General features: G+C 73.1%; 51 protein-coding genes and 1 riboswitch (2 of these 52 running past the window's edge). Of the genes, 35 read left to right on the top strand and 16 right to left on the bottom strand.

The window, feature by feature from the left end; genetic code table 11:
• From ACLQ27_RS26930 to ACLQ27_RS26915, 4 genes are all read left to right on the top strand, one after another.
• A protein-coding gene (locus ACLQ27_RS26930; RefSeq protein ID WP_425869272.1) for a DUF2752 domain-containing protein crosses the window boundary here: on the top strand, positions 1-452 show its 3' portion. The gene continues 109 nt to the left of window position 1, outside the view; the window shows 452 of its 561 coding nt (coding positions 110-561); its start codon lies beyond the left edge, outside the window; the stop codon is at positions 450-452.
• 570 nt (positions 453-1,022) lie between these two features.
• A complete protein-coding gene (thyX, locus tag ACLQ27_RS26925; protein WP_234588306.1) occupies positions 1,023-1,763 on the top strand; it encodes an FAD-dependent thymidylate synthase in 741 nt (246 codons plus the stop codon).
• Positions 1,764-1,810: 47 nt separating this feature from the next.
• Entirely contained in the window at positions 1,811-2,737 is a 927-nt protein-coding gene (dapA, locus tag ACLQ27_RS26920) for a 4-hydroxy-tetrahydrodipicolinate synthase (protein ID WP_357497912.1), read from the top strand.
• Between the two features lie 52 nt (positions 2,738-2,789).
• Positions 2,790-4,478: a ribonuclease J gene (locus ACLQ27_RS26915; protein ID WP_124854118.1), complete on the top strand. Its 1,689-nt coding sequence runs from the start codon at positions 2,790-2,792 to the stop codon at positions 4,476-4,478.
• Between the two features lie 80 nt (positions 4,479-4,558).
• On the opposite strand, the gene ACLQ27_RS26910 is transcribed toward ACLQ27_RS26915, so the two are convergent.
• The 3 genes from ACLQ27_RS26910 to ACLQ27_RS26900 form a co-directional block, all read right to left on the bottom strand.
• The gene (locus ACLQ27_RS26910) at positions 4,559-4,747 is read right to left on the bottom strand and encodes an LPXTG cell wall anchor domain-containing protein (RefSeq protein ID WP_425869271.1); all 189 of its coding nucleotides are present in this window, start codon (positions 4,745-4,747) and stop codon (positions 4,559-4,561) included.
• A gap of 81 nt (positions 4,748-4,828) precedes the next feature.
• On the bottom strand, positions 4,829-6,406 hold the full coding sequence (locus ACLQ27_RS26905; protein ID WP_357497907.1) for a YbjN domain-containing protein: 1,578 nt from the start codon (positions 6,404-6,406) through the stop codon (positions 4,829-4,831).
• A complete protein-coding gene (locus ACLQ27_RS26900) occupies positions 6,403-6,873 on the bottom strand; it encodes a YbjN domain-containing protein (RefSeq protein ID WP_357497905.1) in 471 nt (156 codons plus the stop codon). The genes ACLQ27_RS26905 and ACLQ27_RS26900 overlap by 4 nt, the downstream gene beginning before the upstream one ends.
• A gap of 113 nt (positions 6,874-6,986) precedes the next feature.
• Here ACLQ27_RS26900 and ACLQ27_RS26895 point away from each other — a divergent pair, with 113 nt between their 5' ends.
• On the top strand, positions 6,987-9,446 hold the full coding sequence (locus ACLQ27_RS26895) for a DNA translocase FtsK (protein ID WP_234588293.1): 2,460 nt from the start codon (positions 6,987-6,989) through the stop codon (positions 9,444-9,446).
• Positions 9,447-9,511: 65 nt separating this feature from the next.
• On the opposite strand, the gene ACLQ27_RS26890 is transcribed toward ACLQ27_RS26895, so the two are convergent.
• Entirely contained in the window at positions 9,512-9,757 is a 246-nt protein-coding gene (locus ACLQ27_RS26890; RefSeq protein WP_234588295.1) for a hypothetical protein, read from the bottom strand.
• A 76-nt stretch (positions 9,758-9,833) separates the two neighbouring features.
• Positions 9,834-10,148: a DMT family transporter gene (locus ACLQ27_RS26885; protein WP_425869268.1), complete on the bottom strand. Its 315-nt coding sequence runs from the start codon at positions 10,146-10,148 to the stop codon at positions 9,834-9,836.
• A 55-nt stretch (positions 10,149-10,203) separates the two neighbouring features.
• Positions 10,204-10,263: riboswitch (guanidine-III (ykkC-III) riboswitch) on the bottom strand.
• A 103-nt stretch (positions 10,264-10,366) separates the two neighbouring features.
• On the opposite strand from ACLQ27_RS26885, the gene ACLQ27_RS26880 reads away from it, so the two are divergent.
• From ACLQ27_RS26880 to pspM, 7 genes are all read left to right on the top strand, one after another.
• Positions 10,367-11,290: an ornithine cyclodeaminase family protein gene (locus tag ACLQ27_RS26880; RefSeq protein WP_425869266.1), complete on the top strand. Its 924-nt coding sequence runs from the start codon at positions 10,367-10,369 to the stop codon at positions 11,288-11,290.
• Between the two features lie 94 nt (positions 11,291-11,384).
• Complete coding sequence (gene rimO, locus ACLQ27_RS26875; protein WP_234588298.1) at positions 11,385-12,893, top strand: 30S ribosomal protein S12 methylthiotransferase RimO; 1,509 nt, start codon at positions 11,385-11,387, stop codon at positions 12,891-12,893.
• 77 nt (positions 12,894-12,970) lie between these two features.
• Complete coding sequence (gene pgsA / locus ACLQ27_RS26870) at positions 12,971-13,567, top strand: CDP-diacylglycerol--glycerol-3-phosphate 3-phosphatidyltransferase (RefSeq protein WP_234588299.1); 597 nt, start codon at positions 12,971-12,973, stop codon at positions 13,565-13,567.
• 127 nt (positions 13,568-13,694) lie between these two features.
• Positions 13,695-14,279 (top strand): CinA family protein, encoded by a 585-nt coding sequence (locus ACLQ27_RS26865; RefSeq protein ID WP_357497897.1) that lies wholly within the window; start codon positions 13,695-13,697, stop codon positions 14,277-14,279.
• A gap of 152 nt (positions 14,280-14,431) precedes the next feature.
• On the top strand, positions 14,432-14,893 hold the full coding sequence (locus ACLQ27_RS26860) for a helix-turn-helix domain-containing protein (RefSeq protein WP_234588300.1): 462 nt from the start codon (positions 14,432-14,434) through the stop codon (positions 14,891-14,893).
• A gap of 201 nt (positions 14,894-15,094) precedes the next feature.
• Positions 15,095-15,967, top strand: coding sequence for a PspA/IM30 family protein (locus ACLQ27_RS26855; protein WP_357497894.1), 873 nt, complete (start codon positions 15,095-15,097; stop codon positions 15,965-15,967).
• A 19-nt stretch (positions 15,968-15,986) separates the two neighbouring features.
• Positions 15,987-16,772 carry a phage shock envelope stress response protein PspM gene (pspM, locus tag ACLQ27_RS26850; protein WP_425869263.1) on the top strand — a complete coding sequence of 262 codons (786 nt, stop codon included), beginning with the start codon at positions 15,987-15,989 and terminating at the stop codon, positions 16,770-16,772.
• A 17-nt stretch (positions 16,773-16,789) separates the two neighbouring features.
• Here pspM and ACLQ27_RS26845 read toward each other — a convergent pair whose 3' ends face one another.
• Positions 16,790-20,557 (bottom strand): hypothetical protein, encoded by a 3,768-nt coding sequence (locus tag ACLQ27_RS26845; protein ID WP_425869261.1) that lies wholly within the window; start codon positions 20,555-20,557, stop codon positions 16,790-16,792.
• 72 nt (positions 20,558-20,629) lie between these two features.
• Positions 20,630-21,427 carry a DNA-formamidopyrimidine glycosylase family protein gene (locus ACLQ27_RS26840; protein WP_357576095.1) on the bottom strand — a complete coding sequence of 266 codons (798 nt, stop codon included), beginning with the start codon at positions 21,425-21,427 and terminating at the stop codon, positions 20,630-20,632.
• Positions 21,428-21,536: 109 nt separating this feature from the next.
• On the opposite strand from ACLQ27_RS26840, the gene ACLQ27_RS26835 reads away from it, so the two are divergent.
• Positions 21,537-22,811, top strand: a complete 1,275-nt coding sequence (locus tag ACLQ27_RS26835) for a hypothetical protein (protein WP_425869259.1) — start codon at positions 21,537-21,539, stop codon at positions 22,809-22,811.
• A gap of 25 nt (positions 22,812-22,836) precedes the next feature.
• Here the strand turns inward: ACLQ27_RS26835 and ACLQ27_RS26830 are convergent, their stop codons facing one another.
• Positions 22,837-23,079, bottom strand: a complete 243-nt coding sequence (locus ACLQ27_RS26830) for a CPCC family cysteine-rich protein (RefSeq protein WP_039905669.1) — start codon at positions 23,077-23,079, stop codon at positions 22,837-22,839.
• Between the two features lie 25 nt (positions 23,080-23,104).
• Positions 23,105-23,905, bottom strand: a complete 801-nt coding sequence (locus tag ACLQ27_RS26825) for an SAM hydrolase/SAM-dependent halogenase family protein (protein WP_425869258.1) — start codon at positions 23,903-23,905, stop codon at positions 23,105-23,107.
• Positions 23,906-24,031: 126 nt separating this feature from the next.
• Between ACLQ27_RS26825 and ACLQ27_RS26820 the strand changes: the two genes are divergently transcribed.
• Positions 24,032-24,646, top strand: a complete 615-nt coding sequence (locus ACLQ27_RS26820; RefSeq protein ID WP_425869256.1) for a hypothetical protein — start codon at positions 24,032-24,034, stop codon at positions 24,644-24,646.
• Positions 24,647-24,866: 220 nt separating this feature from the next.
• On the opposite strand, the gene ACLQ27_RS26815 is transcribed toward ACLQ27_RS26820, so the two are convergent.
• The gene (locus ACLQ27_RS26815; protein WP_425869254.1) at positions 24,867-29,594 is read right to left on the bottom strand and encodes an Lhr family helicase; all 4,728 of its coding nucleotides are present in this window, start codon (positions 29,592-29,594) and stop codon (positions 24,867-24,869) included.
• 178 nt (positions 29,595-29,772) lie between these two features.
• On the opposite strand from ACLQ27_RS26815, the gene ACLQ27_RS26810 reads away from it, so the two are divergent.
• The 10 genes from ACLQ27_RS26810 to ACLQ27_RS26765 all read left to right on the top strand — a co-directional run bounded on the left by ACLQ27_RS26810 (position 29,773) and on the right by ACLQ27_RS26765 (position 40,002).
• Entirely contained in the window at positions 29,773-30,159 is a 387-nt protein-coding gene (locus ACLQ27_RS26810) for a hypothetical protein (RefSeq protein ID WP_234590684.1), read from the top strand.
• A 131-nt stretch (positions 30,160-30,290) separates the two neighbouring features.
• Positions 30,291-33,125 (top strand): Na+/H+ antiporter subunit A, encoded by a 2,835-nt coding sequence (locus tag ACLQ27_RS26805; protein WP_357497878.1) that lies wholly within the window; start codon positions 30,291-30,293, stop codon positions 33,123-33,125.
• The gene (locus tag ACLQ27_RS26800) at positions 33,122-33,610 is read left to right on the top strand and encodes a Na(+)/H(+) antiporter subunit C (protein ID WP_234590689.1); all 489 of its coding nucleotides are present in this window, start codon (positions 33,122-33,124) and stop codon (positions 33,608-33,610) included. The genes ACLQ27_RS26805 and ACLQ27_RS26800 overlap by 4 nt, the downstream gene beginning before the upstream one ends.
• Positions 33,607-35,112: a Na+/H+ antiporter subunit D gene (locus tag ACLQ27_RS26795; RefSeq protein ID WP_357497876.1), complete on the top strand. Its 1,506-nt coding sequence runs from the start codon at positions 33,607-33,609 to the stop codon at positions 35,110-35,112. Before ACLQ27_RS26800 ends, ACLQ27_RS26795 begins: the two co-directional genes overlap by 4 nt.
• Positions 35,109-35,714: a Na+/H+ antiporter subunit E gene (locus ACLQ27_RS26790; RefSeq protein ID WP_425869251.1), complete on the top strand. Its 606-nt coding sequence runs from the start codon at positions 35,109-35,111 to the stop codon at positions 35,712-35,714. Before ACLQ27_RS26795 ends, ACLQ27_RS26790 begins: the two co-directional genes overlap by 4 nt.
• Entirely contained in the window at positions 35,711-35,974 is a 264-nt protein-coding gene (locus ACLQ27_RS26785) for a monovalent cation/H+ antiporter complex subunit F (RefSeq protein ID WP_234590714.1), read from the top strand. Before ACLQ27_RS26790 ends, ACLQ27_RS26785 begins: the two co-directional genes overlap by 4 nt.
• Entirely contained in the window at positions 35,971-36,378 is a 408-nt protein-coding gene (mnhG, locus tag ACLQ27_RS26780) for a monovalent cation/H(+) antiporter subunit G (protein WP_357497872.1), read from the top strand. Before ACLQ27_RS26785 ends, mnhG begins: the two co-directional genes overlap by 4 nt.
• A 164-nt stretch (positions 36,379-36,542) precedes the next feature.
• A complete protein-coding gene (locus ACLQ27_RS26775; RefSeq protein ID WP_234590719.1) occupies positions 36,543-37,898 on the top strand; it encodes a hemolysin family protein in 1,356 nt (451 codons plus the stop codon).
• The gene (locus ACLQ27_RS26770; protein WP_234590721.1) at positions 37,895-38,959 is read left to right on the top strand and encodes a hemolysin family protein; all 1,065 of its coding nucleotides are present in this window, start codon (positions 37,895-37,897) and stop codon (positions 38,957-38,959) included. Before ACLQ27_RS26775 ends, ACLQ27_RS26770 begins: the two co-directional genes overlap by 4 nt.
• Before the next feature lie 113 nt (positions 38,960-39,072).
• Entirely contained in the window at positions 39,073-40,002 is a 930-nt protein-coding gene (locus ACLQ27_RS26765) for a sporulation protein (protein WP_234590723.1), read from the top strand.
• Positions 40,003-40,006: 4 nt separating this feature from the next.
• Here the strand turns inward: ACLQ27_RS26765 and leuE are convergent, their stop codons facing one another.
• Positions 40,007-40,678 carry a leucine efflux protein LeuE gene (leuE, locus tag ACLQ27_RS26760; protein WP_357497867.1) on the bottom strand — a complete coding sequence of 224 codons (672 nt, stop codon included), beginning with the start codon at positions 40,676-40,678 and terminating at the stop codon, positions 40,007-40,009.
• Positions 40,678-41,919, bottom strand: a complete 1,242-nt coding sequence (locus ACLQ27_RS26755) for a bifunctional pyridoxamine 5'-phosphate oxidase family protein/GNAT family N-acetyltransferase (protein WP_425869248.1) — start codon at positions 41,917-41,919, stop codon at positions 40,678-40,680. The genes leuE and ACLQ27_RS26755 overlap by 1 nt, the downstream gene beginning before the upstream one ends.
• Before the next feature lie 34 nt (positions 41,920-41,953).
• Between ACLQ27_RS26755 and ACLQ27_RS26750 the strand changes: the two genes are divergently transcribed.
• The 10 genes from ACLQ27_RS26750 (at position 41,954) to ACLQ27_RS26705 (ending at position 50,893) form a co-directional block, all read left to right on the top strand.
• The gene (locus ACLQ27_RS26750) at positions 41,954-43,294 is read left to right on the top strand and encodes an aminotransferase class I/II-fold pyridoxal phosphate-dependent enzyme (RefSeq protein WP_425869246.1); all 1,341 of its coding nucleotides are present in this window, start codon (positions 41,954-41,956) and stop codon (positions 43,292-43,294) included.
• A gap of 91 nt (positions 43,295-43,385) precedes the next feature.
• The gene (locus tag ACLQ27_RS26745; protein ID WP_255788023.1) at positions 43,386-43,508 is read left to right on the top strand and encodes a hypothetical protein; all 123 of its coding nucleotides are present in this window, start codon (positions 43,386-43,388) and stop codon (positions 43,506-43,508) included.
• A 68-nt stretch (positions 43,509-43,576) separates the two neighbouring features.
• Complete coding sequence (locus tag ACLQ27_RS26740; RefSeq protein WP_357497861.1) at positions 43,577-44,281, top strand: UdgX family uracil-DNA binding protein; 705 nt, start codon at positions 43,577-43,579, stop codon at positions 44,279-44,281.
• A gap of 190 nt (positions 44,282-44,471) precedes the next feature.
• On the top strand, positions 44,472-46,076 hold the full coding sequence (locus tag ACLQ27_RS26735) for a flavin monoamine oxidase family protein (protein WP_425869244.1): 1,605 nt from the start codon (positions 44,472-44,474) through the stop codon (positions 46,074-46,076).
• Between the two features lie 162 nt (positions 46,077-46,238).
• Positions 46,239-47,630: an MFS transporter gene (locus ACLQ27_RS26730; protein WP_425869242.1), complete on the top strand. Its 1,392-nt coding sequence runs from the start codon at positions 46,239-46,241 to the stop codon at positions 47,628-47,630.
• 4 nt (positions 47,631-47,634) lie between these two features.
• Entirely contained in the window at positions 47,635-47,835 is a 201-nt protein-coding gene (locus tag ACLQ27_RS26725; protein ID WP_145784952.1) for a DUF3046 domain-containing protein, read from the top strand.
• A 184-nt stretch (positions 47,836-48,019) separates the two neighbouring features.
• Entirely contained in the window at positions 48,020-49,066 is a 1,047-nt protein-coding gene (recA, locus tag ACLQ27_RS26720; protein ID WP_234590751.1) for a recombinase RecA, read from the top strand.
• 14 nt (positions 49,067-49,080) lie between these two features.
• Positions 49,081-49,770, top strand: a complete 690-nt coding sequence (locus tag ACLQ27_RS26715; RefSeq protein WP_357576208.1) for a regulatory protein RecX — start codon at positions 49,081-49,083, stop codon at positions 49,768-49,770.
• A gap of 31 nt (positions 49,771-49,801) precedes the next feature.
• Positions 49,802-50,629 carry a 3-keto-5-aminohexanoate cleavage protein gene (locus ACLQ27_RS26710; protein WP_357497852.1) on the top strand — a complete coding sequence of 276 codons (828 nt, stop codon included), beginning with the start codon at positions 49,802-49,804 and terminating at the stop codon, positions 50,627-50,629.
• Between the two features lie 129 nt (positions 50,630-50,758).
• Complete coding sequence (locus ACLQ27_RS26705) at positions 50,759-50,893, top strand: hypothetical protein (RefSeq protein WP_357497850.1); 135 nt, start codon at positions 50,759-50,761, stop codon at positions 50,891-50,893.
• 30 nt (positions 50,894-50,923) lie between these two features.
• On the opposite strand, the gene ACLQ27_RS26700 is transcribed toward ACLQ27_RS26705, so the two are convergent.
• A complete protein-coding gene (locus ACLQ27_RS26700; RefSeq protein WP_425869239.1) occupies positions 50,924-51,520 on the bottom strand; it encodes a hypothetical protein in 597 nt (198 codons plus the stop codon).
• An 827-nt stretch (positions 51,521-52,347) separates the two neighbouring features.
• On the opposite strand from ACLQ27_RS26700, the gene rny reads away from it, so the two are divergent.
• Positions 52,348-54,114: a ribonuclease Y gene (gene rny, locus ACLQ27_RS26695; RefSeq protein ID WP_425869237.1), complete on the top strand. Its 1,767-nt coding sequence runs from the start codon at positions 52,348-52,350 to the stop codon at positions 54,112-54,114.
• Between the two features lie 64 nt (positions 54,115-54,178).
• Here rny and ACLQ27_RS26690 read toward each other — a convergent pair whose 3' ends face one another.
• The 3 genes from ACLQ27_RS26690 to ACLQ27_RS26680 form a co-directional block, all read right to left on the bottom strand.
• On the bottom strand, positions 54,179-55,051 hold the full coding sequence (locus tag ACLQ27_RS26690; protein WP_425869235.1) for an amino acid ABC transporter permease: 873 nt from the start codon (positions 55,049-55,051) through the stop codon (positions 54,179-54,181).
• 85 nt (positions 55,052-55,136) lie between these two features.
• Complete coding sequence (locus ACLQ27_RS26685) at positions 55,137-55,793, bottom strand: amino acid ABC transporter permease (protein ID WP_234590776.1); 657 nt, start codon at positions 55,791-55,793, stop codon at positions 55,137-55,139.
• 79 nt (positions 55,794-55,872) lie between these two features.
• Positions 55,873-56,319, bottom strand: the final stretch of a protein-coding gene (locus tag ACLQ27_RS26680) for a glutamate ABC transporter substrate-binding protein (RefSeq protein WP_357497843.1). Its footprint extends 489 nt past the window's final position; only the last 447 of its 936 coding nucleotides appear in the window; its start codon lies off the right edge, out of view — the gene reads right to left on this strand; it ends in the stop codon at positions 55,873-55,875.

Raw genomic sequence — 56,319 nt, 5'->3', positions numbered from 1 at the left:
CCGAACCCGACCGGCTCACCCGGCTCGTGCTGCGCCTGCACGCGCGGTCACCGCGCTGGGCGGGGCCGCTGGCAGCTGTCGGGTGCGTCGGCCTCGGCATGGGCTACGCGCTGCTGAGCAACCCGGCCCACGCCGACCCGGACGCCGCGCCGACCTGCCTGCTCAAGCTGACCACGGGGCTCGACTGTCCGGGCTGCGGCGGCACCCGCGCGCTCTGGTACGTGCTGCACGGCGACCTGCCGGCCGCCGCCCGGCACCACTTCCTGTTCGTCTTCGCGGTGCCCTTCCTGGCGTACCTCTTCGTCGCCTGGGCCGGAAACCAGGCGTTCGGTTGGCGGCTGCCCGAGCTGCGGATCAGCTCGAAGGTGATCGTCGGTTTCCTTGGCGCGTGGCTTGCCTTCTCGGTGCTGCGCAATTTGCCCTGGGCGCCGTTCACGTCGCTCTACGTCTGAGGGCCCACCAGCTCCGCCCTGCGTGATGTGGCGGGGCCTTGCTCGGTCGGGCTGCGCGGGGTCCTTCCTGCACGTCCTGTCGAGCTGCCCCACATGTGGGGCATGGTGGTGGTGGGGCCCGGCGTGGTGCCGTCTGCACCGGACGTGGGCGTGGTGGTGGGTCCGGCGTCGTGCCGCCCCCGACGTGGGGCTTGGCGGTGATGGGCCCGGCGTCGTGCCGCCTGCCCAGAGTGGGACGCGGCGTGGTGGGGCCCGGCGTCGTGCCGCCTGCCCAGAGTGGGACGCGGCGTGGTGGGGCCCGGCGTGGTGCCGTCTGCCCCCGGGCGTGGGGCAAGGCGTGGTGGGCCCGGTGTCGTGCCCCGCCTGCCCCAGATATGGGGCAGCTCGACAGGGAACCGAGGACGTGGCAGGGACCCGGCAGGGCGTCGGCGTGCCGGTCGAGATCTTGGACACCTGGGGCCCCGCTGGTGCGCGCAAGCCGGTGATTTTGCGGTAGCTGGGCGCTTTCTGCACCGCGAGCCCGAGTTGGGCAGGGGACCGCCGGCCACTACAGTCCCAGGAATGCCGGAGATGGTGCAGCCCCAGGTCAAGTTGATCGCGTGGACCCAGTTCGCGGCCCCGGACGACGTGCCGTGGTCGACCGACGCCGAGGGCGGCCAGGCGCTCGCCGAGTTCGCCGGGCGGGCCTGCTACCAGTCGTGGAAGAAGCCGAACCCGGCGACCGCGACCAACGCCGGCTATCTCGCGCACATCCTCGAGGTCGGCCACCTGAGCGTGCTGGAGCACGGCTCGGTGACCTTCTACTTCACCGGGGTGTCGCGCTCCTTCACCCACGAGTTGATCCGGCACCGGCACTTCTCGTACTCCCAGCTCTCGCAGCGGTACGTCCCGGAGCGCGACGCGGCAATGGTCGAGCCGGCGGTCATCGCCGACGACCCGGAGCTGCACAAGAAGTTCACCGAGGCCGCCGAGGCGAGCGTGCGGGCCTACACCGAGCTGCTGGAGGGTCTTGAGCAGCGGTTCTCCGACGAGCCGAACCCGACGCTGCGCCGCAAGCAGGCGCGGCAGGCGGCCCGCGCGGTGCTGCCCAACGCCACCGAGACCCGGATCGTGGTCAGCGGCAACTACCGGGCGTGGCGGCACTTCGTCGCCATGCGGGCCACCGAGCACGCCGACGTGGAGATCCGTGAGCTGGCCGTGGAGTGCCTGCGTCAGCTCCAGGGAGTCGCGCCGAACGTCTTCGCCGACTTCGTGATCTCGACGCTCCCGGACGGCACCGAGGTGGCGGCCAGCCCGCACGAGGCGTCCTGAGCCCTTCCCCGGCGGGCTCCGGCTGGTCGTCCGCTAGGTTGGAGGGTATGACGCACGACCACCCCGACGCCGCGGCCCGAACGGCGTCCCGCCCCTTCGGCCGGGTGCTCACGGCCATGGTGAGCCCGTTCACCCCCGACGGCTCGCTCGACCTCGACGGCGCCGCCCGACTGGCGAGCCACCTGGTCGACGAGCAGGGCAACGACGCGCTGGTGGTCAACGGCACCACCGGTGAGTCGCCGACCACCACCGACGCGGAGAAGGAACGCCTGATCCGGGCCGTGGTGGAGGCCGTCGGTGACCGGGCCAGGGTCGTCGCCGGGGTGGGCACCAACGACACGCGGCACACCATCGAGCTGGCGGCGGCCGCCGAGAAGGCCGGCGCGCACGGTCTGCTCGTGGTCACCCCGTACTACAACAAGCCGCCGCAGAGCGGCCTGCTGCGGCACTTCACCGCCGTGGCCGACGCCAGCGGACTGCCGGTGATGCTGTACGACATCCCACACCGCTCCGGCGTGCCGATCGACACCGAGACACTGGTCCGGCTCGCCGACCACGCGCGGATCGTCGCGGTCAAGGACGCCAAGGGCGACCTGACCGCCACCAGCTGGGTGACCAGCCGGACCGGCCTCGCCTTCTACAGCGGCGAGGACGCGCTCACCCTGCCGGCGCTGGCCGTCGGTTGCGTGGGCGTGGTCGGCACCTCGACGCACTTCACCGGGGCGCTGACCGCAGAGATGATCGAGGCGTACGACGCGGGGGACATGCCGGCCGCGCTTGCCCTGCACCGGCGGCTGCTGCCGCTGTTCACCGGCATCTTCCGCACGCAGGGCACCATCCTGGTGAAGGCGGGCCTGGCGTCGCTGGGCCTGCCGGCCGGCCCGGTGCGACCCCCGCTCGTGGACGCCACCGACGACGAGATCGCCCAGCTGCGCGCGGACTTCGCGGCAGCGGGCCTGGAGCTGCCCGAATGATCGAACGACACGATGGGCGCCGAGTGACGGCGTCGCAGAATGAGGTGGACGCGTGACCGAGGCGCACATCGAGGCGGAACTGCCCCCGCCGCTGCCGGAAGGTGGCCTGCGGATCATCCCGCTCGGCGGGCTCGGCGCCATCGGTCGGAACATGACCGTCTTCGAGTACGACGGCAAACTGCTGATCGTCGACTGCGGGGTGCTCTTCCCCGACGTCGAGCAGCCGGGCGTGGACCTGATCCTGCCCGACTTCGGCCCGATCCTGGACCGGCTGGCCGACGTCCAGGCGATCGTGCTGACCCACGGCCACGAGGACCACATCGGCGCGGTGCCGTACCTGCTCGCCCACAAGCCCGACATCCCGCTGGTCGGCTCGCAGTTCACCCTCGCCCTGGTCGAGGCGAAGCTGGCCGAGCGGCGCATCCAGCCGTACACGCTGACCGTGCGCGAGGGCGGCCGGGAGCGGCTCGGCCCGTTCGAGTGCGAGTTCTTCGCGGTCAACCACTCCATCCCCGACGCGCTCGCCGTGGCCATCCGCACCCCGGCCGGCCTGGTGCTGCACACCGGCGACTTCAAGATGGACCAGCTCCCCCTGGACGGCCGGATCACCGACCTGGCCGGCTTCGCGCGGCTCGGAGCCGAGGGCGTCGACCTGCTGCTGTCCGACTCCACCAACGCGGAGATCCCCGGCTTCGTCACCCCGGAGCGGGAGATCGGGCCGGTGCTCGACTCGATCTTCGCGAAGGCCAAGGGTCGGATCATCGTCGCCTCGTTCGCCTCGCACGTGCACCGGGTGCAGCAGGTCTTCGACTCCGCCGCCGAGCACGGCCGCAAGGTCGCGTTGATCGGCCGGTCCATGGTCCGCAACATGGGCATCGCCCGGGACCTCGGCCTGCTCAACATCCCGGCCGGCCTGGTCATCGGGATCGAGGAGGCGACCACGCTGCCTCCCGAGCAGATCGTGCTGATGTCCACCGGTTCGCAGGGTGAGCCGATGAGCGCGCTGGGCCGGATGGCCAGCGGCGACCACCGGCACATCACCATCGCCCCCGGCGACACGGTCGTGCTGGCGTCGTCGCTGGTGCCGGGCAACGAGACCTCGGTCTACCGGGTCATCAACCGGCTCGCCCGGGCCGGCGCGGTCGTCGTGCACAAGGACGTGGCGAAGGTGCACGTCTCCGGGCACGCCCCGGCCGGCGAACTGCTCTACCTGCTCAACGTGGTCCGTCCGAGCAACCTGATGCCGGTGCACGGCGAGTGGCGGCACCTGCGCGCCCACGCCCGGCTCGGCATCGAGTCCGGTGTCGCAGCCGACCGGGTGGTGATCTGCGAGGACGGCGACGTCGTCGACCTCGTCGAGGGCCGCGCCAGCCTGGTCGGGCACGTGAAGAGCCGGTACGTCTACGTCGACGGCCTCGCCGTCGGCGACGTCAGCGAGTCGCTGCTCACCGAACGGCGGATCCTCGGCGACGGTGGCTTCATCGCCACCACAGTGGTCGTCGACTCGGTCACCGGCAAGGTGGTCGCCGGCCCGACGCTGTCCGCGAAGGGCTTCTCCGAGGACCCGGAGGCGTTCAACCCGGTGGTCCCGCTGGTCACCGAGGCGCTCAACCGGGCCGCGGCGGACGGCATCACCGACCCGCACCAGCTCCAGCAGATCGTCCGGCGGACCGTGGGGCGGTGGGTCAACGACAAGTACCGTCGTCGCCCGATGATCGTGCCCACCGTCGTCGAGGTCTGACACGCGTGACCGGGCCGGTCGCCGACATCCCCCGTGGATGTCGGTGACCGGCCCGGATCGTGTCGCGGGCGCGCTCTGGCTCAGGCCCGCGACATCCGGCGGCGCAGCACCAGCAGCCCGGCGCCGAGGGCCAGCAGCGCCACGCCGATGAGGGCGTACGTGCTGCCGGACGACCCGGTGCGGGGCAGTTGCGCGGCGTCGGGGATGGACGTGCTCGGCGCGGACGGGGTCGCCGTGGCGGTGCGTGGTCGGTGATGGCCGTACCACATCGACCCGGCGCCTCCGGTTGCGTGCTGTCGGATGTCGCGCAGTCGCGCCCCGCCCTGCAACCAACTGCCCTGTCCGCGGCATCAGGGGAGCGCGGCGACCGCCTCGGCGTAGGCGACTCCGGTGGCGATGGCGGCGTCCACCAGCACCGTGAGCTGCGCCGGGGCCACCCCGTGAGCCAGGTTCGTGGCCACGTCGCCGGCCAGCACCAGCTCCTCACCGAGGTCGTGCGCGTACGCCTTGGGCAGCAGCCGGTCGTGGTTCCAGGCGTTGCAGAAGGCGTACACCTCGGCGCGGCGGGTCGCGGGCAGCCGGCGGGCGGCCATGGCGCGGGCGTGCAGCACCTCGCCGCGCTCGCCGGCCCGACGGAACTGGATCATCACGGCGCCCCACGAGCCGACCACAGTGGCGCCCTCGTCAACGACGTACCGGTCCCCGCGTCGGTCCAACACCGCGGTGATCATGTCGATGGTCAGCGTCGCCAACTCGCGTTCGTCGTCGTCGGGCTCGATGTCGGGGTCGGGTCCGTCGCCGGGCTCGTCGTCGGGGGGCAGGGGCACCGCGGCCGCCACGGGACGCTCGGCCAGCCAGCCGGCCATCCGGCCGGAGTGGTGGCCGGTGCCGTTGCGGGCGTCGAAACTGCCCGCCAGCTCGTTGGCGACCGCGAGCAGCAGCGCGCCGAGGGTGGCGACGTCCAGGTCGGTGGCCGGCCGCCCCCCGTACGCCGGGCGGGGCACAGTGCGCACGCCGAGCCCGGCCTCGACGGCCAGGGCGCAGACGAGCGCGCCCGCGGCGGCGAACTCCATCGCCGCGAGGTCGTCGGTGGGCCGGTCCAACCGGGGTAGCTGTTCGGCCAGGATGGTCAGGCCGCGTTCCAGGTGCCCGCCCAGGGCACAGAACCGCAGGTGCGCGGCGAGGTACGGGAATGCGGCACGCTCGTGTCGGTGCCGCCGGTACGACCGCACGTGCGCCGCTGCGGCCCGTTCCGGCTCACCGGTGCGCAGCTCGGGCAGCAGCCTGGCCACCAGCGCCCGCTCGGGCTGGTCGGTGCAGTCCACCGCGTCGCCAGCCGGCTCCCGCAGCTCGGCCAGCGCGGCCCGCCACTCTCCCCAGCCGGCGAGCAGGTCCGCGCGGCGGGCCGGGGCGCAGCCGGGGCATCCACCGGACGGCCCGCTGGCCGTGCCCGCCCACCGCTGGTACCAGTGGCGGGCGGTGGGCTCGTCGCCGAGGTGGTCGGCGATCCGACAGCGCAGCTCCGCGACGGTCGGCGCGTCGGGTCCGTCCGTACCGACCCGGTGGGCCAGGTCGTCCAGGAGGGACCGGGTCTGGTCCAGCCCCACCCGGGGGGTGCCGAGCAGCGCCTCCACGGCGTACCGCTGCAGGCGCAGCAGCAGTCGGCCCTCATCGTCGGTGAGCAGCTCGGGCCGGTAGTCGGCGGCGGCCCGGCACCGGCGCACCGGCTCGACCAGCCGCCACCGTTCGCCGTGCAGCAGGTACGCCTCGATCAGCGCGAACCGGGCGTCCAGTGCGGACCGGAGGTCCCCGGCCGCGTCGGCCCGCTCGGCGAGCCGTTCGAGGGCGAGCAGCCGGTCCGGCCCGTCGGGGAGGTCCCGTGCGTCGGTGAGCGCGTTCACCAGCGCCGGATCGCGGTGTACGGTCACGCCGGCACCGCGCCGGGCAGCCGGCCGACGGCCACGGCGAGTTGGCAGCCGGCCGAGATGCCACAGTCGAGCAACTGGTCGAGCTGGTGCGGGGTGACCCCACGTTCCAGGTCGGTGATCACCTCACCGTAGATCCGCGCCCTGCCCCCGTCGTCGACGTGCACGAAGGCCTTCGGCCAGAGCCGGTCGTGGTTCCACGAGTTGCAGAAGATGTACAGGTCCGGGACCCGTTCGATGCCGAAGGCGGGCGTGACCATCGTGCGGACCTGGAGCAGCTCGCCGTCCCCGCCGAGACGCAGGAACCAGATCAGGTTGTCGTCGAAGCGACCCACGAGGTCACCGTTCACGGCGCGGCCGACCGACCGGCCACGCGCGGCGAGCACCGCGGCGAGCAGCTCGTCGGTCAACGGGCGCAACCTACCGGGGTGCCCGGCCAGCGGATCGTCCTCGAGTCCCGGCGACGCCATCGGGCATCCCTTCTGAGGCGGATATCACGACCGGCGGTGGGGTCCGTGCTGCGACGCGCGGACACGACCCGGAAAAGCGGCGATCTGCCCGGCCCCACCGTTACCGTGACTCTATGGCGGGCCGTACCTCTCAGGCGAGCCGGCGACGCGGCGCGTCGCCGCGCGGTGGCACCAACAGCCGTGCCCGTCAACCGGCGAAGAAGACCCGGGCACCGGTACGGCGACGCACCACACCCGCCCGTCCCGGCCCGGCGGTCTACGTTGGCCGCGCGATCGGTGCACTGTGGATGGGGCTGGCGCACGGAATGGGTTGGGCCGTGCGGGCCGCCGGCCGGCAGGCCGCCTCCGCCCGCGACCTCGACCCCGAGCACCGTCGCGACGGCGGCGGGCTGCTGCTGTTCGGGCTGGCCCTGCTCAGCGCCGTCGCGCTCTGGTTCTCCGGGGCGGGCCCGGTGGGCGCGCGGCTGGCCGACACGATCCGGCTGTTCCTGGGCGCGATCTCCGTGGTGGTGCCGGTGCTGCTGATGATCGGTGCGTGGCGGCTGATGCGCCAGCCCGCCGATCCGGAGCACCGGGGTCGCGGGTTGATCGGGTGGGGCTCGCTGCTGGTCTCGACCGCCGCGCTGCTCCAGATCGGTCAGGACCCGACGGACACCGTGCAGCGCGACTACGCCGGTGGCCTGGTCGGCGCCGGCGTGGGCGGGTTGCTGGAGCGGGCGGTCACCGCGTGGGTGGCCGTACCCTTGCTGGTCCTGCTGTTGCTCTTCGGCCTGCTCGTGGTCACCGCGACGCCGATCAACAAGATTCCCGAGCGGCTGGGCCTGCTCGCCGGAAGCCTGGTCGCGACAGCGGACCCCGACGTCGCCGAGGAGGTCGACGAGACGGTTCTCCGCCCGGCGCGCAAGCGACCGGCGAAGCGGATGCCCCCACCACTGGACCCGGACGACTTCGAGGACCTGGAGGGCGCCGACCTCCAGGAGACCATGGTCCTGCCGCGCAAGGCCCCGGCGAAGGTGCCGGCCAGCCGCAAGCCGGCTGAGCCGCCGGAGCACTCGCCCGCGCCCACCCGCGCCGAGCAGCTCGCGTTGACCGGCCTGGCCGGCGACTACACCCTGCCCCCGGCGAACATGCTCAGCGCCGGCGCCGCCGCGAAGACCCGCAGCAAGGCCAACGACGAGGTGATCGCCGCGCTCACCGGCGTCTTCGACCAGTTCGACGTGGACGCCGCGGTCACCGGGTTCACCCGGGGCCCGACCGTCACCCGCTACGAGGTGGAGCTGGGGCACGGGGTCAAGGTCGAGCGGATCACCCAGCTCTCCCGCAACATCGCGTACGCGGTGAAGTCGCCGGACGTACGGATCCTCAGCCCGATCCCGGGCAAGAGCGCGGTCGGCGTGGAGATCCCGAACACCGACCCGGAGAACGTGGCGCTCGGTGACGTGCTGCGCTCCCGGGCGGCGACAAGCGACCACCACCCGATGGTGGTGGCGCTCGGCAAGGACATCGAGGGCGGCTACGTGGTGGCCAACCTCGCCAAGATGCCGCACATCCTCATCGCCGGGGCCACCGGCGCGGGCAAGTCGAGCTGCCTCAACACGCTGCTGGTGTCCATCCTCACCCGGGCCACCCCGGACGAGGTGCGGCTGCTGCTGATCGACCCGAAGCGCGTCGAGATGACCGGCTACGAGGGCATCCCGCACCTGGTCACCCCGATCGTGACCAATGCCAAGAAGGCGGCCGACTCGCTGGACTGGGTGGTCCGCGAGATGGACATGCGCTACGACGACCTCGCGGCCAACGGGGTCCGGCACATCGACGACTTCAACCGCAAGGTCCGCAACGGCGAGATCAAGGCCCCGCCGGGCAGCGAACGCGAGATGCGTCCGTATCCGTATCTGTTGGTGATCGTGGACGAGCTGGCGGACCTGATGATGGTCGCGCCGCGCGACGTGGAGGACTCGGTCGTCCGGATCACCCAGTTGGCCCGGGCCGCCGGCATCCACCTGGTGCTGGCCACCCAGCGCCCCTCGGTCGACGTGGTGACCGGTCTGATCAAGGCGAACGTGCCGTCCCGGTTGGCGTTCGCCACGTCGTCCCTCGCGGACTCGCGGGTCATCCTGGACCAGCCCGGCGCGGAGAAGCTGCTCGGCCGCGGTGACGGTCTCTTCCTGCCGATGGGGGCCTCGAAGCCGGTCCGAATCCAGGGCGCCTGGGTCACCGAGCGCGAGATCGCCGACGTGGTGAAGTTCTGCAAGGACCAGCGCGAGCCGGAGTTCCGCCCGGACGTGCTGGCCCCCGCCAAGGACAGCCAGAAGAAGATCGACGAGGACATCGGCGACGACCTCGACCTGCTGGTGCAGGCGGTGGAGCTGGTGGTCACCTCGCAGTTCGGCTCCACCTCGATGCTCCAGCGCAAGCTGCGGGTCGGTTTCGCCAAGGCGGGCCGTCTCATGGACCTCATGGAGACCCGCGGGGTGGTCGGCCCGTCGGAGGGGTCGAAGGCCCGCGACGTGCTGGTCAAGCCGGACGAGCTGGAGGACGTCCTGGCCGGCCTGCGCGGGGACGTGGACTGACCCTCGGTCGATCCGGGATACGCGACGGGCCCGCCGGTAGCCGGCGGGCCCGTGTCGGAGTGCGGTCAGTTGTTGATCAGCGCGCCGATGATCACCAGGCTGATGATCGCGGCGACGACGCTGGCCACGGCGGCGTACCAGCCGAGCGGCTTGTCGCCGAGCACCGCGCCGACGACGCCGGCGATCACGCCGAGCACGCCGAAGATGATCGGGTTGAGCAACAGGGCGAGCACGGCGAAGACGAAGCCCACGATGGTGAGGATGCGGGCGGCGTTGTTACGCGGGCGGGCGGTGGTGGGGACGTCGGCCATGTCTTCCTCCGGTGTGAGAGCCTGTCGTGCCAGACCGATCAACTACCCACCGTGGACATTGGTCACGCGTACATCTTCAGTGGAAGATCTTCAGCCCGACCACGCCGGCGATCACCAGCAGCAGGCAGAGGATCCGGGGCAGGCTGGCCGACTCGCCGAGCGCCAGCATCCCGACCAGCGCCGTCCCCAACGCGCCGATGCCGACCCAGACCGCGTAGCCGGTGCCGACCGGTATGTCGCGCAGCGCGTACGCGAGCCCGCCCATGCTCAGCACCAGGGCCAGTACGAACACCGCCGACGGGAGCAGCCGGCTGAAGCCGGCGCTGCGGTCCAGGGCGATCGCCCAGACCGTCTCCAACAGTCCAGAGATCACCAACACCAGCCAGGCCATCGTCCACCTCACGAAGGAGCGCCCGGGCTGCCGCACCGGACGGGTCGGGTCGTCACGTGGGGCGTCTTGGCCTGACCGGGTACGCCCACCGCTCGTCCGGAGTGGTCACCGGCATCCGGGCCACCGTGGCCGACGCTAGCACCGGCCCGACGGCCCCGGTGGTGACTCCCGCCACCACACGTTGACCTCTACCTCACTTCAACTTGCAGTATGGCGAGATGGCCCTGCTCTATGCCGATCCCGAGATCGCCGCCGTCCTGGACGCCACCACCACCGTCGACGCCATGCGCGTCGCCCTGGTGGCCGCGTACGAGGGGCGGCTGGTCGCCCCGCCCCGGGCCGCCGCCCCGCTCGGCGGGGGACGGATGGTGCTCACCGCCGGGCACCTCGTCGGCGAGTGGTACGGCTACCGCTCGTACGACACGTTCGGCCACCCGCAGGGCGAGCAGCTGGTGGTGCTGCACGACGCCCGTACCGGAGCGGTGCGGGCGGTCGCCGTCGGCGAGGAGCTGGGCTCCCGGCGTACCGGTGGGCTGGGTGGCGTGGCGGTCGACGCGCTGGCCCGGCCGGACGCGGTGACCCTCGGCGTGATCGGCTCCGGGCGGCAGGCGTGGACCCAGGTGTGGGCCGCGGCCGCCGTCCGACCGCTGCGCGAGGTGGTGGTGCACAGCCGCTCGACGGCGCGACGGGACGCCTTCGCCGCCCGGGTGCGCGCCGAGCTGGGCGTGCCGGCCCGCGCGGCCGCCGACCCGGGGGCGGCCGTCACCGGGCGGGACATCGTGGTGCTCGCCACCACCAGCCGCACCCCGGTGCTGCGGTCCGGCGATGTGAGCCCGGGCACGCACGTCAACGCGGTCGGTTTCAAGCAGCAGGACCGCAGCGAATTCGGCACCGACCTGCTGGACGTCGCCGACCTGCTGGTCACGGACTCGCCGGCCCAGGCGGCGGACTACCAGCCGCCGATGCTCGCGGCCCTGCCCCCGTACGCCGGACGGTTGCGTGACCTGGGCGGCGTCCTGGCCGGCGCGGTTCCCGGCCGGAGCACGGCGGACCAGATCTCCGTCTTCTGCTCCACCGGCCTGGCCGGCACGGAGGTCTTCCTGCTCGACGCGCTGACCCGCGTGGGCGCGGCGACCCGCTGACCGGTCGCTGCCCGGCGACGACGCGCGGGGTGTGTGCCGGCCGACCACCCCGGCCCGCGTGCGCGGGCCTGCGCGACCGGCCCGGTACCCTCGGATGGTGTCTGCCACCTCTCCTTCTCCTTCCGACAACGCCGAGGGCCGCCGCGTCGCCCTGCTCACCCTGGGCTGCGCCCGCAACGAGGTCGACTCGGAGGAGCTGGCCGCCCGGCTGCACGCCGACGGCTGGCAGGTGACCACCGACGGCGAGGGCGCCGACGTGGTGGTCGTCAACACCTGCGGCTTCGTGGAGAAGGCCAAGCAGGACTCCATCCAGACCCTGCTCGCCGCCGCCGGCACCGGCGCCAAGGTGGTGGCCGCCGGCTGCATGGCCGAGCGCTACGGCCGGGAGCTGGCCGACAGCCTGCCCGAGGCGCAGGCGGTGCTGAGCTTCGACGACTACCCGGACATCGCCGCCCGGCTGAACGCAGTCGTCGCCGGGGAGCAGATCACCGCGCACACTCCCCGGGACCGCCGCGAGCTGCTGCCGCTGACCCCGGTGCAGCGCCAGAGCGCCACCGTGTCCCTGCCCGGGCACGGCACCGTGGCCCGCGCCACCGTCGACACCGACGAGCACACCCCGGCGCACCTGCGCCAGGTGCTGCGCCGCCGACTGGACACCGGCCCGGTGGCCTCGCTGAAGCTCGCCAGCGGCTGCGACCGGCGCTGCGCGTTCTGCGCCATCCCCGCGTTCCGTGGGGCCTTCGTCTCGCGTACGCCGGACGAGCTGCTCGCCGAGGCGGAGTGGCTGGCCAAGACCGGCGTACGCGAGCTGGTGCTGGTCAGCGAGAACTCCACCTCGTACGGCAAGGACCTCGGTGACCCCCGCGCGTTGGAGAAGCTGCTGCCGCAGCTCGCCGCGGTGTCCGGCATCGTCCGGGTGCGGGTGAGCTACCTCCAGCCGGCCGAGACCCGGCCCGGTCTGGTCGAGGCGATCGCCGGCACTCCCGGGGTGGCCCCGTACTTCGACCTGTCGTTCCAGCACTCCAGCGAACCGGTGCTGCGCCGGATGCGCCGTTTCGGCTCCACCGACCGTTTCCTGGAGCTGCTGGCCAGCGCCCGGGCGCTGGCACCGGAGGCGGGCGCGCGGAGCAACTTCATCGTGGGCTTCCCCGGCGAGACCCGCGCCGACATCGACGAGCTGACCCGGTTCCTGACCGAGGCCCGGCTCGACGCGATCGGCATGTTCGACTACAGCGACGAGGACGGCACCGAGGCGGCCGGCCTGCCCGGCAAGGTCTCCGCCGCGACCATCAAGCGGCGCTACGACCGGCTCAGCGCGCTCGCTGACGAGCTCTGCTCGCAGCGGGCCGAAGACCGGCTCGGCTCGACAGTCGAGGTGCTCGTCGACGCGATCGTCGACGGTGTGGTGGAGGGCCGGGCGGCGCACCAGGCGCCGGAGGTGGACGGTTCCACCACCCTTGTCGCACCGGCTGACGGAGGGGTCGACCTGGCCGCGTTGCGCCCGGGTGACCTGGTGCGGGCCACGGTGACCGGCACCGAAGGGGTGGATCTGCTCGCGGTGCCGGATGAGATGATCTCGGCGGCGCCCGGCGCGGCACGGTGACGGCGGGCCCGGACGGAGCGGGGGAGCCAGGTGGTGCGGTGCCGGAAACGCCATGGCGACCCGAGCGGAGCGAGACGGTGACCGGGGCGACGGAGTCGACGCCGGCCCGGGTGGTCGCGCGGGTGCCCGTGCTCAACGCGGCAAACGCCCTGACCGCGCTGCGGCTGGTGCTGGTGCCGGTCTTCGCCGCGTCCGTGATCGTGTCGGGGATGACCCACGCGGGTTGGCGGATGGCGGCCTGCCTGATCTTCGCGGTGGCCTCGGCGACCGACCTGGTGGACGGTTGGATCGCCCGCCGGTTCGGTCTGGTCACCTCGGTCGGCAAGGTGGCCGACCCGATCGCCGACAAGGCGCTCACCGGCGCGGCCCTGGTGCTGCTCTCCTGGTACGACAGGTTGCCCTGGTGGGTGACGGCGCTGATCCTCGTCCGCGAGCTGGGCATCACCGGCCTGCGGTTCTGGGTTATCCGGCACGGGGTGATCGCGGCCAGCCGCGGCGGCAAGATCAAGACTGCGCTCCAGATCCTGGCCATCGCCTGGTACCTCTGGCCGATGCCGGCCGCCCTCGTCGCCGTCGGCCCCTGGATCATGGGTGCCGCCGTCCTGGTCACGGTGGCGACGGGCTTCGACTACATCACCCAGGCCCTGCGCCTCCGCCGCCCCCACCAACCCTGACCCCCCACCCCGCCCGCGGTGATCATGAAGTTGTTGCCGTCGGGGCCGGCGTGGCGGGGCGATAACTTCATGATCGACGGGTGTGGCCCGGAGGGTTGGGGGTCGGCGGGTGGGGAAGGACGAGCTCATGCAGCGGGAAGAGCGGGAAGAGAACGCCACGGGTAGCGCGGCGGCGGGTGTCGTGCACAGTCTGTCGCAGCGCCACGAGACCCTGGCCACCGTCGAATCGCTCACCGGCGGGCTGCTGGCCGCGTCGATCGTGGAGATCGCCGGGGTCAGTGGGATCTACCGGGGCGGGTTGGTCGTCTACGCCACCGACCTGAAGTCCACCCTGGCCGGCGTACCGGCCGATCTGCTGGCCGAGCGCGGCCCGGTCGACCCGGACGTGGCGGCTGCGCTCGCCGAGGGCGGCCGGCGGCGCTGCGGCGCCGACTGGGGGCTCGCCACCACCGGGGTCGCCGGCCCGGAGCCGCAGGACGGCAAGCCCGTGGGCCTGGTCTACGTCGCGGTCGCCGGCCCGACCGGGGGAGAGGTCCGCCAGCTCGACCTGGACGGCGGGCGGGACCACGTACGCTCGGCCGCCGTGATCGAGGCGCTGCGGCTGCTCGCCGAGCGGATCCACGCCGCCGACGAGGCCGCCCGCGACGGCGTGGCGACGGCCGAGGAGGCCGCCCGCGACGGTTCCGGGACGGCCGGCGTGGGGCGCCGATGAGCCGCCCCGGGCGAACCGACGGGCGGGGCGGGATGTCGCCGGGCCCCACAGCGGGTACGGTTGCGGGAAGGCTCCGACGCTCGGAGCCGGCGCGGTCCGCCGCGGCCGGCCGCCCGACGCCGGGCGAGAGGTATCCCTCAGGGGGAGGTGCGATGGTCCTGCTACGCCGGGTGATCGGTGACGCACTGCGGACGCGCCGGCAGGGACAGCAGCGCACACTGCGTGAGGTGTCCACCGCCGCCAACGTCAGCCTCGGCTACCTCTCGGAGATCGAGCGGGGGCACAAGGAGCCGTCCAGCGAGCTGCTCGCCGCGATCTGCGACGCCCTCGGTGCCCGCCTGTCCGAATTGTTGCGCGAGGTGAGCGACACCGTGGCCCTCGCCGAGCAGATGCCCGCCGGGGTGCTCGTCGGCATGCAGGACGAGCCGGCCGAGGCCGCGCCCGTCGGCGCGACGGCCGCCGTGCGCAAGGGCGCCAACCGGGGCGTCCGGCAGGTCACCTCCGACGGCAAGGTCGCCGTGTCGGTCCGGCAGGATTCGCCGCTGCGGGCCACCCTGCGCAGCACCCGGGTCCGCCCCACCGAGCGCGACCGGGACGTGGTCTGCGCCGCCTGAGCCCGTCGAACCGTTGACCATGGGCGACGTGGCCCCGGCCGCGTAGGGTTGCCCGCAGGAGCCGACGGTTCCCGTCGAGCACCCGGTACGGATGCCCCGCTGGCGTTCGGCTGGGACGATGGAGACCGGCCGGTCCGCGGTCGGTCGGCTGAACCCGGCCCGATCGCGGTGGAGCGACGCTACTGAGGGGATACCGCGGAGATGGCGAACCCGTTCGTCAAGGGCTGGAACTACCTGATGGCGCTCTTCGGTGCCAAGATCGACGAGCACGCCGATCCCAAGGTGCAGATCCAGCAGGCCATCGAGGATGCCCAGCGGCAGCACCAGGCGCTGGTCCAGCAGGCCGCGGCGGTCATCGGCAACCAGCGTCAGCTGGAGATGAAGCTGTCCCGGCAGATGTCCGAGGTCGAGCGGCTGCAGGGCAACGCCCGGCAGGCCCTGGTGCTCTCCGACCAGGCCCGCGCCAAGGGCGACGAGGCCGAGGCGGTGCGGTTCGAGCAGTCCGCCCAGGCCCTGGCCACCCAGCTGGTCTCGGCCGAGCAGGCCACGGAGGACCTGAAGACCCTGCACGACCAGGCGCTCGGCGCCGCCGCGCAGGCCCGCCGCGCCGTCGAGAACAACTCGATGATCCTCCAGCAGAAGCTCGCCGAGCGCACCAAGCTGCTCAGCCAGCTGGAGCAGGCCAAGATGCAGGAGACGGTGGCCCGCTCACTGGAGTCGATGTCGTCGATGACCGCCCCCGGCACCACCCCGTCGCTGGACGAGGTGCGTGACCGCATCGAGCGGCGGTACGCCAACGCGATGGGCCGCGCGGAGCTGGCCGGCAACTCCGTCGAGGGCCGGATGCTGGAGATCCAGAAGGCGACCATCGACTCGGCGGGCTCGGCCCGGCTGGAGCAGATCCGGTCCAGCATGGCGGGGGAGCAGCTCGGCGGCACGGCGCAGCGCCCGGCGGTGCCGCAGGGTGAGAAGGCCGGTCCGGGCAGCGACCCGACCGCCGCCGCCCGGCTGGACGAGCTGCGCGCCAGCATGGCCCGCGAACGGGGCACCGGCGACCCGACCGCCGCCGGCTGAACGGTCCGAGGAGGCTTCGGTGGCAGACGAGCGCACGCGGTATTTCCGTCAGCTGGGTCGGCTGCGCCGGTCCGCCCGGCGGTGGAGCGTGCTGGCCGGTGGGCTCGGCGGCGCCGCGGCGGTGCTGACTCCGTACGCCGGCCTCGGTCTGCCGGACGCGGCCTGGGCCGGCGCCGCGGGCAGCGCGGTGGCGTTGGCCGCCTGGCGCTGGATCGATCTGCGGGCGCTGGCCGCCCGCCCGGCGCCCCCGGCCCTGGATCCGGCCGAGGCCGCCGCCCGGTCCCGCGCCCGGCTGGTGGCCGCCGTCGAGCGCCTGCCGGTCGGCTCGGGCGTGCTCGCCGAGGTACGCCGCGTTCGCAGTCGGGTCGCGCTGCGCGGCACCACCGCCGGGCAGCAGTGGGCCCGACTGGACCGGGCGTCGCTCACCCTGGCCGGGATGGCGCCCCGGCTCACCGGGCTGGCCGAACCGGCCGTGCTGGAGGCGGCCGCCGCCGACCGGTCGTTGCGTGACCTCGCCACGCGGGTGGCCAGCGTGGAACGGGCCCTGCGGCTCGCGCCGACCGACGCCCGGGCGCCGCTGGCCGAGGCGCACCGCACGCTGACCGCCCAGCTGGAGAGCGGCGTGGCGGCCTACGAGCGGCTGGTGGTGGCCGCCGCCGGTTACCTGGCCGAGGACGCCCGACCGGAGCCCACCCACCCGGCCGCCGACCGGCTGACCGAGGCGACCGACCTGCTGCACGGGGTCGCCTCGGCCCTGGCCGAGCTGCGCGCCGGCAGCTCCGGGCTGCGGGCACCCACCAGCTGAGCCACCCGCCCCGCCCGTCACGGTGGGGTAGTGACCGGGATCGGCCCGGTGTACGGCGAACTGCCCACGACGTTGAACGACCGGATCCGGTAGTGGTAGGTCACGCCCCGGGCCAACCCGGTGTTGGTGAAGCCGCGACCGGTCACCGTGAAGGTCGCCACCTCCTGGCCGAACGCCGGGTCCAGCGCCCGCTGCACGATGAACCCGGACCCCGGACCGGCGGGCGTGTGCGCCGTCCACCCCAGCACCACAGTGGCGGTGTCCGGCCCCGGCGCGGTCGCGGCGGCGGTCACCCCGCTCGGGATGCCCGGCGCGGGCGGGGTGCTCGCCGCGGCCACCGTCGACCAGGCCGAGGCGGCGCCCAGGTACGTGGTGCGGACCCGGTAGTAGTACGTGGTGTCCGGGGCGGCAGTGGTGTCCAGGTGGTTGTCACCGACCCCGATGGCAGTGGTGCCCGGGCCGCTGGTGAAGGTCGGATTGGTGGCCCGCTGCACGTCGATGCCGGTGGCGAAGGAGCGGTTCGTCCAGCGCAGGGCCACCCGCAGCGGCGCGGCGGGCGGGATCGCCGCGATCAGCCCGCCCGGCGCGGCGAGATGCACCGAGGCGGGCACGCTGTTGGACCAGGACGAGTAGCTGACGTCGTTCTCGGCACGGATCCGGTAGTGGTAGGTCTGGCCGGGGGTGACCGTCGCGTCGGTGTAGCGGGTGGCGGCGGCCGCGACGGTGATCGTGGTGACGTCGCCGCCGAAGGTCGCGTCGGTGGCCCGTTGCAGCAGGTGGCTGGTCGCGGGTGGGCGTCCGCCGTTGCCGGTCCACGCCAGGGCGATCGCCGGCAACGCGGTGGCCGAGCCGGGCACCGGCGTGGCGGTCAGCCCGGTGGGCGCCCTCGGCGTCACCCGCAGCACCAGGGGACGACTCATGCCCAGGTCGCGGTGGCCGGCGAGCTGGCTGTGCCAGCGGTACTCCCATCCGAGGTTGACCATCTGGTTGACGACCACGGCGGCTCGCCCGTCGGTCGGGCTGATCGGCGTCGACCCGGCCCGCGCGCCGGGTGGACGCCCGGGGTCGAGCAACCGGACGCTGTCGCCCAACTTGAACGGCAGGGCCGGAGCGACGGGACGGAGCGCCACCACCACGTCCTCGCGCGGGTTGACCCGGACGATCTGCTTCCAGCCCAGCTCCGCCGGGTGCGGCTGGCGCTGCGTGCCGTCCCAGCCGACCCGGTTGACGACCTGCACGTCGCAGCCGCCGAAGTGCAGCGGCTCGGTCTGCCGGACGTTGCCGCTGATCCGCCACAGCTGGGTGCCGTCGGCCGGGGCGCCGACCGGGATGGCCGGGTCGGCGGCGTACAGCACCTCGGTGACCGGGTCCGTCGGGCCGAGCGGCAGGGTCGCCGGTGCGAGCGGCCCGGCGTGCGGGTGGGCGACGCCGAGTCGCCCGGCCAGCCGCCCGTGACCGGGTTCGAACACCTGCTGGGCGGCCTTGATCTCGATCGGCAGGGTCACCGGGCCGCCGCCGCCCAACGGCGTGAACGTCACCGTGTCGGCGTGCGCCGACACCGTCGTCTCGGCCGCCGTCCGGCTGCCGAAGGCCGGGTCGTACGCCGGCTGCGGCACGATCGGCGGGCGCTGGCTGGCCGCGTACGCCCCGGGCAGCCGCTCGCACAGCCGGGCCAGGTCGTACGCCGGTTCGGGCACGCCGCGCACCCGGAACTGGAGCAGGGTACGGGTGTTCGGCCCGTACCCGGGCTCGGTGGGCGGTGGGCCGCCCTCGGCCGTCCGGTCCGGTGCGTCGGTGTGCTGGTCGTTGCGCGGGTCGAAGCCGGGCAGCGGGGCCGGGGCGTCGTTGTAGAGGATCAGCGTGCTGCCCGGCGCCACCGTGGAGAAGTCGACGAGCACGTCGGCGCGCTCACCCGGGGCGAGCAGCAGCGTGTGCCCGTCCACGTTCAGCACCGTTGGGTCGAGCCGGTCGTAGCGGTAACCGATCGGCCGGTTCGGCAGCACCACCGGGGCGGGCAGCAGCCCGGCCTCGTTGCCGATCTGGACGAACTCCGGGCCGGCGGCCCGTGGGTCCGGCACACCGCCGTCCCGCCCGTCGCTCGGCCAGGCCGCCGGCCGGTCCGGTGCCCGTACGGCGGGCACCATCGGCACCTCGCCGGCGTCCGCGTCGGCCAGGACGCCGTCGTCGGTCCACATCGGCGCGTCCGAGCAGGCCCGGTAGAGCTGTAGGTGGAGGCTGCGGTCCAGGCAGGCGTTGAGGATGCGGAACCGGTACGCGCGGGGACGCACCTCCAGGTACGGGTAGGCGACGCCGTTGACCAGCGGGGTGTCGCCGTACGCCGCGGGCACCGCGGACGGGTGTGGCACCCCGGGGCGCAGCGGGGGCTCGGTGGGCGCCCCGACGGGGTCGTGGTGCGGGTTCGGCACCGGCCCCGGCCCGGTCGGTGGTGGCCCGCCGGTGATGCGTTCCGCCAGCGGCCAGCCGTCGACGGTGGGCTCGCCGTCGGCCCGGCTGCCGTCCGGGGCGGGACTGCGCGACCAGGGGCCGTAGTCCCACCGGCCGGTGGGGTTGCGCCCGCCCGACCGGTACGGGTTCTGCCGGGGCTGGTAGACGTGGGGGTGCCAGAGGCTGCCCCGGGCGCCCCACCGTTCCCGGTCCCAGGTCGGGTCCTCGGCGGCGAGTTGGGTGTCGTCCGGTACGAACGTCTTGTCCTCGATCACCAGGGGCAGCTGGTCGGCCGGCAGCACCCCGTCGGCGACGAGCTGGTCCTCGACCGGGTCGGTGAGCAGGTAGGGCGCGAGCTGCCCACCGTAGACGGTGAGCCGCGCCAGGCCGACTGTGTTGTCGTGGAACCAGAGCAGCCGGCCGCTCTGCTCGTTGGGGAAGTAGAGCGTGGTGGCCCCGACGCCGGGCGGTGGCATGTCCGGCACCGGCGTCAGGCCCGTCCCGGTCGGGTACGGGGTGATCTCACCGGCCGGGGTGATCCAGTGCCCGGGGTTGCCCGCGCTGGTCCAGCCGGTCTGCGCCCCGGCCAGGTGCAGGACCGCCCGGTTCTGCGGGTACGGCGCGGGGCCGTCCAGCGGGCCGATGCCGGCCCCCTCGACCGTCTCGTCGACAGGTAGGAACAGCTCGCCGGCCCGGCCGGTGGGGAGCTGGTTGATGAACTTCACCCGGACCGGCCGGCCCCGCCGGGCGTGGATCATCGGGCCGAGGTGCCAGGGTCGCTCCGGGGGCGCCACGGTGTTGTGGCCGGACGCGTCGGTGCCCAGGTTGAGCTGGCGGTAGCCGCGCAGCCGGGTGGCCGGCAGGTCCCGGTGCAGGCGCTGCGTGTACTCCTGGAGCCCGATCTCGTAGTAGTCGCAGCCCGGGTAGCTGATCGTGTCGGGCACCGCCACCGGCAACCGCCCGCCGAGGTCGGTGCCGCCCGCCCGGCCGGGGATCGGCAGCGCGTCGACGAACTTGCGCAGCCCGGTGCCCGGCGCCGGCCGGCCGTCGGGGCCGCGCGTCGGGCGGGGACTGTACGCGACGTTCGGCACCGGCCCGAAGCAGCGCGGCACGGCGGTCGGGTCCAGGCTCGCGGCGGGTGCGGCCTCCTCGGTGGTACGCGCGGCCGGCACGGACACCGTCCGGCCGAGGCTGTCGGGGGTGGGCCGGTAGAAGAAGGTGGAGCGGAGTCTGCGGAAGATCGCCATGACTCTCCCCGAGGTTGGGGCACGAGGATCGCCACCCCGGCGTGGCGGCCCTCGGCACTCTGCTGACGGGCGGTGAGCACTCAACCGCAGCATGCGACGTCGGAGGCCGGATAGGAATTACCCAATCGTCCGTATCTGGGCTGGCCCCGGCCGGCGAGGGCCAGTTCAGGTGTCCGACTGCTCCGGCTGGCACACCGGGCACCAGTAGGTGACCCGTTCGCCCAGCTCCTCCTTGCGGATGGCGGTGCCGCAGCGGCGGCACGGCTGGGCGCGGCGGCCGTACACGTAGCTGGTCTGCCCCCGGTGCAGCGAACCGGTGGTGCTCTGCGTCCAGCGGCCCCGGTTGGCGGCCAGCAGCCGCTGCGCGAGCGCCACAGTGGCGGGCAGGTCGGGCACCGCGCCGACGGGCGTCCACGGCGACACGCCCCGCAGGAACAGCACCTCGCACTTGTAGAGGTTGCCCACCCCGGCCAGGTTGCGCTGGTCGAGCAGGGCCTCGCCGATGGTCTGCTCCGGGTGCCCGGCGAGCCGCCGGACCGCCTCGGTCGGGTCCCAGTCCGGGCCGAGCAGATCCGGCCCGAGGTGACCCACCAGGCCGTCCTCCTCGCCGGTCGGCACCAGGGCCAGCTCGTGCAGGTGGTAGCCGACCGCCACCGCGCCGGGGGTGCGCAGCACCACCCGGATCAGGTGCGCGGGTCGGCCGCTCCACCGTTCCCCCGGCGCGTACGCCCGCCAGGCGCCGTCCATCCGCAGATGGGAGTGCAGCGTCCACCGCGCGTCGTCCGGGGCGGTGAGGCGGAGCAGCAGGTGCTTGCCCCGGCTGGCCGACTCGCGGACGGTCCACCCGGTGAGGTCGGTGGTGGCCAGCTGCGGCACCCGGAAGTCGGACCCGGTGAGCCGCGCGCCGGCCAGCGCGCGGTGCAGCACGCGGGCGGTGTTCCAGACGGTGTCACCTTCGGGCACCCTGCCATCCTCCCTCTTTCGAGCAAGATTCGCATGTGTCGCTATTTGTAGTCAGGTTCCTCATGATCTCCTGACATGCGAGGGTCAGGGAGTTCTGAGGAGAATGCCCATGACGCGACCTCATTGTCGTATCCGACCCGCCACCCTCACCGCCACCCTCGCCCTCACGCTCACAGCCGCCGTAGCGCCCGCCACCAGCCTTTTCCCGACCACCGTCCCCGCAACCGGCACGTCGCTCACCCTGACCGCCGCCGCGCCCGGTGCGGAACGGTGGAGCGCCGACCTGTCCGTCGACCGGGACGACGTCAACGTCCGGCGTACCGCCGCCGGGCTGCGGCTGCGCGAGGCGCGCACGGCCGGACGCACCCCGCGCAGCCCGCACAGCGCGCTCGCCGAGGGCATGCTGCTGACCGCGCCACGCGCCCTCACCCGACCGGCCACCCGGGTCCGCGCCGCGATCAACGCCGACGTCCCCGCCGGCGCCAGCGTGGAGGCACAGGTCCGCGGATGGCGGGTCAGTGGCTGGACCGAGTGGCGGGCCGCGACCGCCACCGCCGGCACCGTCTTCGACCGGCCGGTCAGCCAGGTGCAGACCCGGGTGGTGCTGACCGCGCGGGCCGGCGGCGCCACCGCGACGGTACGCGGCGTCCAGCTCACCGCCGACGCGACAGCAGCCGTCTCCGCCGCCACGCCCGGCCTCACCTACCGGGTGTACGCCACCCGGATCGGGCTGGTCGGCGAACTGACCGCCAACGGCCACACGATCCAGCCGCGCGACCACTTCGCGGCGCTACCGTCGCGCCGGGGCCTCTCCCCGCTCAACAGCGGCGACTACACCGTGCGGGTCTGCACCACCACCACTGGCGCCCGCTGCGAGTACGCCCCGGTCTGGGACGTCGGGCCCTGGAACACCCGCGACGACTACTGGAACCCGTCCGCCGTACGGGAGAACTGGAAGAACCTGCCGCAGGGCCGGCCCGAGGCGCAGGCCGCCTACCAGTCCGGCTACAACGGCGGGCGGGACCAGTTCGGGCGTACGGTGCTCAACCCGGCCGGCATCGACCTGGCCGACGGCACCTTCATCGACGGCCTCCAACTCACCACCAACGCCTGGGTGGACGTCGCCTACCTGTGGACCGGCGGCGGGCCGCGCGGCGTCGTCGGTGACGGGCCGCTCAACATCCGCAGCGGGCCCAGCACGTCGTACGCGGCCCGTGGCTTCGCCGCACGGTTCGCCAACGTGCCGATCCAGTGCTACGTCACCGGTCAGTCGGTCGCCGGCCCGTACCGCACCACCACCAGGTGGAACCGCCTGGCCACCGGGCAGTACGTCAGCCACGCGTACATCTCCGCCGTCTACGGCGGCACCGTTCCGGTCTGCTGAGTCGACCCCGCCTCGGCGGACGTCCTCAGGGACGCTCGTCGGGGCGGGCGGGGCGCACCATGTCCTGGTAACGCGGGTGGCTCGCCCCGTACACGGCGTAGTTGAGCCGGGCGTGCGACAGGCTCAGGTCGCCGTTGGCGCCACCCCGCACGGCGTCGGCGTCGGCGTCGCTCTGACCGTCGTCGGTCCAGAAGCAGACCGGGCAGGTCCCGCCGCCGGTCCGAGAGGCACAACAGGGACAGCCCACGGGAACTACGTGTTCACCCACCGGGGCAGCATTCCATAGTCGAATGTCACCCGGCCACCCGCAGGAGGTCACCCGGAGACACACCGAGGACGTCCACCGCCCGGCCGCCGTTGACCGCCACCGCCACCAGATCGGCCGAGTCGACGTACACCACCAGGCCGCCCTCCGGCGCGTCGCCGAACGTCCGTCCGCGCACTGCCGCGCGGGCCGGTCCGGGCCCCGACGAGCCCACCCGGACGGCGGCCGGGAGTGGGCCGAGCACCTCGGCCGGTGCGGCTAGTTGAACGTTTCCGAAATGGTCGACGGTCAGCACCTCGGCGGTGAAGCCCTCGGCGTCGCGGGCCACGACCGGCGGCGGCAGCCGGACCAGCCCGTCCGGGTCGACCGCCGGACCGGCCCCGGCCAGCGGCGCACCGAGCGCCAACCGGGCCGCCACCGGGGCGAAGACGTCCCGACCGTGGAACGTGCCGGAGACCCGGGCCGCCAGCCAGCGCGGCTCGGTGAGTTCCACCGCGGCGGTCACCCCGCCGAGCGCGGCGGCGGCGTCCGGCAGCAGCCCGTTGTCCGGCCCGACCAGCAACCCACCCGGCGTGGCCAGCGCGACCCCCCGCCGGGCGGTGCCCACCCCCGGGTCGACCACCGCCACGTGCACGCCCACCGGCAGGTAGGGCACGGTCTGCGCCAGCACGGCGGCGCCGCGCCGGACGTCCGCCGGCGGCACCAGATGGGTCACGTCGATGACCCGGGCGGCCGGCGCGATCCGGGCGATCACCCCGTGGCAGGCGGCCACGAAACCGTCGGTGAGGCCGTAGTCGGTGGTCAACGAGATCCACGGTGTGCCGGACATGCCCGCAGGTTAGCCTCCCAGCGCGTCGTTCCCTGACGAGTCGTGCCATTGGGTTGGCGGATATGGGACAGCGCGCTGCCCGACCGGCCACTGCCGCCGTCGGGCGTGGGCCGGCAGACTGCCCTGGTGACACATCGGAGCCTGCCCGCCGTCGGGATCCTTCTGGTCGCCGTCGCTCTGACCGCTGGCTGCGGCAGTGACGACAACAGCTCTCGGGCGGCCTCGCCGGCCTCGCCCGTCGCGACCCCGGTGGCGAGCGACCTCGCGAGCGCGCCGACGCCGTCGACGGTCCCGTCCGGTTCGGCCGATGCCGCCGAGCCGTCGGGTCGCCCCGTCCAGCCGACCCCGCCGCCCGCCGTGCCGCCCGCGCCAGCGCAGGGGCCGGTCGAACGCCGGCCGGCCAGCCCGCCGCCGGTGGTGCTGCCCGCGCGCCCGGCCGGTGCGCCCGGCGCCCGACAGGTGGTCGACGCCTTCAAGGCCGCCGGTCTGCGAGTGACGCACCCGAAGGACCGCTCCGTGGACTGTGGACCGGACGGCCTCGGGCTGGGCTGTTCCGAGATCGTCGCCACCGACGGCGTGACTGTCTACGTGTTCCCCGACGAGACCAGCGCGGGCGACATCGCCGAGACGTGGGGCGGCCAGTCGTACCGGCGTGGGGCCGTGGTGCTCAACTACCTCGAGGCGAAGACCCCGGCGGCCGACCGACTTCGCTACGAGAAGATCCTCAACAGCCTCCGCTGAGGATGCCCCCTCCCGTCGCCCCACGGGCGTCGCGCCTGCGCCCGCGGTCGGGGTATGTGCCCTTTTCCTTGTGATGCCTGTGAGTCATCATGATGACTCACAGGCATCATCGTCGCGGCAGTGCTGCCTGTCGCCGTCCCGCCGCACGTTGGGTCGTCGAAGCCGCCCGGCCGCTGCGACGGATACCGTGCCGGGCGAGTCGGCGACGCGTGTACCTGGGTCAGCCGCGCAGGCGCAGGCCACGCGGGGTGGCCCGGAAGCCGGCGGCGGTCAGCGCGTCACTCAACGGCGACGAGTGCACCGCCTCGCCGTCGGCCCGCTCCACGGACATCGCGCCCAACGCTCCGGAGTGGACGGCGTCGGCGAGCGCCTTGCCGGCCGCCGCGAGCGCCTCGGTGTCGTCGGTGAAGGAGAGCAGGGTCCGGCCGCCGCGTTCCACGTACAGCACCAGGTCACCGGCGACCTGCACCACCAGCGCGCCGGCCTTGCGACCCGCCCGGTGCCCGGTCGCGGGGGCGGCCCCGTCGCCGGAGTCGACGACGCGTTCCGGCCAGGGCAGCGCCGCGCCGTACGGGTTGGCGGGGTCGGTGGCCGCGAGGACTGTGGTCGGTCCGCTCCGGCCGCGCGCGCCGTCGGCCGGGTCGGCCAGCGCGCGGAGCCGGTCCACCGCGCCGGGCACGGCGAACTGTGCCGCGCCCAGGCCCTCGACGAAGTAGCCCCGGCGGGCCGCGCCGCGCTCCTCCAGCGCCGACAGCACCGGGTAGACGGCGGAGAACCCGCCGACCACCTGCTCGGCCATCACCGCGCCCCGGGTGACCACGCCGTGCCGTTCCAGCAGGACGTCGGCGAGGGCGGCGGCCCGCCTGGTCGGGTCGAGGTCCCGCTCCGGTAGACGCGACCAGCGGCCGGCGACGGTGGGTGGGCCGCTGCGGGTGGGCAGCGCCACCCGGCCCGGCCGCCGGTAGCGGGTGCGCGGCGCGGAGGGGCGCGACCGGTGCGCGCCGCCGGCGCCGAGCACCGCCCGCAGCGGGGCGAGGGTGTCGTTGGTGAGGTGCCCCGCCCAGACCAGGTCCCAGATCACCCCGGTCAGCGCGGCGTCGTCGGTGGAGCCGACCCGGTCGCCCAGCGCGCGGAAGAACAGCGCCTGCCCGTCGCCGAGCGCGTCGAGCACCGCGTCGTGCAACGGGGTACGCGTCAGCGCCTCGTCGGGCGGTGGGAGCAGCAGCGGCGCGGTATCCGCGTACGCCAGGGTGACCCAGCCGTCGCCTCCGGAGATCGCCCCCGAACCGGCCCAGAGCACCTCCCCGCTGGCGCACAGCTCGTCGAGCTGGGCGGGGGAGTAGTCGGCGACGCGGCCGGGCAGCACCAGCCGTTCCAGCGCGGACGCCGGCACCGCCGCGCCCTGCAACTGCTCCACCGTGGCGGCGAGCGCCTCCACGCCCCGGGCCGACGAGCCGACCTGCTGCCAGCGCGGCAGGAACGTGGCCAGCGCCCGGGGCGGCACCGGCTCGATCTCCCGCCGCAGCGCCGCGAGCGAACGGCGGCGCAGCATCCGCAGCACCTCGGCGTCGCACCACTGGGCGCCGGCCGTGTCCGGTGTGAACTCACCGGAGACGACGCGGCCGGTGGCGGCGAGGCGGCGCAGTGCCTGCTCGACGACGAACACCCCGAGCCCGAAGCGCGCCGCGCAGCTCGCGGCGGCGAACGGCCCGTGGGTGCGGGCGTAGCGGGCCACCAGGTCACCCAGCGGATCGGCCACCGGGGCGAGGTACGCCTCGGCGACCCCGACCGGCAACGCCACGCCGAGGGCGTCGCGCAGCCGGGCGGCGTCCTCGACGCCCACCCAGCGCTGCTCGCCGGCGATGCGGACCCGCAGCACCCGGCGGGTGGCCTCCAGCTCGGTCAGCCAGCCCTCCGGCACGCCCCGCTCGGTCAACTCGGCGTCGCTCAGGTCGCCGAGCACCCGCAGCAGCTCGACCACGTCCTCCGCGTCGCGCGGGCGGCGCTGGTCGGTCAGCCAGCGCAGTTGCCGATCGGTCTCGGCGAGCACCGCCGGATCCAGCAGCTCGCGCAGGTCGACCCGGCCGAGCAGCTCGCCGAGGAGGGTGGAATCCAGGGCGAGGGCGGCGGCCCGGCGCTCGGCGAGCGGGGCGTCGCCCTCGTAGAGGAACGCGCCGACGTAGCCGAACAGCAGCGACCGGGCGAACGGGGACGGCGCACTCGTCTCCACCTCGACCAGGCGGACCTTGCGGGCCGCCAGGTCCCGCATCAGCCCGGCCAGCGCCGGCTGGTCGAAGACGTCCTGGAGGCACTCCCGGGCGGCCTCCAGGGTGACCGGGAAGTCGGCGTACTCGCGGGCGACGTCGAGCAGTTGCGCGGCGCGTTGCCGCTGCTGCCAGAGCGGCTGGCGGCGGCGCGGGTCGCGGCGGGGCAGCAGCAGCGAGCGGGCGGCGCACTCCCGGAAACGGGCGGCGAAGAGCGCGGACGTGCCGACCGACTCCTCCACGAGCTGGGCGATCTCGTCCGGCTCGAAGACCACCACGTCGGCGCCGGGCGGCTCGTCTGCGGTGTCGGGCAGCCGTACGACGATCCCGTCGTCGGAGGGCATCACCTGGGCGTCCACCCCGTACCGTTCGGCCAGCCGGCGGCCCACGGCGAGGGCCCACGGCCCGTTGACCCGCGCGCCGAGAACGCTGTGCACGGCCAGCCGCCAGTCGCCCAGCTCGTCGCGGAACCGCTCGACAACGATGGTGCGGTCGTCGGGCAGCGAGCGGGTGGCCTCCCGCTGGTCGCGCAGGTAGGCCATCAGGTTGGTGGCGGCCCAGTCGTCCAGCCCGCCGTCGCGCAGTGCGGTCAGCGCCGCCTCGTCGCTCGACCGCAGCAGGGTGCGCACCCGGGCGCCGATGGCCCGACCCAGCTCGACCGGGCGGCCCAGCTGGTCGCCCTTCCAGAACGGCATCCGCGCGGCCTGACCGGGTGCGGGGGAGACCAGCACCCGGTCGGGTGTGATCTCCTCGATGCGCCAGGACGAGGAGCCGAGCAGGAAGACATCGCCGACCCGGGACTCGTAGACCATCTCCTCGTCCAGCTCGCCGACCCGGGCGGCCCGCTCGGCGCCGGCCAGGAAGACCCCGAACAGACCTCGGTCGGGGATGGTGCCGCCGCTGGTCACCGCGAGGCGTTGCGCGCCGGGGCGGCCGGTGAGCAGGTCGCTGGCCCGATCCCAGACCAGCCGGGGGCGCAGCTCGGCGAACGCGGTGGACGGGTAGCGCCCGGAGAGCATGTCGAGCACGGCGTGCAGCGCGGAGTCGGGCAGCTCGTTGAAGGGCGCGGCCCGGCGGACCAGCACCGCCAGGTCGCCGACCCGCCACGGCTCCAGCGCCACCATCGCGACGATCTGCTGGGCCAGCACATCGAGGGGGTTGCGCGGGTAGTGCAGCTCCTCGATCGCGCCGTCGGTCATCCGCTCGGCGACTACCGCGCAGGACAGCAGATCGCCACGGTGCTTGGGGAAGACCACCCCGCGCGAGACTGCGCCCACCTGGTGCCCGGCGCGGCCGACACGTTGCAGGCCGGCGGCGACGCTCGGTGGGGCCTCGATCTGCACCACCAGATCGACAGCGCCCATGTCGATGCCCAGCTCCAGGCTGGAGGTGGCCACCACCGCCGGGAGCTGGCCGGACTTGAGCGCCTCCTCGATGTGCTTGCGCTCCTCGCGCGAGACGCTGCCGTGGTGCGCGCGGGCGATCACCGGCGCGGCGCCGGTGGCCGCGCCGGACTGGGCCATCACCTCGGCCGGCGACCGGTTGCTGCCCGGACCGGGCGCCGAGCCGCCGTTGGCCGGCGGCCGGTTGCGGACCGGACCGGCCGGGCCACCCCACCGCTGCGCGCCGGGTGCCGGCCCACCGTCGGCCGGCGGCTCGCCGTCCACCGACAACCCATCTGGTACGTCGATCGCGTCCCCGCCCGACGCGGAGGCCAGCGCGGCGGAGGCGACCTCCTCGGCGGCCAGCTCGTTGAGCCGGGCGCACAGGCGCTCGGCGCTGCGGCGGGAGTTGGTGAAGACGATTGTGGAGCGGTGCTGTCCGATGAGGGTGAAGACCCGTTCCTCGACTGCCGGCCAGATCGAGGCACGGCGTGGGCCGGGACCGCCGAGGGAGTCCTCCGGTGGCTGCTCCTGCTCGTCGAGTCGGGTCATGTCCTCCACGGGGACCTGCACGCTGACCTCGATGGTCTTCGCCGTGGCCGGCTGCACGACGTCGACCGGCCGTGCGCCGCCGAGGAACCGGGCGCAGGCGTCGATCGGCCGGACGGTGGCGGAGAGGCCGATCCGTTGAGCCGGCGCGGGCAGCAGCTCGTCCAGGCGTTCCAGCGAGAGGGCGAGGTGGGCGCCGCGCTTGCTGCCGGCCACCGCGTGCACCTCGTCGACGATCACCGTCTGGACGCCGCGCAGCGAGTCCCGAGCGGCGGAGGTGAGCAGCAGGAACAGGGACTCGGGTGTGGTGATGAGGATGTCCGGTGGGGTGCGGGCGAAGGCCCGTCGCTCGTCGGCAGGCGTGTCGCCGGTGCGCATGCCGACGGTGATGTCCGGTGGCGTGACGCCGAGCCGGGTCGCCGCCTGCCGGATGCCGGCCAGCGGGGCGCGCAGGTTGCGTTCGACGTCGACGGCGAGAGCCTTGAGCGGGCTGACGTAGAGCACCCGGCACCGCTGCCGCGCCTCGGCCGGTGCGGGTTCGCGGGCCAGCCGGTCCAGCGACCAGAGGAAGGCGGCGAGCGTCTTGCCGGAGCCGGTGGGCGCCACGACGAGGGCGTTGCGGCCGGCGGCGACGGACCGCCAGGCGCCGGTCTGGGCGGCGGTGGGTGCGGCGAAGGCGGCGTCGAACCAGGCGCGAGTGGCGGGACCGAACCCGTCCAGCACCTCGCCCTTACCCGCATCTGCCCCGCTCACCGGTCCATCGTGCCCCGCCGGTACGACAACCACGAACGACCCACGGGGGATCATGCCGCGTTGTATGGAAATTGCGCGTGATGCGACATTAATACGTTAAGTCTCACTTAACTGCTTGCTTGTGAGGAGCAACATAAAGTAACTTCACCCGCAACGCGAATCGGGTGGAGGGGATCGGATGGCCGTCGAGCCGCGACACGCCGAACCCGGCACCGATGTGCTGATCCGCAAGGTCGACAGTCACCTCGCCACGCTCCGCGTCGGTCTGCACGGGCCCGAGCTGGAGCTCGCCGAACGCCTCGCCCGCTGCCTGCGCGAGATGGTCGTCTCGACCGCCCAGGCCAGCGCCGCCGACCGGGGGCAGGTCCGCGTCGCCGTGCACTACTTCGTGCTCCGCCGCGAGAGCCGCGGTCGACTGCTCTCGATGCGGTCCCTCGCTGTCGCGGAGCGGGTCGTGGCGAAGGTCGCCCGCCAGCTCGGCCGCGTCGACCTGCTGAGCGAGCTGCGCCTGGAGGGCTCCGCCCTCGACGACGAGCTGACCGTCGGCGACGCTCTGCTGCGCTGACCGCCGACCGCACACCCGAGTCGATAGCGGGCTAATTCCGGCAAAACCGCCCGGCGGGCGGAGATGTGGCGTCTGATCGCTGCTAGGCGCCACCGCTGTACGGGCGTCGGCCACCTCGATCGGGAGTGCGGGTGCTGGTACTGCTCATCCTCCACCTCGTGGCGGCCCTCGCCGCGCCGCTGCTCGTCCGGTGGTGGGGTCCGCGCGCGTGCTACCCGCTGGCGCTCGCGCCGGCCGCCGCGTTCGGCTGGGCACTGGCCCGCGCTCCGGCCGTCGGTCACGGCGGCGCGGTGGTCGAGACGTACCCGTGGATCGGGCAGCTGGGCCTCGACATCGCGCTGCGCCTCACCACGCTGTCCTGGCTCCTGACCCTGCTGATCGGCGGCGTCGGCGCGTTGGTGCTGGTCTACAGCGCGCGCTACTTCGACGCGGACGCTCCCGGGATGGCCCAGTTCGCCGCGGTCCTGGTCGCCTTCGCCGGCGCGATGCTCCTCCTGGTCTTCGCCGACGACGTGCTGCTGCTCTACGTCGGCTGGGAACTGACGACGATCTTCTCGTACCTGCTGATCGGGCACAGCACCGAACGCCGGGCCAGCCGGTGGGCGGCGGCGCAGGCGTTGACCGTCACGACGGCGGGCGGGTTGGCCATGCTCGTCGGGTTCATCCTGCTCGGCGAGCACGCCGGCAGCTACCGCTGGTCGGAGATCGCCACCCACCCGCTGCCCGGCGGCGGCTACCTGATCACCGCGGTGCTGCTGATCCTGGCCGGGGCCCTGTCCAAGTCGGCGGTGCTGCCGTTCAGCTCCTGGCTGCCGGTCGCGATGGCGGCACCCACCCCGGTCAGCGCGTACCTGCACGCCGCCGCCATGGTCAAGGCGGGCGTCTACCTGGTCGGCCTGCTCGCGCCGGTGCTCGCCACGGTCGGCCCGTGGCGGCCCGTGGTGCTCATCGCCGGGGTGGCCACCATGATCATCGGTGGTTGGGCGGCGCTGCGCCAGACCGACCTGAAGCTGTTGTTGGCGTACGGGACGGTCAGCCAGTTGGGCCTGCTGGTCGCCGTCACGGGGGCGGGCACCCCGGCCGCCGCGCTGGCCGGCACGGCGATGCTGCTGGCGCACGCCCTGTTCAAGTCGGCGCTGTTCCTGGTCGTCGGCGTCATCGACCACGGCGCCGGCACCCGCGACCTGCGCGAGTTGTCCGGGCTGCGGCGCTGGTCGCGGCCGTTGTTCGCGGTCGCGGTGCTGGCGGCGGCGTCGATGGCCGGGGTGCCACCGCTGGTCGGGTTCGTCGCCAAGGAGGCGGTCTTCGCGGCGTTCACCGACGACCCGGTGCTGCTCGCCGGGCTGGTCGCCGGGACGGTGCTCACCGTCGCGTACAGCGCCCGCTTCCTCTGGGGCGCGTTCGCCGACCGGCCGGGCGTCGAACCGGTCCAGCCGACGCCGATCGCGGCGTCGATGCTTGTGCCCCCGGCCGTCCTCGCCGTCGCCGGGCTGCTCGCCGGCCCCGCCGCCGGCGTGCTGGACGGCCTCCTCAGCCCGTACGCCGAACTGCTCGGCACCCTCGACGCGCATCTGACGCTCTGGCCCGGGCCGACCGCGGCGCTCGGTCTGTCCGTGCTGGCACTGGCCGGCGGCGGGCTGCTCTTCGCGCTCCGCGGCCCGCTCGCCCCGGTGCTGGCCCGGCTCCGCTCGCCGGTCGGCGGCAATCAGGGGTACGAGTGGACGGTGGGCCGATTCGACCGGCTCGCCATCGAGGTCACCGGCGCGACCCAGCGCGGCTCCCTGCCGCAGTACCTGGGCATCATCCTGGTCACCCTCGTGCTGCTGCCCGGTGGGGCGATGCTCGCCGCCCGTCCGTGGCGGGCCGGGCTCCCGCTCTGGGACAACCCGCTGCAACCGGTGGTCGTGGTGGTGATCGCGGTGGCCGCGCTGCTCGCGGTCGGCGCTCGCCGGCGGTTGACCGCGATGCTGCTGGTGGGGATGACCGGCTACGGCACCGCGATGCTGTTCGTCCTGCACGGCGCACCGGATCTCGCGCTCACGCAGTTCCTGGTGGAGACCGCGACCATCGCGGTGTTCGTCCTGGTGCTGCGCCGCCTGCCGGAGCGTTTCTCGGCCCGTCCGCTGCGCCGCAGCCGATGGACCCGCCGGGTGATCGGCGTGGCGATGGGCGTGGCGGCGGGCGGGCTCGCCCTCGTCGCGGCCGGGGCCCGTCGCGCGCCGGACATCTCGACAGTCTTTCCGGACCTGGCGGTGGGCGAGGGGTACGGCCGCAACGTCGTCAACGTGACCCTCGTCGACATCCGGGCCTGGGACACGATGGGTGAGGTGTCGGTGCTGGTGGTGGCCGCCACCGGGGTGGCCAGCCTGATCTTCGAGAGGTCCCGCACCGGGCCGCGGCCGCGCCGGCCGGAGTCGGCCGATCGCGCCGCCCGGTCCGACCGGCCGGTCTGGTTGCGGGGCGGCCCGACCCTCTACGAGGAGCAGCGTTCGATCGTGCTGGAGGTGGTCACCCGGCTGATCTTCCACACGGTGGTGCTGTTCTCGCTGTTCCTGCTCTTCTCCGGGCACAACGCGCCGGGCGGCGGGTTCTCGGGCGGACTGGTGGCGGGGCTCGCGCTGGTGGTCCGCTACCTGGCCGGCGGCCGGTACGAGCTGACCGAGGCCGCTCCGGTGGGCGCCGGCCTGATCCTCGGCGCGGGGTTGGCCGTGGCGGTGGGCTCCGGCGCGGTGGCGCTGGCGGCCGGTGGATCGGTGCTGGAGAGCGCCAAGCTCGACGTGTCGCTGCCGCTGGTCGGCGACGCCCACCTGGTCACGTCGCTCTTCTTCGACATCGGGGTGTACCTGATCGTGATCGGGCTGCTGCTGGACATCCTGCGAAGTCTCGGCGCCGAGGTGGACCGGCACATCGAGGCCACCGGCGCGGCGAGCGGCGGTCTGGCCGTCGACAAGGGTGGCCGGCCATGACGGCGGGCGCCGCCGGGCCCACGGTGGTGCTGGTGCTCGCCGTCGCGGTGCTCGTCGGGTGCGGTGTGATCCTGCTGCTGGAGCGCAGCCTCACCCGGATCCTGCTCGGCGTGATCCTGCTCGGCAACGGGGTCAACCTGCTGATCCTGCTGGGTGGCCGATCGGGTGGCGCTCCGGTGGTGGGCACCGGCCCGGTGGACCGGATGAGTGATCCGTTGGCGCAGGCGATGGTGCTGACCGCCATCGTGATCACGTTCGGGTTCACCGCGTTCCTGCTCGCCGTCGCGTACCGGAGCTGGTATCTCACCGGCGACGACGAGGTGCCCGACGACCTGGAGGACCGCCAGATCATCCGCCGTGCCGAGCGCCACCAGGTGGGCGCCGTCGACCGTGGCGGGGAGGGCCCGGGCAGCGACCCGGAGCAGGTCGACCCGGAGCCCGCCCGCCGCCGACTACGACGCGGCAGAGGGGACGGCACCTCGTGAGCAGGCTCCTGCCGCTGCCGGTGGTGGTGCCGCTGCTCGGCGCGGCGCTGACCCTGCTCCTGGCCGGCCGACCCCGGGTGCAGCGTACGGTAAGCGTGCTCTGCCTGACGGTGACGTCCACAGTCGCGGTGGTGCTGTTGGTGCAGGCGTACCGGCACGGCCCGGTGGTGCTCGCGGTCGGTGGGTGGCCGCCGCCGGTAGGCATCGTGCTGGTGGCCGACCAGTTGGCCGCGCTGATGCTCGTGGTGTCCTCGGCGGTGACCCTCTGCGTGCTGCTGTACTCGATCGGCCAGGGTCGCAGCGAGACCAGCGAGAGCGCGCCGGTGGTCATCTTCCATCCGACGTACCTGGTGCTCACCGCGGGCGTCACCAACGCGTTCCTGGCGGGCGACCTGTTCAACCTGTTCGTCGGCTTCGAGATCCTGCTGGCGGCCAGCTTCGTGCTGATCACGCTGGGCGGCACCGAGGCACGCATCCGCACCGGCTCGACGTACGTGGTGGTCAGCATCCTCTCCTCGCTGATCTTCCTGACCGCGGTGGGGCTCGTGTACGCGGCCACCGGCACGCTCAACATGGCGCAGCTCGCCCAGCGTCTCGACGACCTGCCGGACAACGTCCGCGTGACCCTGCAACTGACGCTGCTGCTCGCGTTCGCGGTCAAGGCGGCGGTCTTCCCGCTGTCGGCCTGGCTGCCGGACAGCTATCCCACGGCCCCCGCACCGGTCACCGCCGTGTTCGCGGGGCTGCTCACCAAGGTCGGCGTGTACGCGATCATCCGTACCGAGACGTTGCTGTTCCCGGGTGGCCAGGTCAACGACCTGCTCATGGTCGTCGCCGGGCTGACCATGGTGGTCGGCATCCTCGGAGCGGTGGCGCAGTCGGACATGAAGCGGCTCTTCTCGTTCACCCTGGTCAGCCACATCGGCTACATGATCTTCGGGGTGGCGTTGAGCACCGCAGCCGGTCTCGCCGGCGCGATCTTCTACGTGGTGCACCACATCACGATCCAGACCACGCTGTTCCTGGTGGCCGGTCTGGTCGAGGAGCGGGCCGGCAGCACCGACCTGCGCCGTCTCGGCGGGCTGGCCCGAATGGCGCCCCTGCTCGGCGTCCTCTTCTTCGTCCCGGCGATGAATCTCGCCGGGGTGCCGCCGTTCTCCGGGTTCCTCGGCAAGCTCGGCCTGCTCCAGGCCGGTGTGGCGGCCGGCGGGGCGCTGCCCCTGACGCTGGTGGCGGCCGGCACGCTGACCAGTCTGCTCACCCTGTACGTGGCCTCCCGGGTGTGGAACATCGCGTTCTGGCGGGCGCCCCGGACCGTCACCAGCGAGCCCAGCGTCCGGCTGCCCACCATGACGGTCGGCGCGACCGTCGCCCTGGTCGTGTTCGGGTTGGCGCTCACCGTGCTGGCCGGACCGCTCTTCGACGTCACCGCCGACGCGGCCACCGACCTGCTCTCGCGTACGCCGTACGTGCGGGCCGTCCTGCCCGGTGTCGTGCCGTGACCGCCAGGCGTGCACCGACCCCGGCGGGCGCGACCTCGAAGCTGCGGGGCCGGTTCGGGCGTTGGCGAGACCAGGCGTTGGCGCTCGGCTGGCTGGTGCTCGTCTGGAACCTGCTCTGGGGGTCGATCACCTTCGCCAACATCATCGGTGGTCTGCTGGTCGGCGGCGCGGTCCTGCTGTTCTTCCCGCTGCCGGCGGTCAGCTTCACCGGCCGGCTGCGGCTCGCCGCGCTGGTGGCGTTCGCGGGCCGGTTCGTCGTCGAACTCGTCACCGCCAGCCTGCACATCGCCCGGATCGCCGTGCAACCCGGCTACCGCCCCCGCGGGGCGATCATCGCCGTGCCGCTGCGGGTGCCCACCGACCTGAACCTGGCGCTCACCGCCGAGGCGGTCTCGCTGGTGCCGGGAACGCTGATCCTCGAGGTGGACCGGGAGGCGGGGACGCTCTACCTGCACGTGCTGGACACCCACGGGCCGGCGGACCTGGACGTCTCCCGGGAACGCACCCTCGACCTCGAGCGGCGGATCGTCCGGGCGGTGGGCAGCGCCGCCGAACTGCGCAGCGTCGGGCCTCATCCCGTAGAGAAGGGCAACTCTCAATGATCACGTTCCTGGCCGTCGTCCTCACCGCCCTGCTGTCGTTGACCGCGCTGCTCGCGCTGATCCGGCTCTACCGGGGCCCCTCGCTGCTGGACCGGGTGATCGCGGCGGACATGCTGCTCGCCACGATGGTCGGCGCGGTGGGCGCGGAGGCGGCGGTCAACCGGCACGCCACCACGCTGCCCGTGCTGGTGGTGCTCTCCCTGCTCGGTTTCGTCGGCTCGGTGTCCCTGGTCCGCTTCGCCGTCCGGGAGCCGGCGTGACGGTGGCGACCGGCGGGCACTCGGCGGCAGGTGCGCTCGCGACGGTTGCCGACTGGCTCGGTGCCGCCTGCCTGGTGACCGGCGCGCTGCTCGCCCTGTCCGCCGCGATCGGTGTGCTGCGCTTTCCGGACACCCTGTCCCGGATGCACGCGGCCACCAAACCCCAGGTGCTGGGCGTGCTCCTGCTGCTGCTCGGCATCACGCTACGGCTGCGGTCCGTGGCCGACATCGGCATGATCCTGCTGGTGGCGGTCTTCCAGTTGGCCACCGCGCCGGTCTCGGCACAGATGATCGGTCGGGCCGCGTACCGGTCCGGCCGGCTCGACCGTGGCCTGCTCGACGCCGACGAGTTGGCCGAGCGCCCGACCGGCGGCGGCTCCGGCGACGGCCGCGCCCCGTCCTGATGAACCGGACGATCGACGCCTTCGGCCCACCCTCAGCGGAGTCCCAGGCAACGCCGATAAAATGGCGGCATGATCGACTCTTCTGCCCAGGAGGGCAGCAGTAGCCAGCCGGGTCGTGCCCGGCATATTCCCGTCCCGACGACCTCGGGAGCCCTGAGCGACAGGTGCTGATCGTCGTCGGCCTTCTCTTGATCATCGTGCTCACCGCCGCCACCGGTTACTTCGTGGCGCAGGAGTTCGGCTATGTCGCCGTGGACCGGGGCAAGCTGCGCCAGCTCGCCGACGACGGCGACCAGGCCGCCGCCCGGGCCCTCACCGTCACCAGCCGGCTCTCCTTCGTGCTCTCCGGCGCGCAACTCGGCATCACCGTCACCGCACTGCTGGTCGGCTACGTCGCCGAGCCGTACCTCGGCGGCGGCCTCGCCGACCTGTTCGGCGTCGCCGGTCTCCGCGAGTCGGTCAGCCTGCCGCTGTCGGTGGCGCTGGCCCTGGTCATCGCCACAGTGGTGCAGATGGTTCTCGGCGAGCTGGCCCCGAAGAACCTCGCCATCGCCCGGGCCGAGGCACTCGCCCGGGCGCTGAGCCGGTCCACCCTCCTCTACCTGGCCATGGCCGGGCCGGTGATCCGGCTCTTCGACCGCGCGTCGATACGCCTGCTGCGTCGGGTCGGCATCGAGCCGATCGAGGAGCTGCCCAGCGGCGCCACCCCCGCCGACCTGGAACAGATCATCGCCGAGTCCCGCGAGGAGGGCAGCCTGGACGCCGAGATGTCCACGCTGCTCGACCGCGGGCTCGACTTCCGGGAGTTGACCGCCGGCGAGGCCATGGTGCCGCGCGTCGACGTGCACACCGTGCGGGCGCACGAACCGGTGAGCCGGGTGGTCGAGCTTCTGGACACCGGCCACTCCCGCTTCCCGGTGCGGGGTGCCGACGGCGTCGACGACCTGATCGGCATCGTCGGGATCGCCGACGTGCTCGGCGTACCGCCGGCGGAGCGGGCCACCACCCCGGTGAGCGCGGTGGCGGGGCCGCCGCTGCTCGTGCCGGAGACCCTGCCCCTGCCCACGGTGCTGGACCGACTGCGGTCCGGGCACCGGCAGATGGCCTGCGTGGTGGACGAGTACGGCGGCTTCGCCGGCGTGATCACGCTGGAGGACATCGCGGAGGAACTGGTCGGCCCGATCCGGGACGAGGACGATCCGCCGGAGCGCGCCCCCGCGCGCCAGGACGACGGCTCGTGGGTGGTGCCGGCCCGCTGGCGGATCGACGAGGTCGCCGACAGCACCGGCATCGCGCTGCCCGAAGCCCCGGAGTACGACACGCTGTCCGGGCTGGTCATGCGTGAGCTGGGCCGGGTGCCGGAGGTCGGCGACCGGCTGGAGATCAGCCTGCTGCCCGAGGGCGCCGAGCTCGACGACGGTGCGGCGGAGCCCCGCGCGCTGGTCGAGGTGCTCGCCGTGGACCGGCACGTCGCCGACTCGGTACGCCTGCAACTGAGCACGCCGGGGGTGACCGCGTGAGCCCCGGCATCGCGCTGTTCAGCTCGGGCGTCCTGCTGGCGTTGAACGGGTTCTTCGTGGCCGCCGAGTTCGCCCTGGTGGCCAGCAAGCGGTACCGGCTGGAGCAGGCGGCGGCCAGCGGCGGCCGGGCGGCCCGGGCCGCGCTGGACGGCGTCCGCGAGCTGTCGCTGATGCTGGCGGGGGCGCAGCTGGGCATCACGCTGTGCACCCTGGGCCTCGGCGCGCTCGCCGAACCGGCGATCGAGCACCTGATCAGCCCGCTGCTGCACGCGGTGGGGCTGCCGGACGCGGCCAGTCACGTGGTCGCGCTGGTCTTCGCCCTCGCTCTGGTGACCTTCCTGCACCTGGTGGTGGGGGAGATGGCGCCGAAGTCGTGGGCGATCACCGACGCCGAGCGTTCGGCGACGCTGCTCGCGCTGCCGTTCCGGGCCTTCGCCCGGGTGTCCCGGCCGGTGCTGTCGGCGTTGAACGCGCTGGCCAACGCGATCCTGCGCCTGGTCGGGGTCAACCAGCAGGATCAGCTCGCCCAGGTGCACGGCCCGGACGAGCTGCGGATGCTGCTGGAGCAGTCCCGCGAGCACGGGTTGCTCGGCGCCGAGCAGCACCAACTGCTCACCAGCATGCTGGAGTTGCAGGGCACGTCGGTGGCGCAGGTGATGGAGCCGTTCGCCACCATGGTCACCGTCCGGCGCGACGACCCGGCCGAGCGGATCGAGCAGGTCAGCCGGGACAGCGGCCGGTCGCGGCTGGCGGTCCTGGACTCCGGCGGCGACGTCTGCGGCCTGGTGCACGTCCGCGAGGCGGTGCGGGTGGTCACCACCGGCCGGGCCGCCACCGCCGGGGAGTTGATGACCCCGGCGTTCACCCTCCCGGCGACGTCCACGGTCACCGAGGCGGTGGCCGCGATGCGCGCCCGGCAGTCCCAGCTCGCGCTGGTCCGCAACGGCGGTGGTCCGGCCCGCCCGATCGGCTTCGTCGCTCTGGAGGACCTGCTGGAGGAGGTCATCGGCGAGTTCGACGACGAGACCGACACGGTGCCGCGCGGCCGGCGGTTGCGGTGAGGCGTACCCGGCGGGTCGGCATCCGTTCGAGGTGGCGGGCGTGAGGTGAGCGCGACCGGGTAGGCGCGGTCGGTCCGGGGCCAGGGGGGCCTCGTTCCGCGAGGGGGCGCGCGGTGCGGTTGACGGGGGTTTCCCGGGACTCCGGCTGGACCGGGCTGTCCGTGCGGACCACGCTGCCGAACCCGAGCACCCGTCCGGGCCTGCGCCTGCCCGGGCGGGTGACCCTCGCCGCCGGGCCGGACGACGTGCTCGTACGCCACATCCGGCTCGGCCTGGTCACCACCGTCGAGCCGGACGACCCGGACGCCGCCCGACGCCTCGTGCAGTTCTTCTCCCTGCCGATCGCCGGGCGGTTCGTGGTGCCGGCGGGTCGCCGGCGGGCTGTCGACTTCGCGTTGCCGCTGCCGTGGGAGACCCCGGTGACCACGTTCGGCGGGGTGCCGTTGCTGAGCCTGCGGATGGGTCTGCGGACCGAGGTGTCCGTCGACCCGGATCTGGACCAGGGGGCCATGGTGCCGGTCCTCGTGCACCCGATCCCCACCCAGCAGCACGTGCTGGCGGCGCTGGCCACGCTCGGCTTCATGATCCGCCAAGCCGGGTTGCAGGAGGGCGGGCTGCCGGGGGTGGAGCACACCTTGGCGCTGCACCAGCGGTGGGGCTACTGGGTGGGCCCGCTCTACGCCGGCCCGATCACCGAGCTGGAGCTGATCTTCGTGACGAACTCGGCGGGCCTGGAGGTGATCATCTGGCTGGACCGTCGGCTGGCGCTGGCCGGGATCACCCACCAGAGCATCAGCCGGTTCCGGATCTGGCACGCGGACGCCGGGCAGCGGGACTGGGTCGCCACCGTGGACGGCTGGCTACGTCAGGCGATCAACCGGCACGCCGCGGCCGCCGCGCACGCCGACTGGTCCGCCACCATCGGCGGGTCCGCCCATGTCAGCCGCCACCCCGACCATCCGATCAAACCCGGCTACGGCCTCGGCGGCACGGCCGGAAGCGGAGGTGTGGGAGGCGGCTCCGGCGGCGGCGACGGCACCTGAGGGGTCAGCCGGCGCTGGCGGTGGCGAGCTTGAGGCTGAAGGCGAGAAAGAGAGCTGCCACGGCTGTGGTGCCACCCACGGCGAGGCGACGGCGTCGGCGGAACTGGGTAGCCAGGAACGTGCCCGCGAAGATCAGCGCGGTCAGGTAGAGCGCGCTGGTGACCTGGGCGATCAGGCCGAGCAGCAGGAACGACAGCGCGGGCCAGGCGTAGTCGGGATCGACGAACTGGATGAAGAACGAGATGAAGAACAGGATCGCCTTCGGGTTCAGCAGGCTGATCACCAGAGCCTTGCGGAACGGGCTGCGCATCTGCGCCGGTTCCGCGGCGTCGATCAGCCGCGGCGTGTCCGGGTCGTTGCGGTCGCGCCAGCGCCGCGCGGCGCCGAGCAGCATGGTCACCCCGACATAACCGAGGTACGCGGCACCGGCGTACTTGATCACCAGGAACAGCGGCGGATACGCCTTGAGCAGCGACGCCACCCCGGCGGCGGACAGGATCATCAGGACCCAGTCGCCGACGAAGACCCCGCCCGCCGCCCGGTAGCCGGCGCCCACGCCCCGCTTGGCGGCGGTGGACAGCACGAAGAGCGAGTTCGGTCCGGGTAGCAGGATGATGGCCACGGTGCCCAGCACGTACGTCCAGATGTCGGTGATCCCCAGCACGCCCGCCATCATCACGCCACCGATGCCGTCCGCAGAAGTCTTTTCCGCAGCGTGGCCTGTGCGTTCGGCCACTCGTCGACGGTCATCGCGTACTGCACGGTGTCCCGCCACGAGCCGTCCGGACGCTGGCGGTGCATCCGCAGCACTCCCTCCCGGGTAGCGCCGAGGCGTTCGATGGCCGTCTGGGAGCGGGCGTTGCGGATGTCGGTGTGCCAGGCGACCCGCACCGCGCCCAGGTCGTCGAAGGCCCTGCCGAGCAGCAGCAGCTTGGCCTCGGTGTTGATCCCCGTACGCCACCACGGCCGGCCGAGGAAGGTGTGCCCGATCGCCACCGACCGTCGTTCCGGGTCGATCTCGTAGTAGGACGTGGTGCCGACCACCGCCCCGGTCCTCGCGCAGCGCTGCACCCAGGGCGCCCGCTCGCCGCGCTGCTGGGCGGCCAGCGCGGCGGCGACCACATCGGCGGTTCCGGCCGGCGCGGTGGGCCGCGTGACGGAGAGGTGCCGCCACACGTCGTCGTCGGCGGTGGCGCTGTGCAGGTCGTCGGCGTGCGCCAGGTCCAGCGGCTCCAGCAGGACGTGTTCGCCGCGCAGTGGCACCGGGTCGTGCCAGGGCGTGCGGGCCGTCCGCAGGTACGCCGGCAGGGGCGCGGTGACCCCGGCCGCGGGTTGCGGCAGGCCGGCGGTCAGCCGCAACGGCAGGACGCCGGCCCAGTGCGGCAGGTGCAGGTCGGTCTCGTCCTCGCGGACCCCGCCGGTGCGGGACCGGACGGACACCTCCCGCAGCGGCAGCGCCAGCACGGCGGTCTCAGCCAGCTCACGTCGGCTCGGCGGACGACTGTCCGTGCTGCGGCCCGCGCCCACCTTCTCGACAAGCGCGGTGAGCATGGCGCTCTTCTCCTGGTCGTCGGTGACCAGGCGGGCGGTGCCGAGCGCGACCACCGAGCGGTAGTTGGCGCTGTGGTGGAACTGTGAGCGGGCGTAGACCAGCCCGTCGAGCAGGGTCACCGTGACGCAGACGGGCAGCCCGTCGCCCCGGGCGGCGAGCAGGGGCCGGCTGCCGGTGGACCCGTGCAGGTAGAGGGTGTCTCCGATGCGGACGTGCAGGGTGGGCAGCACCCGGGGTTCGCTGTCGACGGTGAAGCCGAGCGCGCAGTGGTACGCCTCGTCGAGGACGGCGTGCGCCGCCTCCCGGTCGTAGCTCATCCGGTCGCGCGAGCGGTTGGGAGTGGTCCGGGCGGTGGGTGGATACATGCGCGCCCCTTTGTTCTAGTACAATCTCCTGTTTGTGTCAGCACGCTATCAGTTCAGTGGAACGACGGCCGTCACGATTTCGGCCAGCATCGAGTCGGGCATCCGTACCGGCGCCCTGCCGCCCGGGGCCGCCCTGCCGCCGGTGCGGGCCCTCGCCACCGAGTTGGGCGTCAGTCCGGCCACTGTCGCCCGTGCCTATCGGGAGCTGCGCCAACGGGGCGTGCTGGCCACCGCCGGCCGGCACGGCACCCGCGTCCGTCCGCGCCCACCGGTGGCCGCCCGCCGCTCCGCGCTGCGCCCCGCGCCGCTGCCGGACGCCCGCGACCTGTCCCGGGGCGAGCCCGACCCCCGACTGCTGCCTCCGATCGGCCCGCACCTGGCCGCGCTCGCCGCCGACACCGGTCCGCCGGTCGGCTACTCGCAGGCCGGCGTGCTCCCGGAGCTGGCCGAGGCCGCACGCGCCCGGTTGAGCGCCGACGGCGTACCCGCCGGGGACCTCACCCTCACCGGCGGCGCGCTGGACGGCATCGAGCGGCTGCTCGGCGCCCACCTTCGCCCTGGTGACGCGGTGGCGGTGGAGGATCCCGGCTGGGCCAACCTGCTCGACCTGGTCGCCGCGCTCGGGCTGCGGCCGATCGGTGTGCCGCTGGACGACGAGGGTCCTCTGGTGGCCGGGGTAGCGGCCGCGCTGACCGCCGGAGCGCGGGCGCTGGTGGTCACCAGCCGGGCGCAGAACCCGACCGGCGCCGCCGTCTCCGCCGCCCGCGCCGAGGAGCTGCGCGCACTGCTCGCCGGCCGGCGGGACCTGCTGCTCATCGAGGACGACCACGCGGCGGAGCTGGCCCGCGTACCCCTGCACCCACTGGCCGGGGCGACCGCGAGCTGGGCCTTCCTGCGCTCGGTAAGCAAACCGTTCGGCCCGGACCTGCGGCTCGCGGTGCTGGTCGGCGACGAGACCACGGTGGCCCGGGTGACCGGCCGGACGCGGGTCGGCGCCGGCTGGGTGTCCACGGTGCTGCAACGGCTGGTGCTCGCCCTGTGGGGTGACCCGGCGGTCGACGAGCTGGTCCGGCGGGCGGCGCAGAACTACGACCTGCGGCGCGAGGGCCTGTTGGCCGCGCTCGCCGAGCACGGTCTGACCGCGCACGGCCGCAGCGGCATCAACGTCTGGCTGCCGGTGCCGGACGAGACCAGCGCGCTGACGGCGTTGCGGGACGCCGGCTGGGCGGTGGCGCCCGGCGCCCTCTACCGGATCGCGGCCCCGCCCGCCCTGCGCGTGACCGTCAGTTCCCTGGCCGTCGAGGAGCTGACGCCCCTGGCCGCCGCCCTGGCCCGCGCCGTCCATCCCGCCCCTCCGTCGGGCTTTGCTATCTGAGGGGCAACCGAACCTTCCGCCGGTAAAAGGGGGAATCACGACGATTCAGAGCGAGTGGGGTGGGTATGCGGGCCGCCGGAGGTGCCTGACCATGGCTACAGGTGGAAACCGCAGGGGACTGTGGATCGCGATCGCGGTCGCCATCATCGTGATCATCATCGTGCTGATCGCCATCGCGTCCTGTGGCGGCGGCGGGAACGGCAACGGCTACTGACGCGGCCATGCCGCGCCCACCCGGGGCGTAACCGGCAGGCGATACCTAAGAGGTATATAACAGTCGGCATGGCCGAGCAGACCGACAGCGCTCCCGGCGCCCAGCGGTTCATCCCGCCCGACGCTGACACCATCGACGAACTCCGCACGGCATCGGGCGGCTGTCGGGGCTGCGAGCTGTACCGCGACGCCACCCAGACCGTCTTCGGCCGGGGTGACGAGAGCGCCCGCGTGGTGCTCGTCGGCGAGCAGCCCGGCGACATGGAGGACCAGAAGGGGTTGCCCTTCGTGGGCCCGGCCGGCCGGCTGCTGCGCCGCGCCGTCGACGACGCCAAGCTGGACCCGACGCAGCTCTATCTGACGAACGCCGTCAAGCACTTTCGTTTTGCGGCGCGCGGCAAGCGGCGCATCCACCAGACCCCGGACCAGGTGCACATCACCGCGTGCCGGCCCTGGCTGGTGGCCGAGTTCGCCCGGCTCGACCCGGAGATCGTCGTGGTGCTCGGCGCCACCGCCGCCAAGGCGCTGCTCGGCCCGTCCTTCCGGGTGACGAGACAGCGCGGCGAACTGCTGCCCTGGCCCGCGTCCGCCCAGCATCCGGAGGACTTCACCCAGGTGCCGGTGGACAGCGCCGGAAAGCGGGTCGACGCCCCGCCGGCCCGCCTGCTGGCCACGATCCATCCGTCCGCCGTGCTGCGTGCCGACGACCAGGACAAGGCGTACGAGGGTCTCGTCGCCGACCTCACCGTCGCCGCCCGCGCCCTCGCGGGATAGCGCGGCCGCTCCACCGGGGACGGTGGCCTCGACGTCGTGGCACAGCCGTACGTCGCGGCGGCCGTTCGCGCTGCCCACGAAGGCCGGCTTCCCCGCGGCTGAGGCGATACCTGCCGGAAACGGCGTTGCGTGATCCGCGTAACAGCTCCTCTGCAGACTCACGTGAGTCGATCTTGTAGGGGAGGCGTTCATGAGCGATCAGACGCAGTCGACGGTGAGCCGGCGTGGGTTCCTGCGCGCGGTAGGGATCAGCGGCGGTGCCGGTGCGATGCTCGCCACGATGGGAGCCATGGGTCTCGCGCCCAGCGCCGACGCGTCGGTGACCCCGGCGTTCCGGGCGCCCGAGCGGTCCGACTTCACCCTGACCGGCCGGCCGGGGGCCAGCGTCGTCGTGCTCGGCGGTGGCATCGCGGGGCTCACCACCGCGTACGAGTTGGGCAAGGCGGGCTACCACTGCACGGTCCTGGAGGCGCGGCACCGCGTCGGCGGGCGGAACCTGACCATCCGCGGCGGCGACGTCGAGACCGACCTCGACGGGCACACCCAGCGGGCCGGTTTCTCCGACGGCGTCTACTTCAACGCCGGGCCGGGCCGGATCGCACAGTGGATGGTCACCATGGACTACTGCCGGGAGCTCGGCGTACCCATCGAGGTCTTCACCAACCAGAACGCCGACGCCTGGATCTACAACGAGTCCGCCGGGATGACCGAGCCGGTGCGGTACCGCACCGCCAAGGCCGACGTGTACGGCTACGTCTCGGAACTGCTCGCCAAGGCCACCGACCAGGGCGCGCTGGACGCGCGGCTCACCACCGAGGACCGGGACCGGCTGCTGTCGTTCCTGCAGGGCTTCGGCGCGATCGGCGGGCGGGCCAACGACTGGGTGTACGCCGGGACCAACCGTCGCGGCTTCTCCGCGTACCCCGGCGCCGGCAACGACGGGGGAACGCTGCTCGGCACGCCGCCGGCGCTCTCCGACGTCTTCGCCAGCAACGTGGGCCGGTACTTCTCCTTCGAGTTCGGCTACGACCAGGCGATGCTGATGTTCCAGCCGGTGGGCGGCATGGACCAGATCCCGCGTGCCCTCGCCAAGGCCGTTGGCGGGCACCGGATCCGGCTCAACGCCGAGGTGACCGGGGTGACCGACCGGGGCAGCCAGGTCGAGGTGACCTACCGGCAGGGCGGCCGGCAGTCGCAGATCACCGCCGACTACTGCGTGGCGGCGCTGCCGCCGCACCTGATGGCCCGGGTGCCCCACAACCTCGGCGCCGGGGTGACCGCCGCCCTGGCCGACTTCCCGGTCACCGCCGCCGGCAAGATCGGCCTGGAGTACCGCAGCCGCTGGTGGGAGACCGATCAGCGGATCTACGGCGGCATCACCGAGACCGACCTGGACCTGTCGCACATCTGGTACCCGTCCTACGGCTTCCACGGCAAGCGCGGCCTGGTCGTCGGCTACTACAACACCGGGGCGAACGCCCGGGCGTACAGCGGGCTCACCCCCGAGCAGCGCCGGGAGCGTGCGGTCAGCCAGGGGGCGAAGATCCACGGCGACAAGTACCGCAGCGAGCTGGTCACCTCGTACTCCCACGCCTGGGACCGGACCCGCTACATCGAGGGCGCCTGGACCTCGCCCCGCTACGGCACCGCCGGCTACAACCTGCTGCTCCAGCCGGCCGGTCGGGTCTACTTCGCCGGGGACTGGCTGAGCCACGAGGTGGCCTGGCAGCACGGGGCGTTCGTCGCGGCCCGTGCGGCGGTGTCGTCCCTGCACCAGCGGGTGCTGGCCGGCTGACCGACGGGCACAGCACCAGATCTTGGACAGTTTCCGTCATCCGCTGACGGAAACTGTCCAAGATCTACAGAGCGACGGGGCCGCGCGCGGGTCCGGCAGGGGTCGGTGGACCACGGCGCGCGTGCGCGAGGATGGGCTGTCACCCCGTCCTGAGGAGCGCCGATGGCCACCGACCTGACCGTGCCGCGTAGCGACGCCCGGCTCGACGTCGCGCCGATCCAGCGGCGCACCATGCGGCTGCTCTTCACCACCCAGATCATCGGCGGCATCGGTGTGACCATCGGCATCTCCGTCGGCGCGCTGCTCGCCGCCCGCATCGCCGGCACCGCGGTGGCGGGCGTCGCCCAGAGCGCCGGTGTGGTCGGCGCGGCGCTGCTCGCCGTCCCGGTCACCCGGATCATGGCCCGGCACGGCCGTCGTCCCGGCCTGGTGCTGGCGTACGCGGTGGGCGCCGTCGGCGGCGTCCTGGTGGTGGTGGCGGCGGCCACCCGCTCGGTGCCGCTGCTCTTTCTCGGCATGCTGCTGTTCGGCGGTGGCACCGCCGCGAACCTGCAGGCCCGCTACACGGCGGTGGACCTCGCCGAGCCGGCCCGTCGAGGGCGCCAGCTCTCGCTGATCGTCTGGGCCACCACCATCGGGGCGGTGGCCGCGCCGAACTTCGCCGACCTGGCCGACCGGGCCACCACCGGCTGGGGGCTGCCGCCGCTGGCCGGCCCGTTCGCGTTCAGCGCGACGGCATTCGTGCTGGCTTCCGTCGTACTCCTCGGGTTGCTCCGGCCCGACCCGTTGCTCACCGCACGGCGGCTCGCGGCGGCCGACGCGCCACCGACCGCCGCCGGGCCGCCCGGCGACGCCGCGCCGGCCGCCGGTGGGGCGGCCGAGGCGCCGGCGGGCGGCGGGGCCGGGCCGGGCACCGCGCCGGTCGCTGCGCGCGCGCCCCGCAGCGCCGGAATGGGGCTGGCCTGGTCGGTGGTACGCGGACAGCCGGCCGCCCGACTCGGCATCACCGCAGTGGCGATCGGCCACCTGGTGATGGTGGCGGTGATGGCGATGACCCCGGTCCGGCTCGGTGAGTCGCACGCCGACGCCGACGTGCTGCGGCTGGTCGGGATCGTGTTGAGCCTGCACATCGCCGGCATGTACGCGTTCGCCCCGGTCGTCGGCTGGCTCACCGACCGGCTCGGCCGGCGGGCGGTGATCCTCGGCGGGGTCGGGCTGCTGCTGGCCGCCTGCGCGGTCGCCGGCACCGCCGGGCACCACACGCCCCGGCTCTCGATCGGTCTGGTCCTGCTCGGGCTGGGCTGGTCGGGGACGATGGTGGCCGGCTCGACGCTGCTCTCCGAGTCGGTCTCGGCCGGTGTGCGGCCCAGCGTCCAGGGGTTCTCCGACCTGATCATGGGGTTGGCGGGGGCCAGCGCCGCAGTGCTCAGCGGGTTTGTCATGCAACTCGCCGGTTATCCGGTGCTCACCCTGCTCGCGGCGGTCGCAACAGTGCCCCTGGTGGCGCTAGCGTTGCGCCCGGTGCCGACCGGGGCACCCGGCGAGGAGGATTGATCACGTGCGGCTGACCGACTTCTGGGCGCGGTTGGAGGAGGCGTTCGGGCCGGGCTACGCGGCAAGCATCGCCCGGGATCAGGTGCTGTCCCAGCTCGACGGCCGGACCATCGAGCAGGCGTTGGCATCGGGTGAGCGGACGAACGTGGTGTGGCGGGCGGTGTGCGCCGCATATCCCGACCGCGTACCCGCGCGACTACGCTGAGCAGCCTTTTCGTCGGTTCCGCGTGTCGCTTGTCGAGTCGTACACCTGTTCGGCTATTGTCCACAGCGGGGTGCTCGTCCACAGCTCGCGGCCCGTCGGCTGGTTTTCTGTCGGACCTAGCGCCTAGCGTGTCCGCGTGACGCGAAGCTCAGCAAAGACGCCGGCGAAGGCAGGGGTGGCAACCATGGCAGCAGGGCCTGACCGGGAGAAGGCACTCGACCTTGCTCTCGCTCAGATCGACAAGCAATTCGGCAAGGGCTCGGTGATGCGGCTGGGGGAGCGGCCGGTCGTCCAGACCGCCGTGATCCCGACCGGCTCCATCGCGCTCGATGTCGCGCTCGGCGTGGGTGGCCTGCCACGGGGCCGGGTGGTCGAGATCTACGGCCCGGAGTCCAGCGGTAAGACGACTGTGGCGCTGCACGCGGTGGCCAGCGCCCAGCGGGCCGGCGGCATCGCCGCCTTCATCGACGCCGAGCACGCGCTCGACCCGGAGTACGCGAAGGCTCTCGGTGTCGACACCGACGCGATGCTGGTCTCTCAGCCGGACACCGGCGAGCAGGCGCTGGAAATCGCGGACATGCTGATCCGCTCCGGCGCGATCGACATCATCGTGATCGACTCGGTGGCGGCCCTGGTGCCGCGCGCCGAGATCGAGGGCGAGATGGGCGACAGCCACGTGGGCCTCCAGGCCCGGCTGATGAGCCAGGCGCTCCGGAAGATCACCGGTGTGCTCAGCAACACCGGCACCACGGCGATCTTCATCAACCAGCTGCGCGAAAAGATCGGCGTGATGTTCGGCAGCCCGGAGACCACCACCGGTGGTCGGGCGCTGAAGTTCTACGCCTCGGTCCGGCTCGACGTGCGACGCATCGAGAGCCTCAAGGACGGCACCGACGTGGTCGGTAACCGCACCCGGGTCAAGGTTGTGAAGAACAAGGTGGCCGCGCCGTTCAAGCAGGCCGAGTTCGACATCATGTACGGCAAGGGCATCTCGCGTGAGGGCTCGCTGATCGACGTCGGCGTGGAGCAGGCGATCATCCGCAAGTCCGGAGCGTGGTACACGTACGACGGCGACCAGCTCGGCCAGGGCAAGGAGAAGGCCCGGGAGTTCCTGAAGGAGAACCCGGACGTGGCCGCCGAGATCGAGAAGAAGATCCTGGAGAAGCTCGGCGTCGGGGTTGGCGCGAGCGACGCCGCCGGTGGCCCCGAGCTGCCGCCTGTCGACTTCTGACGGGTCGCTGACTCATGGCAGGACGACGCGCCCGTACGGGGCGGGGCTGGGATGCCAGTCCGCCTCGTACGGGCGACGCCGCCGATCCGCCGCGTCCCCGCCGGGGCCGCCGGGCCGAACCGTCGGCGGAGGAGCAGGCGTCCACGCCGCGCGACGAGTCCGAGGTGGCCCGCGAGATCTGCCTCCGCCAGCTCGCCGTCCGTCCGCGTACCCGCGCCGAGCTGGCCGGGGCGCTGGCCAAGCGGGGCATCTCCGAGGAGGTGTCGGCCGAGGTACTGGACCGGTACGACGAGGTCGGCATCATCGACGACGCCGCGTTCGCCCGCGCCTGGGTGTCCAGCCGGCACACCGGTCGTGGCCTGGCCCGCCGAGCGCTCGCCAACGAGCTGCGCCGCAAGGGTGTCGACGGCGAGGTGGCCACCGAGGCGCTCGGCGAGCTGGACGAGGAGACCGAGTCCGCAACCGCCCGCGCCCTCGTGGAGCGCAAGCTACGCACCGCCCGGGGTGAGCCAGACGCGGTCTTCCGCCGGCTGGTGGGCATGCTGGCCCGCAAGGGTTATCCGCCCGGCGTGGCCATCCGCGCGGTGAAGGACGCGCTCGCCGCGCAGAGCGCCGAGGCGGCCGAGTTCGCCGAGCAGATCGACGCCGACGCGCTCGCCGACGCCGAGGGCGATCTGGAGCGCGACAGCCGTCCGCTCGACTGAGTGGCGCGGTGGGTGCGGTGGGGGTGACCCGATGGTGAAAGCGTGTCTGAACGGCCAGCGCAGTCGTGCCGCCCATCCGGCCGTGCCGGTGACCCCGGCGGAGTTGGCGGCCGACGCGGCCCGCTGCGCCGCGCTGGGCGTCGCGGCCGTGCACGTCCACCCCAGGAACGCGGCCGGTGTCGAGTCACTGCACCCGACGGTGATCGCCGACGCGCTGACCGCGATCCGTGCGGCCCGACCGGGGCTGCCGGTGGGGGTGAGCACCGGGGCCTGGATCGAACCGGACCCGGCCGCCCGGGTGGCAGCCGTCCGCTCCTGGTCGGTGCTGCCCGACTTCGCCTCGGTGAACGCGCACGAGCCCGGCGCCGAGGCGGTCGCCACCGCGCTGCATGAGCGTGGCGTGCTCGTCGAGGTGGGGCTCTGGACTGTCGACGCCGTGCAGGCGTACCGGTCCTGGCGGGTGCCGGCCGGCCGGATCCTCGTCGAGTGCATGGCGCAGGAGCCGGTCGTCGCGCTTGCCGATGCGGCGCGGATCCTCGCCGCGCTGCCGCCGCCCGCGCGGACGCCCGCCGCGCCACACGGGTCGGGGTTGCCGGACGGGGTGCCGGGGTCGGCGGGGATGCCCGGCGTGCCACAGGGGTCGGGGTTGCCGGACGGGTCGCCGCCGGAGACCGCGGGGACTCCGCCTGTGCTGTTGCACGCCGAGGGTCCGGCCACCTGGGCGGTGCTCGTCGAGGCGGTCAGCCGTGGGCTGCACACCCGGATCGGGCTGGAGGACACACTCCTGTTGCCCGACGGCACAACGGCACCGGGCAACGCGGCGTTGGTCACCGCCGCGCTGGCAGCCGGCGCCAGCTGAGCCGCCGCGGATGATCGTGCTCGATCCAGGATGTAGGGGCATCGTCGCGCCGGTGAGGCCACTACTTCCAGGATCGAGCACGATCTTGAGGCGGTTCGCGGCGTCGGGCCGACGGTGAGGCCGCCCGGCGTGGCCATCCGGGCGGTGAAGGACGGCTCGCCGCGCAGAGCGCCGAGGCGGCCGAGTGCGCCGAGCAAGATCGACGCCGACGCGCTCGCCAACGCCGAGGGCGCTCTGGAGCCCGGAAGTCGCCCGATCGAGTGAGCGGTGCGACCGCCGAACTCCGGAGGTCGGTCAGCGGGGGAAACGCAAGCTTTCCACGATCAGGTCGCAGCCCGCCCGCATCTGCGCCGCCGGCAGTACGCCGTGCCGACACATGATCATGAACTCGTCGGTGGCGTCGGGAACGACACCGAAGACCGTCACGTCACTGACGCCGGGCATCTCATCCATGCTCGCCATCGGCTCAGGAGGGAGCTTGTAGGAGTCGAGCCGGACGGCCTTCGCGCCGTCGAGCGTGAATCGTTGGACCGCCGGATCCGAAGGCACGATGACGGGGTCGTCGACGAGGAACAGATCCATCGGTGAGCCCTCCACCGGGTTCGGCGCTGTGATCATCAGCATGACCACGTCGCCCTCGCCCCCGCCCTTCGGCGAGACCTGGGCACAGGCCGGGTCTTCCCGTGGCGGGCAGGGGCGCGTCGTCCAGCCTGCCGGCGCGGTGAAGCTCATACGCCCGTCTGCGGTGGTGGTCCGTTCACCAGGCTTGAGCGCTGGCGTGTCATCCGACCGGCTTGCGGAGTCGATGGTCGGTCGCCAGTTCGCGAAGACCACCACGGCACCGAACGACAGCGCCAACACGCCCATGAACAGGAGCAGCCTTCGCGTCATGCCTGGACGGTAGGGGACCTTCAGATGATCGACAATCCGCCAGCGGCACGGTCTGTGCTCGCGTCTGTACCACCCTGCATGCACCGAGGCGGATGATCGTGCTCGATCCAGGATGTAGGGGCATCACCGCGCCGCTGAGAGCACTACATCCAGGATCGAGCACGATCTTGCGGGCTGTGTGCGGGTCGCGTGCGATCTTGGGCCACTGCGCGGGGGTTGAGCGCGATCTTGGGGCACTGCGCGGCGGGTCGCGTCGGGATCGGGTAGGTCGAGCGAGGTTCGCGACTCCGCAGGTCACCAGTATCACCACGTCGGCGCCGGGCGGGGGGTGCCGCTACCGCTGAACAGGCACGACATCCGAATCGGGGGCGTCGGCTCGCCGCGTTTGTCCTGCCGTGTCCGACACGACATCAGCTTTGCGTGACGCTGCAACTTCTCTCCGTTCGGGGGGTTTGATCATGAGTCCTTGACCAGACCGCCCTCGGCGACCTAGCCTCGCCATACAGGCTCACATTGCCCGACCAGCGCAGGCTAAGCGCACAACATAGATCTCGTAACAGAACAGCATCACTTTGGCCGACTCCGCGGCCTTTGGCGGCAGTTCCGGACTGGCCGGTCCGGCACTCCGCGACAACTGCACCCGGTCGCCGACGATGCCCGAGGGCACCGCCGGCGGAGAGAGCTACCCACGGCCAGCCGCTCCGGTCGGGCGTCCACAGCCGCAGGAGTGTGCCTCGGGCACAGTCGCTGCGGTCTTGACGTTCAGGGGAGGCGGCCATGGCGGGGCGGCGGCACAGGTTCACCGGTAGACCCAGCGGGGTCCCGGCATGAACGCCCTCGACGTCGTGCTTCTCGCGGCCGTCCTGATCCTCGCGGTGGTCGTGGTCGGGGCGGTGCTGGTCGGCATTCGGACACTGCGTCGGATGGGCGCGGCGCCGGCCCCGGAGGATCCCGCCTTCATCGCGGAGAAGGACCGTCAGGAACAGTCCCTGGCTGCCCTGCGCAACGCCGCCGACCAGGCGAACAGCACGATCGATGTGGCCAAGTCCGCGGCCTCCGCCGCTCGTGCCGAGGCGGCGGCGGCGAAGGCCGAGGCGAAGGCGGCCCGGGCCGAGGCCCGACGGGTGCTCGACGACGCCCGTGCCGAGGCGGACACCGTGCTGGAGCGGGCGCACAAGCAGGCCGAGGCGGACGCCGAGCAGCTGCGCACGGCGGCGCGTCGCAGCGGCGAGCGGGAGGTCGCGGTGCTCGCCGCCACGACCCGGGAGCAGGCCGCCGAGGTGGAGCGCCGGGCGGCCCGGATGGACGAGCGGGAGCGGCTGCACACCGAGGAGGTGGAGCGGTTCGCCGAGCGGGAGCGGCAGCTCACCGCGGCGAGCGCCGCCCTCGCGGCTCGGGAGTCCGCGCTCGCCCAGCGCGAGACCGAGCTGGCCGAGGTCGAGGAGCTGCGCCGCCGGGAGCTGGAGCGGGTGGCCGGTCTCACCGCCGAGTCGGCGCGGCTGGAGCTGATCGACGCGATCGAGACGCAGGCCAAGCGCGAGGCGGCGCTGCTGGTGCGCGACATCGAGTCCGACGCGCGCAGCACCGCCGAGCAGCGGGCCCGACACATCGTGGTGGACGCGATCCAGCGGGTGGCCAGCGAGCAGACCGCCGAGAGCGTGGTCAGCGTCCTGCATCTGCCGGGCGACGAGATGAAGGGCCGCATCATCGGCCGGGAGGGGCGCAACATCCGCGCCTTCGAGTCGGTGACCGGGGTCAACCTGATCATCGATGACACCCCGGAAGCGGTGCTGCTCTCCTGCTTCGACCCGGTCCGCCGCGAGGTCGGCCGGCTCACGCTGGAGAAGCTGGTGCTGGACGGACGGATCCACCCGCACCGGATCGAGGAGGTCTACGACCTGGCCCGGCAGGAGGTAGAGCAGCTCTGCCTGCGCGCCGCCGAGGACGCCCTGGTCGAGGTCGGCATCACCGAGATCCACCCGGAGCTGGTCACCCTGCTGGGTCGGCTGCGCTACCGCACCTCGTACGGGCAGAACGTGCTCAAGCACCTGGTGGAGACCGCCCACATCGCCGGCATCATGGCCGCCGAGCTGCGACTGGACGTGCCCACCATCAAGCGGTCGGCGTTCCTGCACGACATCGGCAAAGCGCTCACCCACGAGGTCGAGGGCAGCCACGCCATCATCGGCGCAGACCTGGCCCGCAAGTACGGCGAGCACGAGGACGTGGTGCACGCCATCGAGGCGCACCACAACGAGGTGCCGCCGCAGACCATCGAGGCCGTGCTCACCCAGGCCTCCGACGCCTGTTCCGGCGGTCGGCCGGGCGCGCGCCGGGAGAGCCTGGAGGCGTACGTCAAGCGCCTGGAGCGGATCGAGGAGATCGCGGCCGGGAAGCTCGGCGTGGACAAGGTCTTCGCCATGCAGGCCGGCCGGGAGATCCGGGTGATGGTCAAGCCCGACGACGTGGACGACATCGGGGCGGCCGTGCTGGCCCGCGACGTGGCCAAGCAGATCGAGGAGGAGCTGACCTACCCGGGTCAGATCCGGGTCACCGTGGTCCGCGAGTCCCGGGTCACCGAGATCGCTCGCTGATCCCGAAACAGACGACGGGCGGGTGGCTGTGGCCACCCGCCCGTCACTCGTTCCGCTGGTCCCGTCAGATCATCCGGGCGGAGTCCTCGCCGACGCTCTGGGCGGGCAGCACCTTCGCCGCCGTCCGCGGAGTGCGGCCCATCCGCTTCTGCAACCACCAGGCCAGGATCGACAGGGCGCCGCAAATGGTGATGTAGACGGCCGCCACGATCAGGTACGTCGGCACGTACGGCAGTCCGAACGGCAACCGGCCGCCGATCTGCTTCCCGGCGAACAGCAGCTCGGGGTACGTGATGATGAAGCCCAGCGCGGTGTCCTTGAGCAGCACCACGAGCTGGCTGACGATCGCCGGGAGCATCGACCGGACGGCCTGCGGCAGCAGGATGAGCCGCAGCACCTGGTTCTTGCGCAGGCCGATCGCGTACGCGCCCTCGGTCTGCCCGTACGGCACCGCGTTGATGCCGGCCCGGAAGATCTCCGCGAGGACCGAGCCGTTGTACAGCATCAGCCCGATGACCAGCGCCCACAGCTTGTCGATCGACCAGCCGTACTGCAGTGGGACGTAGTAGCCGAAGAAGATCAGGATCAGCAGCGGGATCGCCCGGAACAGCTCCACCACGAAGGTCGACGGTGCGCGCAGGATCCACTTGTCGCTCAGTCGGCCGCTGGCGAAGACCGCGCCGAAGAGCAGGGCCAGGACGGCGGCGATGCCGGCCGCCTTCAGCGTCGCCCACAGGCCGCCGAGCAGTTCGCGTTGCACCGAGGAGTACTGGAACTGCTCCCACTTGCGAGCCTCGAACTGGCCGGTGTCGTAGAACTTGTAACCGATGTAGGCGAGCAGGGCGATGATGCCGACGGTGGAGGCGACGCCCAGGATCGCGTTGCGCCGCTTGGCGCGGGGCCCGGGCAGGTCGTAGAGGATCGACGCCTGGCTCAACTCAGCCACCTTCCGTTCGCGACTGCGGGGCTCGCAAGCTCACTCCTCGCGCTCACCGCGCACCTTCCGTTCGCGACCGCGGGGCTCATCGGGCCACCCGCCACTTGCGTTCGAGGAACCGCTGCAGCGCCACCAGCGGCAGGATCAGGATCAGGAAGCCGATGGTGATCCAGAGCAGGACGGCGAACTGCGGCTCGCCCCGCTCGGCCATGTACGCCGGGATCGCGCCGGCTTCCAGCACCGAGAAGCCGGCGGCGATGGTGGTGTTCTTCAGCATCGCGATGAACACGCTCATCATCGGCGGGACCATCGCCCGCAACGCCTGCGGCAGCACGATGAGCGTGAGCACCTGACCGAAGGTCATGCCCAGCGCGCGGGCCGCCTCGGCCTGGCCCGCGGCGACCGTGTTGACGCCGGAGCGGATCACCTCGCAGACGAACGCCGAGGTGTAGACGGTCAGCGCGATGGCGGCGCTGGGGAAGTAGTCGATGTTGACGTCGAGCTTCGGCACCGCGAACACGAGGAACGCGAAGACGAGCGTCAGAGGGGTGTTGCGCACCAGGTTGACGTACGTGGCACCGAACGCCCGCAGGGCCGGCACGGGGGACACCCGCATCGCGCCGAGCAGCGTGCCGAGGACGAGGCTGCCGACCGCGGCGATCAGGAAAAGTTTGACGGTGTTGGTGAACCCGTCGACGAACAGTTGCCCGTTGTCCGTCAGTACGCGGAAGAACTCGCCCATGCCTCGCTCTCAGTCCTCGGACGGGCGCCGGACGGGGACGAGCCCCGCCCGGCGCCGCAACTCGTGTCGAGCCGGACGATCAGTACCGCTCGACCTTCGGCGGGGTGCCCGCCGAGCCGGACAGGCCGAGCGTGCCGTCGTAGATCTTCTGCCAGGTGCCGTTGGTGAAGGCGGCCTCGATCTGGTCGTTGACGTAGTCGCGCAGCGCCTTGTCGTCCTTCGGCAGGCCGATGCCGTACTTCTCGGTGCTGAACGGCTGGCCGACCACCTTCAGCTCGTCCGGGTTCTGCGCCGCGTAGCCCTTGAGGATGGCGTCGTCGGTGGTGACGGCGTCGACCTTCTTGTCGAGCAGCTGCGACACGCACTCCGAGTAGGTCTTGAACTCGACGATGTTGTTCGCCTCGGTCAGACCCTCGTCGCGGACCTTCTGGATCGGGGTCGAGCCGGTGGCCGAGCAGACCTTCTTGCCCTTGAGCGCGTCCTTGCCGGTGATCGCCGACTCGTCCTTGCGGACCAGCAGGTCCTG

This window comes from Micromonospora sp. DT63, assembly GCF_049841615.1.
GTDB lineage: Bacteria > Actinomycetota > Actinomycetes > Mycobacteriales > Micromonosporaceae > Micromonospora.
This window is presented reverse-complemented; position numbering and strand designations above follow the sequence as displayed.

What these genes read in the sequence shown, in the direction of transcription:
- thyX (WP_234588306.1), top strand. Translation starts at nt 1,023, where the DNA reads ATGGTGCAGCCCCAGGTCAAGTTGATCGCGTGGACCCAGTTCGCGGCC.
- dapA (WP_357497912.1), top strand. Translation starts at nt 1,811, where the DNA reads ATGACGCACGACCACCCCGACGCCGCGGCCCGAACGGCGTCCCGCCCC.
- ACLQ27_RS26910 (WP_425869271.1), bottom strand. Translation starts at nt 4,747, where the DNA reads ATGTGGTACGGCCATCACCGACCACGCACCGCCACGGCGACCCCGTCC.
- ACLQ27_RS26900 (WP_357497905.1), bottom strand. Translation starts at nt 6,873, where the DNA reads ATGGCGTCGCCGGGACTCGAGGACGATCCGCTGGCCGGGCACCCCGGT.
- ACLQ27_RS26895 (WP_234588293.1), top strand. Translation starts at nt 6,987, where the DNA reads ATGGCGGGCCGTACCTCTCAGGCGAGCCGGCGACGCGGCGCGTCGCCG.
- ACLQ27_RS26890 (WP_234588295.1), bottom strand. Translation starts at nt 9,757, where the DNA reads ATGGCCGACGTCCCCACCACCGCCCGCCCGCGTAACAACGCCGCCCGC.
- ACLQ27_RS26885 (WP_425869268.1), bottom strand. Translation starts at nt 10,148, where the DNA reads ATGGCCTGGCTGGTGTTGGTGATCTCTGGACTGTTGGAGACGGTCTGG.
- ACLQ27_RS26880 (WP_425869266.1), top strand. Translation starts at nt 10,367, where the DNA reads ATGGCCCTGCTCTATGCCGATCCCGAGATCGCCGCCGTCCTGGACGCC.
- rimO (WP_234588298.1), top strand. Translation starts at nt 11,385, where the DNA reads ATGGTGTCTGCCACCTCTCCTTCTCCTTCCGACAACGCCGAGGGCCGC.
- ACLQ27_RS26865 (WP_357497897.1), top strand. Translation starts at nt 13,695, where the DNA reads ATGCAGCGGGAAGAGCGGGAAGAGAACGCCACGGGTAGCGCGGCGGCG.
- ACLQ27_RS26860 (WP_234588300.1), top strand. Translation starts at nt 14,432, where the DNA reads ATGGTCCTGCTACGCCGGGTGATCGGTGACGCACTGCGGACGCGCCGG.
- ACLQ27_RS26855 (WP_357497894.1), top strand. Translation starts at nt 15,095, where the DNA reads ATGGCGAACCCGTTCGTCAAGGGCTGGAACTACCTGATGGCGCTCTTC.
- ACLQ27_RS26845 (WP_425869261.1), bottom strand. Translation starts at nt 20,557, where the DNA reads ATGCTGCGGTTGAGTGCTCACCGCCCGTCAGCAGAGTGCCGAGGGCCG.
- ACLQ27_RS26835 (WP_425869259.1), top strand. Translation starts at nt 21,537, where the DNA reads ATGACGCGACCTCATTGTCGTATCCGACCCGCCACCCTCACCGCCACC.
- ACLQ27_RS26825 (WP_425869258.1), bottom strand. Translation starts at nt 23,905, where the DNA reads ATGTCCGGCACACCGTGGATCTCGTTGACCACCGACTACGGCCTCACC.
- ACLQ27_RS26810 (WP_234590684.1), top strand. Translation starts at nt 29,773, where the DNA reads ATGGCCGTCGAGCCGCGACACGCCGAACCCGGCACCGATGTGCTGATC.
- ACLQ27_RS26800 (WP_234590689.1), top strand. Translation starts at nt 33,122, where the DNA reads ATGACGGCGGGCGCCGCCGGGCCCACGGTGGTGCTGGTGCTCGCCGTC.
- ACLQ27_RS26785 (WP_234590714.1), top strand. Translation starts at nt 35,711, where the DNA reads ATGATCACGTTCCTGGCCGTCGTCCTCACCGCCCTGCTGTCGTTGACC.
- leuE (WP_357497867.1), bottom strand. Translation starts at nt 40,678, where the DNA reads ATGATGGCGGGCGTGCTGGGGATCACCGACATCTGGACGTACGTGCTG.
- ACLQ27_RS26755 (WP_425869248.1), bottom strand. Translation starts at nt 41,919, where the DNA reads ATGTATCCACCCACCGCCCGGACCACTCCCAACCGCTCGCGCGACCGG.
- ACLQ27_RS26745 (WP_255788023.1), top strand. Translation starts at nt 43,386, where the DNA reads ATGGCTACAGGTGGAAACCGCAGGGGACTGTGGATCGCGATCGCGGTC.
- ACLQ27_RS26740 (WP_357497861.1), top strand. Translation starts at nt 43,577, where the DNA reads ATGGCCGAGCAGACCGACAGCGCTCCCGGCGCCCAGCGGTTCATCCCG.
- ACLQ27_RS26735 (WP_425869244.1), top strand. Translation starts at nt 44,472, where the DNA reads ATGAGCGATCAGACGCAGTCGACGGTGAGCCGGCGTGGGTTCCTGCGC.
- ACLQ27_RS26730 (WP_425869242.1), top strand. Translation starts at nt 46,239, where the DNA reads ATGGCCACCGACCTGACCGTGCCGCGTAGCGACGCCCGGCTCGACGTC.
- recA (WP_234590751.1), top strand. Translation starts at nt 48,020, where the DNA reads ATGGCAGCAGGGCCTGACCGGGAGAAGGCACTCGACCTTGCTCTCGCT.
- ACLQ27_RS26715 (WP_357576208.1), top strand. Translation starts at nt 49,081, where the DNA reads ATGGCAGGACGACGCGCCCGTACGGGGCGGGGCTGGGATGCCAGTCCG.
- ACLQ27_RS26710 (WP_357497852.1), top strand. Translation starts at nt 49,802, where the DNA reads ATGGTGAAAGCGTGTCTGAACGGCCAGCGCAGTCGTGCCGCCCATCCG.
- ACLQ27_RS26700 (WP_425869239.1), bottom strand. Translation starts at nt 51,520, where the DNA reads ATGACGCGAAGGCTGCTCCTGTTCATGGGCGTGTTGGCGCTGTCGTTC.
- rny (WP_425869237.1), top strand. Translation starts at nt 52,348, where the DNA reads ATGAACGCCCTCGACGTCGTGCTTCTCGCGGCCGTCCTGATCCTCGCG.
- ACLQ27_RS26685 (WP_234590776.1), bottom strand. Translation starts at nt 55,793, where the DNA reads ATGGGCGAGTTCTTCCGCGTACTGACGGACAACGGGCAACTGTTCGTC.